We start from the raw sequence: 55,925 nt of genomic DNA, 5'->3' as shown, positions 1-55,925 counted from the left end.
GAGGGTGCGTCCGCGCACCACCTGGTGCGGTTGCGCCACGCCGACGGCGTGCCACTGGCCGTCGAGCGCGGCTGGTACCACGCGGGCCGGGCCCCCGGCCTGCTCGGGCTCGACCTGACCCAGTCCATCTACGCGCAGCTGGCCGAGACGTACGGTGTGCGTCCCGACCAGGCGTGGCAGACGGTCTGGGCCGAAGGCGCGGACCGCGAGACCGCGCGGCTGCTCGGCATGCGTGCCGGCAGCCCGCTGCTCGTGTTCCGGCGGGTCTCCCGCGCAGGCGGCGACCCCATCGAAGACATCACGTCCTGGTACCGGGGAGATCACTACCAGGTGACCATGCAGTTGGACCGGAACACCCCGGAACCCGGTCAACCACCCCACTATGGAGGATCCAGATGAGCTCCACCACCGCGGAGGGGGCGAAGAAGAGCGGCAGCGGTCTCGCCGGTCTTCAGCGCTTCGGCCGTAGCCTCATGCTCCCCATCGCCGTGCTCCCGGCGGCGGGCATCCTGCTCCGGTTCGGGCAGGACGACATGCTCGGCAAGGACGGCCTCGGCTGGAACAAGGTCGCCTCGGTGCTGGGCGCCGCGGGCGGCACACTGTTCAACTGGCTGCCGCTGCTGTTCGCGGTCGGCATCGCCGTCGGCTTCGCCAAGAAGGGCGACGGCTCGACCGCCGTCGCGGCGGTCGTCGGCTTCTTCGTCTTCAGCTCCGTCGTCCAGGTGTTCGCGCCGCTGAGCGACCTGCCCGGCTACAAGGCGGGCGCGACCGAGCTGGCGCCGATCAAGTGGCCGTACTCGGTGCTCGCCGGTGTCGTGGTCGGCGTCGTGGCGGCGTTGCTGTGGCAGAAGTACCACCGCATCAAGCTGCCCGCCTACCTGGCGTTCTTCGGCGGCCGCCGCTTCGTGCCGATCATCACCGCGGGCGTCATGGTGATCCTCGGCGTGCTCTTCGGCCTGGTCTTCCACTGGGTCAACAGCGGCATCGAGGCCGCCGGCGACGCGGTCACCGCCTCCCCGATCGTCGGTGGCGGCATCTACGGCGCGCTGAACCGCCTGCTCATCCCGGTCGGTCTGCACCAGCTGCTGAACGTCCCCGTCTGGTTCATCTTCGACGGCGGCGACATCAACAACTTCGTCGCGGGCAAGATGTCGGCGGGTGCGTTCACCACCGGCTTCTTCCCGATCTTCATGTTCGCGCTGCCCGCCGCCGCCCTCGCCATCTGGCAGACGGCCCGCCCGGCGCAGAAGAAGGTCGTCGGCGGCGTGATGATCGCCGGTGCGCTGACCTCCTTCCTCACCGGTGTCACCGAGCCGATCGAGTTCTCGTTCATGTTCGTCGCGTGGCCGCTGTATCTGTTCCACGCGATCATGACCGGCACCTCGCTGGCGATCTGCAACGCGCTGGACATCCACCAGAGCTTCAACTTCTCGGCGGGCGCGATCGACTACCTGCTCAACTTCGGCGCCCCGGCGGCGCAGAAGCCGTGGCTGCTGATCCCGATCGGGCTCGTCTACGCGGTGATCTACTACGTGGTGTTCCGCTTCGCGATCACCAAGTGGAACCTGCGCACGCCGGGCCGCGAGGACGACTCGATCGAAGCCGACCTCGACCGCACCGCCGCCGCGTAACATCCGACCCGACGAAACCCCGTAGCGAGAGGACGAACATGCCGGAGAAACGCGTCGCCGTGGCCAGCAAGGTGGGGCTGCACGCCCGGCCGGCCGCGCTGGTGGCGAAGGCGGCCGCGGCGCAGCCCGTCCCGGTGCAGATCGCCAAGGCCGGCGGGAACCCGGTGGCCGCCGGCAGCGTGCTCAACCTGATGACACTGGCCGCCGGCTACGGCGACGAGGTCGTCATCAGCGCCGAGGGCGAGGGCGCCGAGGAGGCCGTGGAAGCGGTCGCCCAGCTGGTCGCCACCGACCTCGACGCCTGACGAACACCCCCTTGCGAAGGCCTTCGCACCGGCTCCCCGACAGCCGGTGCGAAGGCCTTCGCGGCGTTTCGTAGGCTGGCCGCATGGAGAGCGTGCGCCTGATCGACGAGTGGCCCGTGGACAACGCCGCGACGGCCGTGGTGACGGCGGACGGGAGCGTCGCCGGCCGCCACGGCGACCCGGCGCGGAAGTTCCGGCTGGCCTCGGTCTCCAAGCCGCTGACCGCCTACGCCGCGCTCATCGCGGTCGAGGAGGGCGTCGTCGAGCTCGACACGCCGGCCGGGCCCGAGGGCTCGACCGTGCGGCACCTGCTGGCCCACATCTCCGGGCTCGCCTTCGACGCGCACAAGGCGATGGCCGCGCCGGGCACGCGGCGCCTGTACTCCAACGCCGGGTTCGAGCAGCTGGCCGACGCGCTGGCCGAGCACTCCGGCATCCCCTTCGCGCAGTACCAGGCGGAGGCGCTGTTCGCGCCGCTCGGCATGACTTCGACGGCGCTGGAGGGCTCGCCCGCGGCCGGCGCGGTGTCCACTGTGGACGATCTGGCCGCCTTCGCCGCCGAGCTGCAGGCCCCCAAGCTGCTGGACCCGGCCACCGTGGCCGAAGCGACGAACGTCGTGTTCCCCGGCCTTTCCGGCGTGCTGCCCGGCTTCGGGCACCAGAAGCCCAACGACTGGGGACTCGGCTTCGAGATCCGCGACCACAAGAGCCCGCACTGGACCGGCGCACGCAGCTCGCCGCGGACGTTCGGCCACTTCGGCCAGTCGGGCACGTTCCTCTGGGTCGACCCCAGCGCAGGCGCGGCCTGCGTCGCCCTCACCGACCGCGCCTTCGGCCCGTGGGCCGCCGAAGCCTGGCCCCGCTACACCGACGCCGTCCTGGCGGAACTCGGCGCGTGACGCGGGTCCTCCCCGGCGAACCGCACCTCCTTCACTCCGTCATGACGCGGATGGGCTCCCCCGCCTGGTAGGCCGCGATGTCCTCAACCGCGTCGCCGTAGAAGATCTCGTAGACCTCCCGGGTGACGAAGCCGATGTGCGGGGTCAGCACCGCGTTGTCGAGTGTCCGCAGTGGATGGTCGGCGGGGAACGGCTCGGTGTCGTAGACGTCCAGCGCGGCGGCGCGAATCTCCTTGCGCCGCAACGCGTCCACCAACGCGGCTTCGTCGACGATCGGGCCGCGCGAGGTGTTCACCAGCAGCGCGGTCGGCTTCATCGCGGCCAGCTCGGCCGCGCCGACCAGGCCGCGGGTGCGCTCGCCGAGCACCAGGTGGATGGACAGCACGTCCGAGCGCGCGAACAGCTCGTCCTTGGTCACCGCGGTGACGCCGTGCGGGTCCGCCTTCTCCTGCGTCAGGTTCTGGCTCCAGGCGATGGTCTCCATGCCGAAGACCTGCCCGATCTTCGCCGCGCCCGCGCCGAGCCTGCCGAGGCCCAGCAGGCCGAGCGTCTTGCCGTGCAGCATGGTGCCGACGCCGGTCTGCCAGCCGCCCTCGCGCATGGACCGGAACTCCTGCGGCAGGTTCCGCGACGCGGCGAGGATCAGCGCCCAGGTGTGCTCGGCGGTCGGCTCCCCGATGTACCCGGTGGCGGACACGACGACCCCGTTGCGCCGCGCGGCGGCGACGTCGACGGCCGCGTTCCGCTTGCCCGTGCTGACCAGCAGCTTCAGGTCGGGGAGGGCGTCGAGCACCTCGGCCGGGAACCGGGTGCGCTCGCGCATCGCGACAACGCATTCGAAGCCCTGCAGCTGCTTGACGACGTCGGTCAGGGGCTCGGTGAAGACCGTGATGTCGGCCTTGAGCGAGTCCCAGTCACCGAAGGTGAGGGCGACGTCCTGGTAGTCGTCGAGAATCGCGATCCGCATGACCTCACCGTAGCCCGGCGCCGAGCCACCCAGCGCCCCCGCGGATTGTGATCTCCCGCGACGCTGTTGGCCGCCGGCCAGCGCCCCAAGGTGGCCTTGGTTGCGTTCAACGCACCCAAGGTGGCCTTCGGTGCGTTCAACGCACCGAAGGCCACCTTGGGGCGCTGGGGCTAGGCGCGGGGGACGGACACGTCCACCCGGACCAGGTGGTGGTCCGAGGCGTCGTTGAGCCGGGACAGCGGGTCGGACGGCACCGGCCAGAACACCTCGGCGTGCCGGGGCCGCAGGCCCTGGGACGGCAGCACGTAGTCCGTCCGCAGGTTGCCCGGCGCGACGTCGTTGAAGTCGCCGGTGTCGAAGAACGGGTTGCTCTGCTGGCCCACGTTCGCGCCGCCCTGGTCCTGTGCGGCCAGCACCGCGCCCAGGCTGCCCGGGTACGTCGGGACGACGCGCCGCGCGTGCAGCAGCTGGTCGATGGCGCCGGGGACGCTGTCGCCGTCGAGCGGGTCGGAGTTGTTGTCGCCCGCCACCACGAACCGCTCCGAGGCACCCAGACCGCCGCGCCGGCCGCGGTCGTCGTAGAGGTAGCCGCCCTTGCCCGGGGTCACGTAGTCGGCCCAGAAGCGGATCTCGTCGTGGTTGCGGGTGCCGTTGCGGTCCTCCGGGCCGTCGAAGCTCGGCGGCGTCGGGTGCGAGACCAGGAAGTGCACGGTCGAGCGGCCGATCTTCAGCGGCAGGTCCCAGTGCGACTTCGACGACAGCCGCAGGATCGCCAGCTCGGCGGGGCCGTACCAGTCGCGCGGCGCCGGCGTGGCCGGGTCGTCCGGCAGCAGCGCACCCGGCATGTCCTTCCACAGGAAGTGCTGGAACGTCCGCACGTGCGCGAGGTCGATCGGGTACTTCGACAGCACGAGCAGCCCGTACTGGCCCTCGAAGGCGCCGAAGCCCTGCGCGTCGTTGCCGCCGCCGACCGTGCCGCTGCGGTCGAGGTCGAAGCCGGTGGGCACGCCCGTGTTGACCGGTGCGGTGTAGGCGTACGGGTAGTCGATGGGCTTCGCGCCGTGCTGCCCGATGGCCAGGTAGTTCTTCCGGAACAGGTCGGCGGCCGCGTTGCCGGGCACGTAGTCGAACTCGTTGATCAGCTGGACGTCGGCGCGGTTGCGCTGGACGACCTCGGCGACCTCCTGGGCCTGGGCGTTGCCCGGCGTGGACAGGTCGGTGACGAGCTGCCCGGCGGCGGCGCGGTTCAGCGAGGCGTTGAAGGTCGCGAAGCGGACATTCTGCCCGAAGCTCGCGGAAGCGGTGGTGGGGACGGACAAAGCGACGAGCGCGGCGATCGACAAGCCGGCGGCGATGCGGTTCACGGCGGTCACCCTATGCCGGAAACCGCCCGTCCGGGTGAGCACCAGGTGAACGGACGACGTGACCCAGCCCTCTTGAACGCGTTCAAAAACACCGCTACCGTCTCTCTTGAACACGTTCAAAACTGGAGGAACCATGGACCGGATCGTCCTCGCCTACGCCCTCTACCTGCTGATCAGCATTCCCCTGACCGTGCTCGTCGCCCGGACGCTGAGCAAGCACGGCCGCACCTTCCTCACCGAGGTCTTCGCGGACAGCCCCGGTCTGGCCAACGCCGTCAACCAGCTGCTGGTCGTCGGCTTCTACCTGGTCAGCCTCGGCTTCGTGACGCTCTTCCTGACCAGCGGCGCCGACATCGCCACTGCCCGCGAAGTCTTCGAGATGCTGTCGGTCAAGATCGGCACGGTGGCGCTCGTCCTGGGCGTCATGCACCTGCTCAACGTCCTGGTCTTCAACGGCATCCGGCGCCGCCACCTGGCCCCGAAGCCCGCGCCGGTGCCGTACCCCTACCCCGGCGTGCCGCAGGCCCCGCCCTTCCCCGCGCCCTGACGGCGGCGGCGCTAACGTGCAGCGCGTGGCCAAGAGCGAGGAAACGCGGTCCCTGATCGTCACCACCGCGATGCGGCTGTTCACCGAGAACGGCTACGACCGCACGACGATGCGCGCGATCGCCGCCGAGGCCGGTGTCTCCGTCGGGAACGCCTACTACTACTTCTCGTCCAAGGAACAGCTGATCCAGGGCTTCTACGACGAGATCGCCCGGCAGCACCTGGCGACGGCCCGGCCGCTGCTGGCCGGAGAGACCGGCTTCGCGGCCCGCCTCAAGGCCGTGCTGCTGTGCTGGCTCGACATCGCCGAGCCCTACCACCGCTTCGGCACGCAGTTCTTCGTCAACGCGGCCGACCCGGAGTCGCCGCTGAGCCCGTTCAGCGACGACTCCTCGGCCGCCCGCGAGGCGTCGATCGGCCTCATGCGCGAGGTCGTCGACGGCTCCGACGTCAAGCTCGACCCCGAGCTGCGCGCCCAGCTGCCGGAGCTGCTCTGGCTCTACCAGATGGGCGTGGTGCTGTTCTGGGTCCACGACCGCTCGGCCGGCACGAAACGCAGCAGGCTGCTGGTCGAGCGCAGCGTCCCGCTGCTGGCCCGGCTGGCCGCGCTCTCCCGGCTGCGGGTGTTCCGCCCGGTCAGCCGGGAGATCGTCGACCTGATCCAGGAGCTGGCCAAGCGGGACTGACCGCCCGGAAGTACAGGAACCGCGGCTTGGCCCGCAGGTTCGCCGTCCACTTCGGATCGGCGGCCTCGGCCTCCGGGACCGGCATCGGCTCCACCAGGCGGTCCACCGCGAAGCCCGCGTCGCGGACCGCCTGGAACGTCCAGCTCAGCGGACGGCGGTGGAAGCGGACCACCTGGCCGGGCGGGAACTCGTCTTCCAGCAGCTCGAGCTCGAAGTAGTTCTCCTTGCCGAACCACCGCCAGTCCTCGCCCGGGTGGTGCACCGAGAACACCAGGACCCCGCCGGGTTTGAGGACCCGGCGGAACTCGGCCAGTGTCGGCCCCCAGTCCGCCAGGTAGTGCAGCACGAGCGACGCCGTGACGACGTCGATCGAGCCGTCCGGCAGCGCGAGCGGGCGGCTGATGTCCGCGACCTCGAAGCGCGCGACGTCGCCGAACTTCCGGCGCGCGACGGCGATCATCCCCGCGCTCGAGTCGACGCCGAGGACGTCGGCGCCCCGCTCGGCCAGGAGCGCGCTCAGGTGCCCGGCCGCGCAGCCGGCGTCGAGCACGCTCAGCCCGTCGACGGGCCCGGCCAGGTCGAGGATCGCCGGCCGGTCGTAGAAGGCGTTGGTGACGGACTTCTCCGCGTGCTCGGCGTAGGCCTCGCTGTGGCCGTCGTACTGCTCCGCCCGCGCGCGGCCGAGGATCTCCTCGACCACCTCGGTCTTGGCGTCGGCGTAGTTCTGGATGTACTTCCAGGTCTTCGCGGCGAGCTCACGCTTCTTCGCCGCGTACAGCTCGAGCTCCTCCGGGTGCGAGCGCAGGCGGTCGCGGAACAGGCGGTACCGCGGTGTCTGGCCGTTGCCCGGCGAGTAGACGTGCAGGTTGACGTTCGTGTCCGGGCCCTTGAAGCAGCGGTGCTCCTCCCAGTCCGGCTCGCGGATGACGAGCCGGTAGCCCGCCGCCTCCAGCGCCGGGACATAAGCGTCCTCGTCGCCGGAATCCGGTACCTCCAGCAGGATGTCGACGATCGGCTTGGCGCACAGCCCCGGCACCGACGTCGAGCCGACGTGCTCGAGCACGAGCACCCGCTCCCCCAGCGCGCCCCGGATCCGCTCGGCTTCGCGTTCGAAGAGCCGCGGCCACTCCGGGTCGTAGTCGGCGAGCGTGACGGTCGAGTTGAGCTTCGGCGCCTCGCCGACCCACGCCCCCTCGACCTGTTCGTCGCTCAACGCTTCTTGGCTGGTCATTCCGGTAGACCCCTTCGGTAAGGCAGTCGGCCAGATTATCAACGCGGGCAAGCGAGTTTCAGCAGCTCGGCACCGTCAGTCGATCGGCAGTGGCAGCAGGTTGCCGGTCGCGGTGCGCAGCGCGTCCCGCATCGCCGCCCGCGGAGCCGGGCGGCCGGTGAAGTGCTCGGCCTGGCCGAACGCCTGGTGCAGCAGCATGTCCAGCCCGGTCGCCAGCCGGCCCCCGCGCGCCGCGACCGCTTCGGCGAGCGGGGTCGGCCACGGGTGGTAGATGACGTCGAGGACGTGTCCGATCGCGGCGAGGCCGTCGACGTGCCCGGCGACCGCGTCCGGCGGGACCGTGTTCACCAGCACCGCCGCGGACCCCAGGGCCGCGAAGTCCGTGTCGGCCCAGCGCAGGACGTCGACGTCGAGTGCGGCCCGCTTCGCCGCGTCGAGGGTTTCGCCGGCGCGCGCGGGTTCGCGCACGACCAGGCGCACCTGCCGGACGCCGAGGGCGGCGAGGCCGACGACCGCCGCCGCCGCGGTCCCGCCCGCGCCGAGCACCACCGCGGTGTCACCGGGGGACGGCCGGTAGCCGCCCGCGGCGCGCAGCGCGCCGGTGACGCCCTCGACGTCGGTGCAGTCCGCGAGCCAGCCCCGCGCGGTGCGGACCAGCGTGTTGGCCGCGCCGACGGCGGCCGCGCGCGGCGTCACCTCGTCCGCGTGGTCCAGTGCCGCGCGCTTGCCCGGCATGGTGACCGAGAACCCGGTCCACTCCGAACCGAGGCCGCCGAGCAGCCCCGGGAGCTCCTCGGCGCTCGTCTCGATCCGCTCGTACGTCCAGCCGGTCAGGCCGAGCGCGGCGAACGCGGCGCCGTGCAGCACCGGGGACAGCGAGTGCGCCACCGGTTTCCCGAGCACGGCGGCCTTGCGGGGCTCAGATGACACCGCGTTCCCTGGCCAGGTCGCGGTTGCGGTTGTGTTCGTCGTTGGTGACCGAGAAGCAGGACAGGCCGTTCTTCTCGCACTTGACGAAGTACACCCAGTCGCCCGCCGGCGGTTTCACCGCGGCCTGGATCGCGTCCGCGCTCGGCACCGAGATCGGCGTCGGTGGCAGCCCGGCGTTCTTGTACGTGTTGTACGCGCCGGACTTCAAGCGGTCGGATTCGTTCGTCAGCAGCGTCGGCCGGTCGAGCACGTAGTTGACCGTGGAGTCCATCTGCAGCCGCATGTTGATGTTCAGCCGGTTGTAGATGACCCGCGAGAGCTTGCCGAAGTCGGCCTTGACCGCCTCGCGTTCGATGATCGAGGCGATGATCAGCGTCTGGTACGGCGTCATGCCCGGGCCGGTCGACTGCGTGCTCAGCCCGGCGTTCTGGATGGCCTCGGTCGAGCTGCGCACCAGTTGCCCGAGGATCTCCGGCGCGGTGGATCCGGGCTTGACGTCGTAGAGCCCCGGCGCGATCAGGCCCTCCAGCCTGCGGTCCTTGCGGTCGGCCTTGTTCGCGGGCTCGATCGCCCAGTCCGGCACGCCGAGCTGCTTCAGGTCCGCCGCGTCGACGGCCTTGCGCAGGTCGTCGGCCGAGACGCAGGTGCTCTTGCCGTTGAGCTGCGCGCACGACGCCTTCGCCATCAGGCTGTACACGCCGGGCGTGACCTTGCCGTCGGGCTGGGTGATGTCGTCGAACTGCGTGTACGGGCGGACTTCCAGCTGCCCGACCCGCGAGGCGGGCGTGGTGATCCGCTCGACCGCGCTGGCCCCGGACATGTGGGACTTCATCACGTAGAAGCCCTGCTGGATCCGGGCGAGCTTCGGGTTGCCTTCACCCGCCTTCACGAACGCCTTGCCGCTGGCGACGACCCCCGCCGAGGTGAGCTTCGCGCCGATGGCCGACGTCGAGTCGCCGTCTTCCACCTGGAACAGCACGTCCTCGGTGCCGGCGCCTTCGAAGTCGTCGTAGCCGAAGAACTTGTTGAAGCCGTACCAGGCACCGCCGGCGAGCAGGGCGATCACCGCGATCGCGGCGACCCAGCCGAGGGCGCGCTTGCCCTTCTTCTTGCGCGGGCGGGCCGGCTCTTCGTCGTAGTCGTCGTACTCCTCGCCGTACTCCGCCTCGTCGTAGTCCTCGTATTCGCCGTACTCGTCGTAGTCCGCGTACTCGTCGTCCACGGGCTCGTCCTGCGGCGCCCGCGGCGGTTCGGCCGGGGGCGGCGGGGCGAGCGCGGGCAGGACGTCGGTCGCCGGCTCCTCGCGCACGGGCGGGGCCGCCGGGCGGCGGCGTGGCTCGGCGCCGGGTTCGGGCACGCCTGCGGAGCGGTCACCCGGCTGGGCGGGCCGCCGGGCGGGCGGTTCGGGGGCCTCGCGACGCGGATCGGCGTCGGGTTCCAGCGCCGCGCGGCGCCGCCGTGAATCGGCGGTCTCGGCCACGTCGGGCGCGACCCGGCGGCGGCCCGGCGGCGGCCCGGCGGCCTCCATCGGCTCGGGGGCCGGGCCACGCCGCCCCTTCGCGGGCTCGGCCACGTCGGGATCGGCCCGGCGCCGCCGCGCGGGCGCCGGCTCGATCCGCTCGGGCGTGGCGCGCCGGGGCAACCTGGCTTCGGCCTCGTCGGGGTCGGGAGCCACGCGACGGCGAGGCGGCCTGACTTCGGCCTCGTCAGGGTCCGGAACCACGCGACGGCGAGGCGGCCTGGCCTCGGCGTCGTCGGAGTCCGGAACCGCGCGGCGGGGCGGCCTGACCTCGGCCTCGTCAGGGTCCGGAACCACGCGCCGCCGGGACGGTCTGGCCTCGGCGTCGTCGGAGTCCGGGGCCACGCGACGGCGAGGCGGCCTGACTTCGGCCTCGTCGGGGTCCGGAGCCGCGCGGCGGCGGCGTCGGGCGGGCTGTTCGAGCTCGGAGCCCTCGTCGAGGCCGTGGCGGGCGTGGGCGGCGCGGGCCGGGGCGCCGCGGCGCTCCTGCGGGTCGAGTTCGGTGTCGGCCGGCGGCAGCGTGCCCGGCGGTTCCAGGCGGCGACGGCCGGGCTGCGGTGCGCCGCGGCGCGGGTCGTAGCCCGGCGGTTCCTCCCGCCGGGCCCGGCGGGAGGGCTGCGGCAGCTCGTACTCGCCGCTGCCCGCCTGCCCGCGGTGCGGCGGCAGCTCGTGCTGCCCGCTCGGGCTGCGGCGCGGTTCCGCGGCCCGCGGGTCGCGCGGGTCGGCTCGGCGCGGGGCGGGCCGGGACGGCGGCGGGGTGGCCGCTTCCGGCTCGCGCAGTCGCCGGCGCCCGCGTGGGGGCTCAGGTGGCTGCTCGTTCATCGGTCTCCCTCCCGGGCGCGGTGCGCAGCGACGGCGTCGATCCAGGCCTGCAGGATTTCGACGGCGGCGGCCTGGTCGACCACCGCACGCTGCTTGCGGCCTTTGACCCCGCGCTGGGAGAGGATGCGGGATGCGGTGACCGTGGTCAGCCGCTCGTCACCCAGCCGGACCGGCACGGGCGCTATCCGCCCGGCCAGGCGTTCAGAATACGCGATCGCCAGCTCGGCCGCCGGACCCTGGCGGTTGGCGAGCGTTCGCGGCAGGCCCACGATCACCTCGACCACCTCGTGCTCGGTGACGAGGGCGGCCAGCTGGTCCAGATCAGTGTCGTCGGTCGCATCGCGGGAGAGGGTAACCAATGGCGAAGCGAGCACGGGGGCCGGATCGCTCAGCGCCACCCCGACCCGCACCGATCCGACATCGACACCGAGCCGACGGCCGCGCCCCGGATCGCCTGCGCCAGGGCGGTCCGGAGCGCGGTTTTCGCGGTTAACCAATGCCGGCGATCGCCGAGCGCAGGGCGGTGACCGCCTCGGCCGCGCCGGCCGGGTTCGTGCCGCCCCCCTGGGCCATGTCGGGCTTGCCGCCGCCGCGTCCGCCGATCTTCCCGGCGAACGACGGGACGAGCTTGCCCGCGGCGATGCCCTTGTCCTGGGCCGCCTTGGTCGTCGCGACGACGAAGCTCAGCTTCTCGCCGGCCGGCGAGAACAGCGCGACGACGCCGGGCCGCGCGCCCAGCCGGCCGCGGATGTCGGAGGCGAGCGCGCGCAGGCCGTTGCCGTCGACGTCCGGGACGACCTCGGCCACCACGGTGACGCCGCCGATCTCCTGCGCCTTGCCGGCCAGTGCGCCCGCCGAGCCCAGCACCTGCTGGGTCTTGAGCTGGGCGATCTCCTTCTCGGCGTTCTTCAGCCGGGTCAGGACGTCCTCGATGCGGCCGGGCAGCTGGTCCGACGGCACCTTGAAGGTGTTCGCCAGCTGCGAGACCAGCAGCTGCTCCTTGCGGACGTACTTCAGCGCGTCGCCGCCGACGAGCGCCTCGACGCGGTGCACGCCCGAGCCGATGGACGCGTCCGAGACCAGCTTGACCAGGCCGAGCTGGCCGATCCGGTCGACGTGCGTGCCGCCGCAGAGCTCGCGGGAGTACTCGCCCATGTCGACCACGCGGACGTCGTTGCCGTACTTCTCGCCGAACAGCGCGACCGCGCCGAGCTCGAGGGCCTTGTCCTTGGTCGTGGTGAAGCTCTGCACCTCGACGTTGGTCTGGAGGTAGTCGTTGACCTCCTCCTCGACCTCGGTCAGCACGTCCGCCGACACCGAGCCGGGCGTGGTGAAGTCGAACCGCATGCGGCCCGGCGAGTTCAGCGAACCCGCCTGCGCCGCGCGCTTGCCGTACGCGCCGCGGACGGCCGCGTGCACCAGGTGCGTCGCGGAGTGCGAACGCTCGATGGAGAGACGGCGGTGGGCGTCGACCGAGCCGGTGACCTTGGAGTCCAGGCCGATCTCGCCGTCGACGACCTCGACGCGGTGCACGAACAGCCCCGGCACGATCTTCTGGACGTCCAGCACCTTCAGCTCGACGCCGTCGCCGAGCAGCACGCCGGTGTCGGCGACCTGGCCACCGCTTTCGGCGTAGAACGGCGTCCGGTCCAGTACCAGCTCGGCCTTCTTGCCCGCGGAGACGCTGCGGACCGGCCGGCCGTCTTCGAGCAGCGCCACGACCTTCGCCTCGGCCTGCAGGTCGGTGTAGCCGAGGAACTCGGTCTCGCCGTGCTGCTCCAGGACCTTCCGGTACTCCGAGAGGTCGCCGTGGCCGGTCTTGCGCGACGCCGCGTCCGCCTTCGCCCGCGTGCGCTGCTCGTTCATCAGCGTGCGGAAGCCGTCCTCGTCGACGGTCAGGCCCTGCTCGGCCGCCATCTCCAGGGTGAGGTCGATCGGGAAGCCGTAGGTGTCGTGCAGCTGGAACGCCTTGTCGCCGGCCAGCACGTCGCCGCCGCCGCGCTTGGTCTCCTCGGCCGCGAGGTCGAAGATGCGCGAGCCGGAGGTCAGCGTCGAGAGGAAGGCCTCCTCCTCGATCCGGACGACCTCGTTGATGCGGTCGAAGCCGGAGACGAGCTCGGGGTAGGTCGGGCCCATGGTGTCGCGGACGACCTTCGCGAACTCCTGCAGCACCGGCTCCTGCACGCCGAGCAGGCGCGTGGAGCGGACGATGCGGCGCAGCAGGCGGCGCAGCACGTAGCCGCGGCCGTCGTTGCCCGGGGTGACACCGTCGCCGATCAGCATGACGCCGGTGCGGGCGTGGTCGGCGATGACGCGGAAGCGGACGTCGTCGGCGTGGTTCGCGCCGTAGCGGCGGCCCGAGAACTCCTCCGCGCGGCCGATGACCGGGCGCACGAGGTCGGTCTCGTAGACGTTCTCGACGCCCTGCAGGAGCGTCGCGACGCGCTCGACGCCCATGCCGGTGTCGATGTTCTTCTTCGGCAGCTCGCCGATCGGCGGGTGCCCGAGCTTGGGGCTCAGGTCGCCGCGGACGTCCTGCATGAAGACGAGGTTCCAGATCTCGATGTAGCGGTCCTCGTCGGCGACCGGGCCGCCCTCGCGGCCGTACGCCGGGCCGCGGTCGTAGTAGATCTCCGAGCACGGGCCGCCGGGACCGGGCACGCCCATGTCCCAGTAGTTGTCCTTGCCGTCGCGGGCCTGGATCCGCTCGCCGGGCAGGCCGGTGAGCTTGCGCCACAGCCCGGCCGCCTCGGCGTCGTCGTTGTAGACGGTCGCCCAGATGCGGTCCGGGTCGAGGCCGAAGCCGCCTTCGGCCTGGGGCTTGGTGATCAGCTCCCAGGCCGCCTCGATGGCGCCTTCCTTGAAGTAGTCGCCGAAGGAGAAGTTGCCAGCCATCTGGAAGAACGTGTTGTGCCGGGTGGTCTTGCCGACCTCGTCGATGTCCGGCGTGCGCACGCACTTCTGCACGGAGGTCGCGCGCGGGTACGGCGGCGGCGCCTCACCGAGGAAGTACGGCTTGAACTGCACCATGCCGGCGTTGACGAACAGCAGGTTCGGGTCGTCGAGGATCAGCGGCGCGCTGGGCACCCGCGTGTGGCCCCGGCCCTCGAAATGGCGCAGGAAGCGGTCGGTGATTTCGTGTGTGTCCACGGGTCAGTCCTTGTAGCTGGTGACGAAGAACAGGATGGCGACGGCGGCGGAAGGGATCCGGGCGCGGCCCGGTCAGCCCTCCGCCCGGCGAGCTCGCCGGACCGGGCGCCGGGCCGCGGCGGCGTGCCGGCCCTCGGCGCGGGGCGCGGTCACGCCCGTCCGCTCCTCGACCATGTCGTGCAGCTCCTGTTCCCGCTCGCTCATGCCCGCGCGCACCTCGGCGCCGAACGAACCCACGGCACCCGCCAGCTCGCGCACGGCGTCCCCCAGGTTCGATGCTAACCCGGCCGGAGTGGCCTGACGAGCCGTTTCGGCGGCCTTGCGGGACAGGGCGACGCCGGCGACGACCCCGACGCCGAGCCAGAACAGCCGCTTCATTTGCCGGCCTTCCTCGCGGCCTTCAAGGCGCTCTTCTTCTTGCGCGCCTTGATCGCCTTGCTGAGCCCGTAGGACAGCGCCGCGGTCTTGACGAGCGGGCCGCCCAGGGTCGCGGTGAACACGGACGTCAGCGCGGAGACGTTGCCGGTGACCGCCTGCGCGTTCGCGGTGATCCCGTCCACCCGCTCGAGCTGGGTGTTGACGTGCGTGATGGTCTCGTTCGCGCCGATCAGCAGTGGATCAGTGTTGCTGTTGGTCCGCTCGATCGCCTCGGTGGCCGCGTCCAGCGTCTTGCCGAGCTTGATCAGCGGGATCGCCAGCAGGACGACCAGCACCACGAATGCTCCTGCGGCGATCAACGCGGCGATCTGCCCTGCCGACACGGGCCCTCCTCGGTTCAGGGGTCGGAATGCCGACTGAGGTTACCGCCTGGGCTGGTTCCCGACCGTGTCACCCCGCCGGGCCGTGTTCCCCTGCCGCTCCCGCACCACCGCGCGGTACAGCGCGGCCATGTCTTCGTCGCCGTGGCCTGCTTCGACGGCCGCCTCGAGGTGGGCGAGGACCGCCTTCGCCCCCGCCACGTCGACGTCGTCGCCCGCGGCCGCCACCACCAGGCGGGCGTCCTTCGCCGCCAGGCCCGCGGGGAACGCCGGCGGGTACTCGCCCGCCAGCATCGCCCCGCCCTTCACGTGCGCGTAGCCGACGTCGAGGCCGCCACCCTTGATCGTCTCGAGGAACAGCTGCGGGTCCAGGCCCAGCGCGCGGGCCAGGCCGAGGCTCTCCGCCGTCGCGTTGGTCAGGGCGAGCACCCACGCGTTCATCACCAGCTTCAGGCGGCTGCCCCGGCCCGCGGGGCCGAGCCACTGGGTCTTCAGGCCGACCGCGTCGAACACCGGCGTCGCCTTGGGCCGCGCCTCCTCCGGCCCGGACGCCAGGACCTGCAGCTGCGCCTGCTCCGCGGGCTGCCGGGTGCCGAGCACCGGCGCGTCGACGAACACCACGCCCGCCTGCTCCGCCATGGCGGCCAGCCGGTCGGTCCAGTCGAGGCCGACCGTGCTCATCTGCAGCCACAACGTCCCCGAAGCAGGCGAAGCGGCCTCGAACGCTTCAGCGACGGCCGGTCCATCCGCGAGCATCGTCACGAGGATGTCCGCACCCTCGGCCGCGGCGGCCGCCGACCCGGCGACCGTGGCGACGTCGGAGAGCGGCTCGGCCTTGGCCCGGGTCCGGTTCCAGACGCGGACTTCGAGGCCGGCCTTGGCGATGTTGGCCGCCATCGGGGCGCCCATGATCCCGGTTCCGAGAAACGCGACAGTCATGCCGCCATCGTGGCCGAGACCGGACGGCCCCGCGCGCTCAGCAGTCGCGGAGCAGTCAGTCGCTCAGTAGTCGCCCAGCAGGCAGAAGGGATGACCCGCCGGATCGGCGTAGACGCGCCAGCCCCGGCCGCCGAGGTCGGGATCGAGCAGCCGGCCGCCGTGCGCCAGGACGACGTGGTGCGACTCCCGGAAGTCGTCGACCTCGAAGTCGAGGTGGAACTGCTGCGGGAAAGCCGGATCGGGCCAGCTCGGCGGCCGGTGGTCCGGTGCCCGCTGGAACCCGAGGACCGTGCCGTCCACGTGCAGGGTCGACCAGTCCTCGTCCACCCGCCACCGCGGATCGGGGCGGTCGACGTCGCCGCCGAGCAGGGCCTGGTAGAAGCGGGCGAGCACGAGTGGTTCCGGACAGTCCAGGACGATGCACTGCAGCGTCGCGGGCACGGGCACGCCTCCTGCCGTCGCGGGGCCCTCGCCGGTCCGGGCCGCCTGGAGGGGCAAAGTTTACGAACCCCGATGATCTTGGCCACCCCGGCCCACGCTCCGGACGAACGACGTTCACCGCGGCGCGCAGTGGCTCCGGCACGCGACGAGAGGCGCCGGGCCGGACCGGGAGCCGCCCGCAGCGGCCCGCAGCGTCACTGACCGCGGATCGTGCGGCGCAGCTTCGGGACCCGCTCGGCCAGTGGCCGCTCGGCGCCGCGCTGGGTGGGCTCGTAGTAGTCGCGGCCGACCAGCTCGTCCGGGGGGTACTGCTGCGCCAGCACGCCCTCCGGGACGTTGTGCGGGTACCGGTAGCCCTGCGCGTTGCCCAGCTTCTTCGCCCCCGCGTAGTGGCCGTCGCGCAGGTGGGGTGGCACCGTTCCGGCCAGGCCCGCGCGGACGTCCGCCAGTGCCGCGTCGATGCCCTTGATCACCGCGTTGGACTTCGGGGCCGTCGCCAGGTGCACCGTGGCCTGCGCGAGGGCCAGCCTGCCCTCCGGCATGCCGATGAACTGGACCGCGTGCGCCGCGGCGATCGCCGACTGCAGTGCCGTCGGGTCGGCCATCCCGATGTCCTCGCTGGCGTGCACGACCAGCCGCCGGGCGAGGAACCTCGGGTCCTCGCCCGCCTCGATCATCCGGGCCAGGTAGTGCAGGGCAGCGTCCACATCGGACCCGCGGATCGACTTGATGAACGCGCTGATCACGTCGTAGTGCTGGTCGCCGTCACGGTCGTAGCGCACCGCCGCCTTGTCCACAGTGGACTCGACGATGGCCAGGTCGATCGTCTTCGCCTCGGTGGCCGACGCCGCGTCCGCCGCCGCCTCGAGCGCGGTGAGCGCGCGGCGCGCGTCCCCGCCCGCGAGCCGGACGAGGTGGGCGCGCGCGTCCTCGGTCAGCGTCAGCTCGCCGCCGAGGCCGCGTTCGTCGGCCAGTGCGCGCTCGATCAGCTCCGTGATGTCGTCGTCGGTCAGCGGGCGCAGCTGCAGCACGAGCGACCGCGACAGCAGCGGGGCCACGATCGAGAACGACGGGTTCTCGGTGGTCGCCGCGACCAGCAGCACCGTGCGGTCCTCGACCGCGCCGAGCAGCGCGTCCTGCTGGGTCTTGGAGAACCGGTGCACCTCGTCGATGAACAGCACGGTGTTCTCGGCGTTGTACTGACGGCGGCGGCGCGCCTCTTCGATGACCCCGCGAACCTCCTTGACGCCCGCGGAGAGCGCCGACATCGCCGCGAACCGGCGGCCGGTCGCGATCGAGACCAGGTTGGCCAGCGTCGTCTTGCCCGTGCCGGGCGGGCCGTAGAGCAGCACCGACGCCGGCGCGGCGCCCTCGACCAGCCGCCGCAGCGGAGCGCCTTCGCGCAGCAGGTGCTGCTGGCCGACCACCTCGCCGAGCGAACGCGGCCGCATCCGCACGGCCAGCGGTGAACTGGCCGGGTCGGCCTGCGGCTCGGCCGCGTTCGACGTCGTGCGCTCCGGCGGAGGCGCGATGTCGGCGTTCACGGTAAACAGCTCGTCCTGTGCCACGGAGATGACGTTAACCGACCCCACCGACAGAACCGCTTGCCCTGGCCCCCCGATCGGCGCTACCGTCCTAATGACTGGTTGACCGAAAGTGCGATTCCAGTCAACCAGTCAAAAGCTCAACGAAATCACAGGTGGAGACGCATGAGCCATCCCAACCGCGAACGCGCCGACCGGATCCTGGACGCGGCGGGCGAGCTGCTGCTGCGCATGGGCTACCGCAAGGTGGCGATCGACGACGTCGCGCGCGCGGTCGGCATCGGCAAGGGCACCGTCTACCTGCACTGGCGTACCAAGGAACTGCTGTTCCAGGCGCTGATGATGCGGGAGTCGGCCGATCTGACCGACGAACTGCTGGCCATGATCAAGGCCGACCCGGCGATGATCCTTCCCCACCGGATGATCCCGGAGTCGTTCCTCATCACCCACCGCCGTCCGCTGGTGATGGCGATGCTGCGGGGCAACGCCGAAATGTTCGGCTCGCTCGGCGACCTCGCCCTGAAGAAGCAGCAGGCCGAGGTCAGCGTGCACTTCGAGGAAGTGATGCTGCGGCGGGGACTCATCCGCACGGACGTCCCGCACGCGAGCTACGCGCTGCAGGCCACGACCCTCGGCTTCTACGTCGGCGACACGGTTTCGCACGAGTTCGAGGGCATCCCCCTGGAAGAACGGGCGGATGTCCTCGCGCACCTGATCCGCACCGCGTTCGAGCCGCCAGGGGAACCCGACCCCGCCGCGGTCGCGGAGGTGGCGGCGGAGCTGAGTTCGACGCTCGAGGAGCTCGTCTCGGGCTTCCGAAACGGGATCTACGCACACGATCCCGCCAAGGCCTCCGGCTGATCCGGGGGCCACACCGGGGAAAGGGGCGGAAATGACCACCACGATGGCCGACACCTGGGGACTCCACGAGGCCCAGTTCTGGCTGCGGGGGAAGCAACCGGAGAAGCAGGTCGAGTTCGCCGCGGAACTGGGGATGTGGAACGTCTACGGGCACCCGGAGATCGAAACGATCCTCCGCGACCCGGCGACGTTCTCGTCCGACACCACGCGGCTGGTGCCGAAGGAGATGATGCCGGATCCCGACTACGACATGTCGGCGGGCAGCATCCTGCAGATCGACCCGCCACTGCACAACAAGATGCGCAAGCTCGTCAGCCGCGCGTTCACGCCCAAGGTGGTGGCGGACCTCGAGCCGAGAATCGCCGCGATCACCCACGAGCTGCTGGACGCGATCCCGGCCGGCGACCGGCTTGAGCTGGTCGAGGACCTGGCCTACCCGCTGCCGGTGATCGTGATCGCCGAGCTGCTGGGCGTCCCGGCGAGCGACCGGAACCTGTTCAAGGGCTGGGTGGACAAGATGTTCGAGTCCGCCAACCAGGTTTCGCTGGTCAAGAAGGACGAGAAGCAGGACGCGGCGATCCTGGCGTCCATGGAAGGCCAGAAAGCGCTCACCGACTACCTCGGCGGGCACGTCGACGAGCGGCGCAAGCAGCCGCGGGAGGACCTGCTGACGAAGCTGGTCGAGGCCGAGCTGGACGGCGAACGGCTGTCCCGCGCCGACGTCGTCAACTTCGCGAACCTCCTGCTGCTGGCCGGCCACATCACCACCACGATGCTGCTCGGCAACGCGGTGCTGTGCCTGGACATGCACCGGGAGTGGGACGAGCGGGTGCGCGCGGACCGCTCGCTCGTGCCACCGGCGATCGAAGAGTCGCTGCGGTACCTGACACCGTTCGCGGCGGTGGCCCGCACGACCATGCGGGAGGCGGAGATCGGTGGCGTCACGGTGCCTGCCGACCAGATGCTGCTCTGCTGGGTGGCGGCGGCCAACCGCGACGAGCGGGTGTTCCGCAACCCGGACACGTTCGACCCGCTGCGCGCGGAGAACCCGCACCTGGCGTTCGGCCGCGGGATCCACTTCTGCATCGGCGCGCCGCTCGCGCGGCTGGAAGGCCGGGTGGCGCTGAACATCCTGTTCGACCGCTACCCGGTGCTGCGCACGATCTCCGGTGAGCCGCCGAAGTTCCAGGTCAACCCGAACATGACCGGGGTGCGGGAACTGCCGCTGACGACGGTCTAGACCGGTTGCGCCCTGGGCGAAATCGCTCGCCCGGGGCGCCCGGTGTGCCCGATGGTGGACCGGTGAACGTGGCGGTACTGGCGGACATCCACGGGGTGCTCCCGGCGCTGGAGGCGGTCCTGGCCGAGCCGGACGTCCAGGCGGCGGAGAAGATCGTGCTGCTCGGCGACCTGCTCGCCGGTCCGATGCCCGTCGAGACCCTGGAGCGGCTCCAGGCGCTCGGCGACCGGGCGGTGTGGGTGCGCGGCAACGCCGACCGCGAGCTGGCCGAATCGGCCCGCACCGGCGGCTCGTTCGTCCCGGACCCCATTTTCCCGTGGGCGGCGAAGCAGCTGCGTCCGGCCGATCTGCCGGTGCTCGACGCGTTGCCGCTGACGGTGACGGTGGACGGCGTGCTGTTCTGCCACGCGACGCCGCGCGACGACACCGAGATCGTGCTGGTGGACTCGGCTCCGGAGCGCTGGGCGGAGGTGCTGGAGGGCGTGTCCGCGTCGACGGTCGTCTGCGGGCACACGCACATGCCGTTCGTCCGGCTCGCGGACCGGCGGCTGGTCGTCAACCCCGGCAGCGTCGGAATGCCGTACGGGGCAAGGGGCGCGCACTGGGCGTTGCTCGGCGACGGCGTCCGGCTGCGGCGCACGGAGTACGACGTCGAGGCGGCGTGCCGGTACCTGGTGGAGCACTGCGCGTACCCGGACATCGAGGAGTGGGCGGACTTCTTCGTCCGCAACCCGGCTTCGGACGTCGAGGCGCTGCGGGTGTTCAGCGGGCGCGGAACGAGTTCCACATGATGGCGGCGGCGTAGGGCAGGAATTCGCGGCCGCGGCGCCAGAGCCACGGGATGCCCTTGAGCATCAGCCATCCCACGTGTCCCGTGGTGCTCGGCTCGACGCCGCCGCTGCAGGTGAGGCTCACCGGTGCCGGCACGGCAAACCCGGCGTCGGCGAGCAGCCCGGTGAAGCCGCTCGCGAGCATGCGGTGGCCCAGTTCGGAGGGGTGCAGCCGGTCGACGCTCCAGGACGCGAGGTCGTAGGCGCCGGACAGCCGCGCGAGATCGAGACAGGGCACGCCTTCGCGCGCGACGACGTCGTCAATGGCGGCGTTGAGTTCGGCGACGCGGGCGCTGAGGGCCCGCTTGAGCGACGACGGGAGGCGGAACACCTTGCTGTGGTCGTGGAAGCGGACGGGCAGCACGGTGGTCCCGGTCTCGCGCAGGCACCGGATCACTTCGGTGAGATCGGCGGCGACGCGGGCGGCGTCGAAGTCGGGACGGAGGGTGTCGTTCATGCCGGCGACGAGCAGGGCGACATCGGGCCGGTGCGCGACGGCGGCGGGAACCTGTTCGGTGAGCACGCAGCGCATCCGGGCCCCGGCAAAGGAGGGATTGAGGTAGCCGTCGGCCTCAACCCCGAGCGCGGCGGCGACCAGCGGGCCCACCCCGCGCCAGCCGCCGCGCCGCGGGAGTGGATCACCGAGCCCGACCGCGGTCGAGTCGCCGAGGACGGCCAGCCGGCGGGCTCTCTTGAGCGGCGTTCCGGGGTGCTCGGGCAGCGGGGTGACATCGACGCTCATCACGGTCACGCCCACGACCATCGGCCACGCAGGCTCACACCCGGTGAGGTCGAGGTAACGCGCCTGCGACACCGGGCCTAATTCTTGACGCCCACCTCACAGCCCCCCCAACTCCTCGGGCCCAATGTGGCCTTGGGTGCGTTCAACGCACCGAAGGCCACCTTGGGTGCGTCCAACGCACCGAAGGCCACCTTGGGTGCGTCCAACGCACCGAAGGCCACCTTGGGTGCGCTCAACGCACCGAAGGCCACCTTGGGTGCGCTCAACGCACCGAAGGCCACCTTGGGTGCGCTCAACGCACCGAAGGCCACATTGGGTGCGCTCAACGCACCGAAGGCCACATTGGGTGCGCTCGGACTCAGCCACCTCCGATACAACCCGGCCCGAACACAACCCGCTCTCGGCCACACCCCCCTGCCGACCCGATACGCAGCCGCCTCAGCGGCCGCCAGGCCGGGTCAAGGCACGCTTTCCCGCCTTGACCCGGCCTGGCGGCCGTTGAACAATCCGGCGTTCGGGCCGGCGGGACCAACCCGGCAGGGCCCACTCCGGCAGAGAAAACCCCGGCAGAACACAGCCCGCCCTCCCTGGGGGCTGCCCCCGCTTCCAGCGTATCGACGCCGGCCGGCAAAAAGCCCGGTTCACCCGGAAACCCGCCCACCCATCAACACCACGGCCCACTTGTGGACAACACCTCCGGCTCAAGCGGAAGGCTCAGCGGAAAGCGGGATAGAACGCCAGGTCCGCGTGCGGCCCCAACCGGGCCGCCAGTGCCGCCGCCACCCTCGCCGCGAACTCCGAAACCGCGGTCATCCGGACATATCCGGCGTGCTTGGCCAGATCCCGCCACCAGGTCACGAACGCCGCCTCCCGGCTCACCGGTGCCGCGTGGCGGGACAGGTTCAACGACCCGAGCTCCTCGCCCGTGATCAGCCAGACCCGCAGCAGCTCGCTCGAGGTCAAGTGCGCCGTGAGGACCTCGTCGTCGGCGAAGGCCGGCCACACGCCGACCACCTCCGCGCGCCAGGCCGCGATCATCGCCTCGCTCATCCCCGCCGGCAGGGCGAGCGCGTCCGGCCAGCTCGCGAACGGCAGCCGCAGGTGGGCCGCGTCGACCAGGGCCGAGCGGACGCAGCCGTTCTCGAAGTCGAGGAACCGGACGCCCTGGCCCGTCACCAGGTTGTTGTCCGGGCTCAGCTCGACCGGGCTGAACGCACGGAAACCCGCCGCGCGCGACTGCTCGAGGGCCGCCGTCACCTGCGCGAGGACTTCGCCGGGGACCGGGATGCCGAGGCGCTTCTGGATCAGCGACGGCACCCGCTGGTACAGCTCGCCGACCTCGCCGTCGGCCTCGCTCTTCGCCGGGCCGCCCAGGCGCCGCAGGAGCGCGTTGAAGTCCGCCTCCCGGTCGGCCGTGCTCGCGTGCAGGCGGCCCAGTGACCGGGCCCAGGACAGCAGCGCCCGCTCGGCCGCGCGGGAGTCACGGGCGTAGAGCTTGTCCTCCAGCGTCGGCGTGCGGCCGAGGTCCTCCAGCACCAGCACGCGGTCGCGGCCGTCGTGGGCCACCAGCTCCGGGCACATCCGCTCGTCCGGGGCCATCGCCGTGAACAGCTGGTAGCTGACCGCCTCCTGGGCGAACGGGTCCGCGCCGGACTCCGGCCGCTCCCGGTAGTGCTTGATGACGAGCGTGCGCGGCAGCGCGAACGACGACACCACCCGCGCGCGGACCACCGTGGCCGGGCCGCTCCCCGCGAGGTCCTCGGGCGCGACCAACGTGATCGCGCTGCCGAACCGGCGTGAGAGAACGGACTCGCCCGCCGCGACGGCCGCGGCGATGGCGAGCTGCTCGGCTCCTGCCCCGACTCCAGCATCGCCGGCGGAGGAGGTGTCGACTGTCATTGTCACCGACCCTACTCGTGACTGAGCAACCATGACTACTGACATCCGGACAAGAAGGGGCAACCCGCCCGGAGGCGGTTCACCCGCGTGAAAGCGGACGCGTTCCTACCGCTGAACGTTGCCCATTCCGGCGCACGATCAACACAATGGCCGCAGCTGCAACGATTCCGAGAAGGTTGACCAGCAGCTGACCGACGGACTGGAAGCACCGGCTCCACTCCCCCGCCACGGCCGCGACGACCGCGTAGCCCGCGGCCGGCACCGTGGTCACGGAGATGAACACGCCGACCAGCGCGGCCGACTTCGCCGACGTCATGGCGAGCATCCCGGCGGCCCCGGCGAGCATCGCGACGACCAGGGACGGCACGCCGACGGAGAAGACGAAGTCGACCTCGTGGTTCTGGTCCAGCCGGAACGCGGTCTCGCCGAAGACGTCGGTCGCGCGCACGAGCAGCGCGCCGCCCAGCGTCACGAGCATCGCCAGCGGGAAGCCGATGGCCAGCGCGGCGGACGCGCGGCGGACGAGGTCCCACCGGCGCAGCACGAGCCCGACCGCGAGCGCGGCCAGGGGCCCGAACTCCGGGCCGACGACCATCGCGCCGACGATCGTCACCGCGGAGTTCGTCAGCACGCCGACCGCGGCGAGCAGGCAGGCGATGGTGAGGAACGCCAGGAACGTCACGTTCGTCCGGGATTCCTCGCCGGTGCGCCCGACCAGCTCCTCCCACACGACGGCGTCCGCGCCCTCGCCCGGCGCGGCCTCTTCCGCCCGGTCGGCGGCGTCGGACAGCGCGGTGTCGAGCGCTTCGAGGGTGATGCCGCCGGTGTGGTCGAGGCCGAGCCCGCAGAGCGCGTCGAGGATCTCGTCCGCCGCCTCGCGGGCGATGTCGGCTTCGACCAGGTCACCCGCGGGCTCCACGGCGGCACCGCGGTGCACGATGAGGTGCGCGGTGCCGGCGTGGGCCCGCAGGATGCCGAGCGCCTCGCCGGTCTTGTCCGGCGGGCACACGGCCCTGAGGTGCAGCACTAGTTCTGCGGCGCGGCGGCCGGCTTCGCGTCGATGCCGGCCTCCTTGCGCTGCTGCGCGGTGATCGGCGCGGGCGCCGCGGTCAGCGGGTCGTACCCGCCGCCGGTCTTCGGGAACGCGATCACGTCACGCAGCGAGTCGGCCTTGGCCAGCAGCATGACGATGCGGTCCCAGCCGAACGCGATGCCGCCGTGCGGCGGGGGACCGAAGGCGAAGGCGTCGAGCAGGAAGCCGAACTTCTCCTGCGCCTCCTCCTCGCCGAGGCCCATCAGGCTGAAGACGCGCTTCTGGACGTCGCCGCGGTGGATACGGATCGAGCCGCCGCCGATTTCGTTGCCGTTGCAGACGATGTCGTAGGCGTACGCGAGCGCGTTGCCCGGGTCCTGCTCGAACTTGTCGATCCACTCCGGGGTGGGCGAGGTGAACGCGTGGTGCACCGCGGTCCACTTGCCCGAGCCGACGGCGACGTCGTCGCCGATGTCTTCGACCGGCGCGAACAGCGGCGCGTCGACGACCCACACGAACGACCAGGCGTTCTCGTCGATCAGGCCGAGGCGCTTGCCGATCTCGTCGCGGGCGGCGCCGAGCAGCGGCTGCGTCGACGCGGCCTTGCCGGCGGAGAAGAAGATGCAGTCGCCGGCCTTGGCGCCCGCCGCGGCGGCGACGTTCTCGCGCTCGGTCTCGGACAGGTTCTTGGCGACCGGGCCGCCGAGCGTGCCGTCCTCGTTGACGAGGATGTACGCGAGGCCGCGCGCGCCGCGCTGCTTCGCCCACTCCTGCCACGCGTCGAGCTGGCGGCGCGGCTGGCTCGCCCCGCCCGCCATGACGACCGCGCCGACGTACGGGGCCTGGAACACGCGGAACGGCGTGTCGGCGAAGAACTCCGTCATGTCGGTGATCTCGAGGTCGAAGCGCAGGTCCGGCTTGTCCGAGCCGTACTTGGCCATCGCCTCGTGGTAGGTGATGCGCGGGATGGGCCGCGGGATCTCGTGCCCGATCAGCTTCCACAGCGCGGAGACGATGTCCTCGCCGAGCTTGATGACGTCGTCCTGCTCGACGAAGCTCATCTCGATGTCGAGCTGGGTGAACTCCGGCTGCCGGTCGGCGCGGAAGTCTTCGTCGCGGTAGCAGCGGGCGATCTGGTAGTAGCGCTCCATGCCGCCGACCATGAGCAGCTGCTTGAACAGCTGCGGCGACTGCGGCAGCGCGTACCAGGAGCCGGGCTTGAGCCGGGCGGGCACCAGGAAGTCGCGGGCGCCTTCGGGCGTCGAGCGGGTCATCGTCGGGGTCTCGATCTCGACGAAGTCCTGGGCGTGCAGCACCTCGCGCGCGGCGCGGCTGACCTCGCTGCGCAGCCGCATGGCCGCGGCCGGGCCGCTGCGGCGCAGGTCGAGGTAGCGGTGCTTGAGGCGGATCTCTTCGCCGACGTCGACGCGGTCGTCGATCGGGAACGGCAGCGGCGCGGACTCGGACAGCACCTCGAGCTCGGTCGCGAGGACCTCGATCTCGCCGGTGGGGATCTCGGCGTTGGCGTTGCCCTCGGGCCGCTTCGCGACCTCGCCGACGATCTTGACGCAGAACTCCGACCGCAGCGCGTGGGCGCGCTCGGCCATCTCGCCCTCGCGGAAGACGACCTGGGCGACGCCGCCGGCGTCACGCAGGTCGATGAAGATGACGCCGCCGTGATCGCGCCGCCGGGCCACCCATCCGGTGAGGGTGACGGTCTGTCCGGCCTGTCCGGCACGCAGGGTGCCGGCTTGATGGGTGCGGAGCACTGCGGCTGCTCTCCTTCGACATGGGGGTTCTCGCTGCCTGGAAGGCTAACGAACCACCCAGCGTACGACATCGGCAGGCTCAGCTCGCGCGGTGACCCCGGTGATCAGAGGACGTGTTTGGGGCGGGTTTCCAGCGCCGCGACCAGGCGGTGGGTCTGGGCCAGGTAGGCCGCCACCTGGTAGATGCGCCCGCCCGGGTGGGCCACCAGCCAGCTCGCCGCCGCGGTGGCGGAGGCGAAGAACGGCTGGCCCGCGCAGGCCACCGCGGCGACCCCGTCGAGCCCGAAGCCGAGATCGACCGCCGCGACCACGGCCGACGGCGGGTCGGCCAGCAGGATCGCGTGGGCCGTCAGCTCGATGCGGATGCGCGTCCCGGTGACCGGGCAGCTCGCCGCCGCGTGGACGCGCTCGCCGGTCGCGAGGGCCAGGAGGAACATGTCGACCGTGCCGTCCGGGCCGGCGCCGAGGGTGCCCTCGGCCGGCTCGAGGCGGTGGTGGGCGCCGCGGGGTGCCGGGCCGGTGGACACGAGGTCGCGGTGCAGGGTGAACCCGATCAGCTCGACCAGCCGCCGGGCCTCGGCCGGGGTGACGCCGACCGTCGCGGCGAGCCGGTCGACACCCACCGGGTGACGGCCGGCCCGGGTCAGCTTCAGCGCGGCCCAGGCGAGCCGGGCGGCCGCGACCCGGTCGGTCTGCGAGGTCGTCAACGTCCGGCTCCTTCCGGGATCGATCCCTTCGACGTTAGGCGCCGGTGACGCGGGACGACAACGACACGATCGGACATTTCGCCGTAAACCGAAGACACCGGACCGCGAACGCCCCCGAACGGCCCAGTGCGTCACCCGGTCAGTCTACAAAGGACCGTCAGAGCAGGCGCAGCTGCTCCGCGGGGGCGGCCTCGGCCGCCGGCAGCTCGGGACCGCGCGCGCCGACGCCGGTGTCGCGGTCCAGGCCGTGCCGCCGCAGCAGCGGCCCGACCCGCTCCGCGAGTCCCTCGCGGTAGGCCTTCCGGACGTAACTGCCCCGCGCGTACAGCTCCCGGTACCGCGGCACGAGCTCCGGGTGCGTGCCGGCCAGCCAGCGGCCGAACCACTCGCGCGCCCCGGGCCGCAGGTGCAGCGCGAACGCCGTGACGCTCGTCGCACCGACGTCGGCGAGCTGGGCGAACAGCGCGTCCAGCGCCTCCTCGGAGTCGGTCAGCCACGGCAGCACCGGCGCCACCAGCACCGAGCACGGCAGCCCGGCCTCGCGTGCCTTGCGGACCAGCTCCAGCCGTGCCCGCGGGCTCGGCGTGCCGGGTTCGAGGCGGTGCTGCAGCTCTTCGTCGAGCAGCGCGATCGACACCGCGAGCCCCACCGGCACGTCCCGGGCGACGTCCCGCAGCAGCGGCAGGTCCCGGGCCAGCACCGTGCCCTTCGTCAGCACCGACAGCGGCGTGCCGGACCGCGCCAGCGCCGTGATGATGCCGGGCATCAGCCGGTAGCGGCCCTCGGCGCGCTGGTAGGGGTCGGTGTTGGTGCCCATGGCGACGTGCTCGCGCCGCCACGACGGCTTCTTCAGCTGCGCGGCGAGCACCTGGGGGGCGTTGATCTTGACGATCACCTGGGTGTCGAAGTCGCGGCCGGCGTCGAAGTCGAGGTAGGTGTGGGTGTTCCGGGCGAAGCAGTTGTGCGACACCATGCCGTCGGCCACGAAGTCGCCGGTGCCGGTGGTGATGTCGAACAGCGGCAGCTGCAGGCCGAGCGGCTCGATCGTCTCCACGCGGCGGCGGCTCGCGCCGATCACCGCGCCTTCGAGCGACCGCTTCCACGTCACGGCCGGGTTGCCGACGTGGAAGAACCGCAGCACCTCGCCGACGCCGCCGAGCACCCGGATCTCCTGGCGCGTCGGGAACTTCGGCACCTCGTCGAGCTGGTGGGCGAAGCCGAAGCGGTCGAGCGCGGCGGTGAAGGCGTCGGCGATTTCGGGCTCGTCGTGCGTCACCGCGAGAACGCCGCGGCCGTAACCGCCGGCGAGGTCGAAGACGCCGGCGAGGAACCCGCGCTGCCAGTGCGCGTCCGGGTCCGGCGGCACCTTGAGGAACCCGACCGACGCCCCGAAGTCCGGCAGGTAGCGCAGGGCACGCGTGGCGGCGTCCGGCTCGGCGGCGAACCCGCCGGAGCGCAGCATCCCGCACAGGTAGCCGGCCCGGTAGCCGAGCGTCTCGTCCGGCGTCGGCTCGAACCGGCCGACGCCGATCAGCTCGGTGCCGGGCTCCAGGTGCGGCCGCTGCGCGGCGCCGAACTTGCTGCCGGTGACGTGCTTCCAGCCCTTGCTGGTGAGGAACCGGTGATCACCGCCGGCGACGAGCCGGGTCCCGTCTTCGAGGGTCACGCGGTAGGCGGCGCGCAGCGTGGTCCAGTGCGCTTCGACCCGGGTCGGCACCAGCCGGCGGGAGGCGCCGTGGCCGCGGGTGCCGTAGATCTCGTCGCCCACCTTCAGGTCCGACAACGCCTTCGTCCGGCCGTCGGCCATCAGGATCCGGGTGCCGCCTTCGAGGCAGTAGGTGCAGGCGTGGGAGCAGCCGCGGTAGGGGTTGACCGTCCAGCCGAAGGGCACGCCGGACCCGGCGGGCACCTTGTTCAGCACCGACCGCGCGTGCACCTCGTGAAAGGTGACGCCGTCGAATTCCGGTGACCGCACCGATCGCACCAGGCCCTCGAGCCCGGGCAGTGCCGGTTCACCCTCCCCTGTCCGCTGCCGATCCCATCGCACGGCGCCAGTCGAACATATGTTCTAGATGGGTGTCAAACCGGTTCGGGACCAGCGGATCACGTGGTGCCCGTGGTGCCCGTGGTGTCCGTGGTGTCCGTGGTGTCCTCGGGGCGGCTGGGACGGCGCTGGGCCGACCGGGTGGCCTTCCGGCCGGCCCCTCAACCGGCCACCACCGGCGGACGTGACCGCCGTGCCCCCATCCGCACCACCGGAAGGCAGGACCGATGCACTCTCGGATCGCGAAGACCGTGCTCGCCGCGACGCTGACCGCCGCCGGGTTGTCCGTTGCCCTGGCCTCGCCCGCGGCCGCGGCTCCCGCTTACTGCTCCGCCTCGCAGTCCGGCAACGGGACGACGGCCTACTGCTACGCGTCCGCGTCCGGCACGCAGTTCCGGGCCGTGGCCTACTGCCGGTACCTGACGCCCAGCGGCAGCTTCGACTACTCCAACTTCTACGGCGTCTGGCGGGTGCAGGGCGATCCCCTCCGCTCCACCGTGGCCTGCGGCGCCGGGTGGAACTTCGTCAGCCCCAACGCCCAGGTGCGGTGACGGGCTACGAGAAGCGTTCCAGCGCCCGGATCTTGTTGGTGGCGTCCAAGGCCGCCACCTTGTACGCCTCCGACAGGGTCGGGTAGTTGAACACCGCGTCGACGAGGTAGTCGACCGTGCCGCCGCAGCCCATCACCGCCTGTCCGATGTGGACCAGGTCGGTCGCGCCCGTGCCGAACACGTGGACGCCGAGGAGTTTCCGGTCCGCCGTGGACACCAGGAGCTTGAGCATGCCGTAGCTGTCGCCGGTGATCTGGCCGCGCGCGAGCTCCCGGTAGCGGGCGATGCCGACCTCGTACGGCACCGACGACGACGTCAGCTGAGCCTCGGTCGCGCCGACGTAGGAGATCTCGGGGATCGTGTAGATGCCGATCGGCTGCAGCGCGCCCAGCTCGTGCGCCGGCTCGTCGAACGCGTGGTAGGCCGCGAGCCTGCCCTGGTCCATCGACGTCGCCGCCAGTGCCGGAAAGCCGATCACGTCGCCGACGGCGTAGATGTGCGGCACCGCGGTGCGGTAGTTCTCGTCGACCACCAGCCGTCCGCGCTCGTCCGCGGTCAGGCCCGCCGCCTCCAGGTTGAGCGCGCCGGTCATGCCCTGGCGGCCGGCGGAGTACATCACGCCGTCGGCCGGGATGCGCTTGCCGCTGACCAGCGTCGTGATGGTCGCGTGGTCGGAGACCGCCACGTCCGCGACCTTCTCGCCGAAGCGGAACGTGACACCGAGGTCGCGCAGCTGGAACTTGAGGGACTCGACGATCTCCGGGTCGCAGAAGTCGAGCATGTGGTCACGCTGCTCGACCACGGTGACCCGCGAGCCGAGCGCGGCGAACATCGACGCGTACTCGATCCCGATCACCCCGGCACCCACCACGACCAGCGACGACGGGATCTGCTCCAGCCGCAGGATCTCGTCGGAGTCGAGCACGCGGGCGGCGTCGAAGTCGACCTGCTTCGGCCGCGCGGGCCGGGTGCCGGTGGCGATCACGACGTGACCGGCCGACAGCGTCCGCCGGTCGCCGCGGTGGCGGCCTTCCACCAGCACGGTGTGCGGGTCGGTGAAGGAGGCGGTGCCGTCGACCAGGTCGATGTGGTTGCGCATCAGCTGCGCGCGCACGACCTGGACCTCGCGCCCGACGACGTGCTGGGTGCGCGCGAGCAGGTCGGCGATGGTGATGTCCTGTTTGACGCGGTAGCTGGCGCCGTAGAGCTCGCGCTGGTTCATGCCGGTCAGGTAGAGCACGGCTTCGCGCAGGGTCTTGGACGGGATCGTGCCGGTGTTGACGCACACCCCGCCGACCATGTCGTGCCGGTCGACGATCGCCACCCGTTTGCCGAGCTTCGCCGCGGCGATCGCGGCCTTCTGCCCGCCGGGGCCCGAACCGATGACGATGAGGTCGTACTCGTGCTCGCTCACGACGTCGAGCCTGCGCACCCGGCGGTCCGGGCGCAACCCCCACCGGCGACCGGTCGTCAGGAACGGAGGGCGCCGCGGCGGCGCTGCCAATCGGTGACCGCCTCCAACCCGGACTCGATCTCCTCGGTGAGCAGCGCCCCCAGCTGCGCGGCGACGTCGGTCCCCAGCAGCTCTCCCACCCGCTCCACCAGCGACAACGCCTCCCACGGCGACCCCGCGAGCGAACCCACCGTGACCCCCGCTTCCGGCGGCCTCAGCCCCTCCTCCAGCCCGAACCGCCCGGCAGCCAGCAACGCCGCAACCACGAGATGCGGCTGCGCGTCAGCACCGGCGAAGCGAAACTCCAGGCGAGGGCTCGACGACGGCCCGGCCACCCGCACCGCAGCCGTCCGGTCATCGTGACCCCACCGCACGTCACGCGGTGAGAACGACGCCGTCCGCAGCCGGACGTAGCTGTTCCACGTCGGCGCCCACACCGCCGTCAGCGCCCGCGCGTCGCGCAGCACGCCCGCCAGGAAGCCGCCCAGCAGGTCCGGCGAAGAGCCGTCCGCGGCGGACAAGGACAGGTGCACGTGCCCCGAGTTGCCCTGTCCCGGCTCGGGGGCCGCCAGGTAGTCGGCGGTGACGCCGTGGCGCGCGGCCGCCCGGCGCACGATCAGCTGCTGCAGCAGGACGTCGTCGCAGGCGGCCAGCGCGTCGCGGTGGCGCAGCACGATCTCGTACTGGCCCGGGTGGCACTCGGCCCGCGCCGACTCGACGCCGAGCCCGGCGTCGGCCAGGTCCGTCCGCAGGTCGCGCAGCAACGGCGTCAGGCGCTCGGTGCCGCCGAGGGCGTAGTCGACGCCGTGCGCCGTGAGCGGCACGCCGAGGGCGTCGCGGAACACGACCTCGTGCTCGATGCCCACCGACGGCACCAGCCCCATCCCTTCCAACGCCGCGAGCTGCCCGCGCAGCACCTCGCGCGGCGCCAGCTCGGCGGCGGCCCCGGACGGCCATTCGGCGTCGGCCACCACCGCCCACGTCCGGTCACCCAGCGGGATCGCCGAAGCCGCGTCCGGCCGCACCCGCAGGTCGCCGAAGCCTTCGAGGTACCCGCCCAGCACGCCGGACGCCGGCAGCGGATCCCGCGACGGCGTCCACGCGAAGACGTAACTACAGACGCCGTAGCCGTCTTCGAGCACCGAAGCCGCGAACGGCTCGGCGAGCTCGACCGCGGCGAACCGCGCGTGCGGGTCGGGGACCAGCAGGAGCAGCCGGGCGCCGTCCTCGGCGAGCACGCCGCGCAGCACCGCCTCCCCCGCCGTGGCCGCCGCGCGCCGGGCGGCCAGTGACCGCGGGCCGGCCGGCCGCGCGAAAGCCGTCACCACGCCCCGCCCGGATCCGGGGCGTGCAGCGGGTTCGGCACCCGGCCCCAGCGGACGTCGAACTCGTCGTCGCGCTCCACCTTGTCGAAGCCCTGCCCGGCGAAGTGCTCCCGGTTGAGCGTCACGCGCTCGACGTCCGGGGCGAACAGGCGGCACGCGTCGAAGCGCGCGGCCACGTCCGGGTTTTCGTCGCGGTAGCGGACGGCGATCTCCCGGACCGGCGCCCAGAACGCCGCCCGCGGCAGGTCCAGCTCGTCGAGCAGGAGCTCGGCCCAGAACCGGAACTGGCCGGAGAACACCGAGCTGAACAACGACTGCGCCAGCAGGTGCGCGGGCCAGCGCAGCATGTCCGCGGCCGCCTCGGGCGGGAGTGATTCGTAGCTCTCCAGCTGCTCGTCGAGCAGGTCGACGCCCTGGGCGAAGTCCTTGATCAGCACCCGCTGCGGGAACCCGGCGGGGTCGACGACCAGGACGAGGTTCTGGCCGTGCGGGCAGAACCCGACGCCGTGGCGCAGCAGCCACTGCAGCAGCGGCGTGAGCGTCAGGTCGAACAGGCGCGTCAGCCACGCGACCGGGTCCCCACCGCCGATCAGGTGCGCGAGCATCGAGACGCCGTCGGGACCTCGGTACGGCAGCGCGGCGAAGGAGATCGCCCGCTCGCCGTCGGCCAGCCGGATCGGCTCGCGCCACAGCGCGCCCAGGGTTTCGTGGAACCGGTACGGCAGTTCCTCGAGGTGCCCGAACAGCGGGTGCCGCACCGACACGCTCGCCACTTCGCCCAGCAGCCCGAACCGGTACTGCTCCGTCAGCAGCGGATCGGCGGCCCCGATCCGGCGCAGCCACGTCGTCACCGACGGCCCGGCGAGCGTGGCCGCGGAGTTCAGCCCGCGGTAGACCAGCGTGTTCCGCACCGACACGGCGGTCTTGACGTCGTGGCGGCCGGGTGTGCTCACGTTCGCCAGTGTCCGGACCGTCTGGTGCGGGCGGTAGGCGTCGGCGCTCTCCCCGAGGTCGATCACGACGCCGGTGGCGAGCTCGGCGGCGTAGAGCGTGCCGAGGATTTCGTCGGCCTGCCACGGGTGCACGGGCACCCAGACGTAGTCCGGCGGCGCTTTCGCGGCGAACTCTTCGCGCAGCTCGCCGAGTTCGGCGGCCAGCAGCGCGTCCCGGCTCAGCTCGCCGACGCAGCGGAACTCGGCGTGGTCCGGGTGGACGGCGAACCAGCGCAGCCGGACGTCCGCGCCCGCCTCGGGCGCGTACCGGGCCCGGTCGCGGGCGGAGAACCCGACGCGGCCCTTGTTGAGCACGAGCCGCGGGTGGCCGGTGAGGTGGCCGTCGGCGACGTCGTAGTCCATCGTGGACAGTGCGGCCGCGGTCGGCGCGCGGCGCAGGCGGGCGGCCTCGTTCGCGACCGTCGAGGTCAGCTCGGCGAGAACATCGGCCAGCCGAAGCCCGGTCAGGCCCAGTACTTCGCGGGCGTCCACGACGAGGGTGCGCGGGTCGGTGACCGGTTCGCCGTTGCGGTGGGCGCTGCCGGGTTCGACCGTCCAGGCGTCGAACGCGCCGCGGCGGGCCCGGAACGCGTAGCCGGCGCCGGGCAGCTCCAGCCGGTACCCGTCGCCGTCGGCGACCGGCTCCAGCATGTGCTCGTAGGACAGTTCGCCGAGCATCTTGTGCGTGATCAGGGCGCCGGCCGCGCGCCAGGCGGCCGCCTCGTCGATGGTCACTTGTCCTCCAGGCCGAACGTGGTGAAGGCGGTGCGGTCGGGCAGCTTGTGCACGGTCTTGCCGCACACGGCGTTGAGGATCACGGCCGCCCGCCACGCGCCGAGGCCGAGGTCGGGGGCTCCGGGGCCGTGGGTGTGCCGTTCGGCGTTCTGCACGAACAGCGACCCCGGCAGGTCGAGTGCGACGCGGTAGTCCGCGCCGGCTTCGAGGCGGCCCCGCCGGTCGCGGCGGACGGCGTCGCCGAGCCCGGCCAGCAGCGGCCCGGTCGGCGCCTCGGCGTACCCGGTCGCCGCGACGACGGCATCGGTGCGCAAGGTGGCGTCGCGGCCTTGTTGCGCGTGCCGCACGCCGAGCTCGATCTCGCCGTCCACTGTGGACGCCGAAAGCACTTCGACGCCGGGGGTCAGCACCGCGCCCGGCGGGCCGGTGATGCTGCGGCGGTAGAGCTCGTCGTGGATGGCGCCGATCGTTTCGGCGTCGATGCCCTTGTAGAGCTGCCACTGCGTGGGCAGCAGCCGGTCGCGGACGTCTTCGGGCAGGCCGCGGAAGTACGCGGTGTAATCCGGGGTGAACTGCTCGAGCCCGAGTTTCGAGTACTCCATCGGCGCGAACGCGGGGGTCCGGGCCAGCCAGCGCAGTCCGTCCACGGTGGAGCGGGAGCGCAGCAGGTCGAGCACCACCTCGGCGCCCGACTGCCCGGACCCGACCACGGTGACGCGACCGGCGGCGAGGAGGTCGTCCCGGTGCGTCAGGTAGCCGGCCGAATGCAGGGCCAGGACTCCGGGATCGTCGACGAGGTCACGCAGGGGCTCCGGCACCGACGGCACCGAGCCGACCCCCAGCACGACGTGGTCGGCGAGCACCGGTTCGGTTCCGGCGATCGTGAGCTCGAAGGCGTCGCCGGCCCAGCGGATGCCCGTCACTTCGCACCCGAAGTGGCACGACGGCAGCCGCGCGGCCGCCCAGCGGCCGTAGTCGTCGTACTCCGCGCGCAGCGGGTGGAACCGCTCGGCGAAGTAGAACGGCAGCAGCCGCCCGCGGTCACGCAGGTAGTTGAGGAAGGAGAACGGGTTCGTCGGGTCCACCAGCGTCACCAGGTCGGCCAGGAACGGCACCTGCAGCGTCGCGCCTTCGACGAGCAGGCCCGGGTGCCAGCGGAACTCCGGGCGGGCGTCGAAGAAGACGGCGTCGAGGCCGTCGACGCCGCTGGCGAGGGCCGCGAGCGAGAGGTTGAACGGGCCGATCCCGACGCCGGCGAGGTGGTGGCGCCTCACGAAGCGACCGGGCTTTCCCGGCCGGCGCCGAGTTCGGCGCCGGCCGTGGCGACGATCCGGTCGAGCAGCGGGACGTAGTCTGCGGCGGTGGTGTGCGGGTGCAGCAGCGTCAGCTTGAGCCAGAGCTGACCGGCGCCACCGGGCCCGGTCGGCAGCGCGGCCCGGCCGATGACGGCGGTGCCCGCTTCGAGCAGGGCCCGGCGGACCCGGGCGACGAGCTCGTCGCCGCCCGTCTCGTCGGCGACGACCGGCCGCAGGACCACTGTGGACAGCTCCGGCGGGCCCCAGAGCCGCAGCCCGGGGTGGGCTTCGACGTGCCGGGCGACCTCGGTGGCGGTGGCGCAGCATTGTTCGACGAGCGCGCCGAGGCCGTCGGTGCCGAGCGCGTGCACGGTGACGGCCATCCGGAAGGCGTCCGGCCGCCGCGACGTCCGGATCGAGCGGCCGAGCAGGTCCGGTAAGCCGGCTTCGGTGTCGTCGTCGGCGTTGAGGTATTCGGCGCGGACGGTGAGCGCGCCGAGATCGGCGGCCTCACGGGCGGCGAAGAGCCCGGCGGCGACCGGCTGCCAGCCGAACTTGTGCAGGTCGAGCGCGATCGAGTCGGCGAGTTCGAGCCCTTCCAGTTTGGTCCTGAGCGGTTCGCTGCACAGGGCCATGCCGCCGTAGGCCGCGTCGACGTGCAGCCGGGCGCCGTGCCGGCGGCAGATTCCGGCGATTTCGGGCAGCGGGTCGAGGGTGCCGGTGTTGGTGGTCCCGGCGGTCGCGACGACGACGCAGCCGGGGCCGGCGACGGCGGCGAGGGCCTCCGGGAGCAGCCGGTCGCCTTCGCAGGGGACGACGATGGGGGCGGGCAGGCCGAGCAGCCAGGCGGCGCGGGCGACGCTGTGGTGGGCGTTGGCCCCGCAGACCGGCTGGACGATCCCGTTCTCGCGGGCGAGGAGGAGGCCGAGCAGGTTGGATTCGGTGCCCCCGGTGGTCACGACGGCGTCGGGCCGGTCGGCTTCGGGGTAGCACAACCGGGCGATCCCGGTGGTGAATTCGCGTTCGAGCTCGCTGGCGACGGGAGCCTGGTCCCAGGAGTCCATGGAGGGGTTGAGCGCACTGGCGACGACATCGGCGGCCACGGAGACGGCCAGGGGCGGGCAGTGCAGGTGGGCGGCACAGGCCGGATCGGCGGGATCGGCGGAACCGGCGGCGAGCAGGCGGCTGAGTTCTTCAAGCGCGGCTTCGGCACCGACACCACGGCGGGGCAGCGCACCGGCTCGCGCGCCACGGTGCGGCCCGGCCGGACCGCCGGCCATCGCGGCAGCGGACTCCCGGCCACCACGCCCATCGACCCGGTGCGGCCTGGCAGGCTCAGCGGCCACGGCAGCAGGCTCCCCGCCACCACGCCCATCGGCCCAGTGCGGCCCGGCCGGATCACTGGCCACGGCAGCAGGCTCCCGGCTACCACGCCCATCGACCCGGTGCGACCCGGCAGGCTCAGCGGCCACGGCAGCGGCGGCGGGCTCCCGGCCACCAGAGGCGGGCGCAGGCGAGTTGCTCCCCACCGCGGCGGCCGGCCCGCCATCGACCGCAGGGCCGGTGGCGGGGGCGGATTCCGGGCTCGGCGCGGCGGCATCGGCCGGGACCGAGCCAGTGCGCCCGGCGGCCGTCGCCGGGTCGTCGCGGTGTTCCGGCTCGCCACGCTCCGCCACCAGGGCCGCCGCCACCGCGGCCGGGCCGCCTGCCGGGACCGGGCCGCCGCGCTCGGCCACCCCTGCCGCCATTCCGCGCAGGGCCAGTGGAATCAGCTCGCCGAGCCGGTCCGCGCCGCCGTCGCCCCCGGCCAGCCCGTCTGCCCGCATGTGCCCGCCTTCCTTAGGGTTGCCTTGCCTACGCTGCGCAACAGTACGGCGACCGACGGCTGCCTGTCATCCGGTCCCGTCCAGCATGCTCGACCGGGTGGCGGCGACGCGTCGGCCATCGGGAGTAGGTTCGCCGCGAGGGAGGTGATCAGCGTGCCCCGATGGGACGTCCTGGCGGCGGTCGGCGCCGGCGGCGCGGTCGGCAGCCTCGCCCGTTACGGCCTGTCGGTGGCGATCCCGCACGCGCGCGGCGAGTTCGCCGTCGCCACGCTGCTCACCAACGTGCTCGGCTGCCTGCTCATCGGCGTCCTGATGGCGGTCCTGACGACCACGGCACATCCGCACCCCCTCCTGCGGCCGTTCCTCGGCGTCGGGATCCTCGGCGGCTTCACGACGTTCTCGACGTTCGTGACCGACACCCTCGACGCGGCGACCACGGGGCAGCTCCTGCAGTCCTTGCTCTACGTGGCCGCGTCGCTCGGGCTGTGCCTGACGGCGGTCGTGGCCGGGCTGACGGCGACCCGAGCCGCGCGAAAGGGACACGCATGACGCTGGTCCTGGTGGCCCTCGGCGGCGCGGCGGGCTCGATCCTGCGCTACCTGACCGACTGGAAGTTCCGGCAGTGGCGGGACTCGCCGTTCCCGTTCGGAACGCTGGCGGTCAACATCGCGGGCTCGTTCATCCTGGGCTTCCTGAGCGGCCGGCTCCTGCACGGCGCGGAGCCGTCGTCGGTGCGCGCGCTGGTCGCGGTGGGCTTCTGCGGCGGCCTGACGACGTTCTCGACGTTCGGCTACGAGACGGTCCGGCTGTTCCAGGCGAAGGCGCAGCGGTACGCGGTGCTGAACGTGGTCGTCACCGTTCTCGCGGGCCTCACCTCGGGCGCCCTCGGCCTCCTCCTCGCCTCGTCGATCTGGTCCTGACCCCAGCGCCCCAAGGTGGCCTTGGTTGCGTTGAACGCACCCAAGGTGGCCTTCGGTGCGTTCAACGCACCGAAGGCCACCTTGGGGCGCTGGGAGGCTGGGTCAGCGCGGGGCCAGGCCGCGCACCTGCTCGAACGGGTCGTCGCCGGTCGGCAGGAGGGCGATGACCGGGGTCGTCAGCCCGTTGTCCACATAGGCCTGCACCTGCTCCCGGCACGAGTCGACGCTGCCGTGGATCACCAGCTCGTCGACGACGGAGTCCGGGATCACCCGGTTCGCCTTCTGCCGGTCCCCGGCCGCCCACGCCTCGTGCATCGGGGCCAGCGCGTCCCCGCGGCCCAGCCACTCGTGGAACGCCGCGTACACCGGGACCGTCAGGTAGCTCGAGATCAGCATCCGGCCCAGGCCACGAGCCGCCTCCGCGTCTTCCGTCGGGCAGACGAAGATGCGGGCCGCCAGCTCGACGTCCGGGCCCACCACCGACCGGACGCGAGGCACGTCCGAAGCCGCCAGCCAGTTCGTGATCGCGCCGTCGGCCTCACGCGCCGCCAAGCGGAGCATGCCCGGGCGAAGCGCCGCCAGCATGATCGACGGCGGCGGGTCGGCCGGGCGCTCCAGGCGGAACTTCGAGACCGCGAACGTGTCGTACTTCTCGCTGACCTTCTCCCCCGCCAGCGCCGTGCGCAGGAAGCGCAGCGTGTCCCGGGAGCGGGCGAACGGCTCCTCGAAAGCCGCCGCGTTCCACTGGGAGACGATCACCGGGGACGACGCGCCGATGCCGAGGACGAACCGGCCGGGGGCCAGCTCCGCGACCGTCGCCGCCTGCATCGCCAGCAGGCCGGGGCCGCGCGTGTACACCGGGACGATCGCCGTGCCCAGCCGCAGCCGGGGCGCCCACTGGGAGGCCAGCACCAGCGGCGTGAACGCGTCCGTGCCCGCCGTCTCCGCCGTCCACGCGTCGGTGTAGCCCAGGTCGGGCAGCTGTTCGACCAGCTCGCGGTGCGCCGTCAGCGGCACCCCGGTCAGCGGGATGGTGAGGCCCCAGCGACTCATGCGTTCTCCTTCTCGACGGCGGACAGTTCACGCAGCAGCCAGTCCACCTGCGTGCGCATCAGGTTCTCCGCGACCTCTTCGGCCTGCGGCGTCATGTGGGTCGCGCCCGCCAGCGGCAGGAAGACGTGCGGCCGCCCCTTGGCCAGCAACGCCGACGACAGCCGCAGCGCGTGGGCGACGAACACGTTGTCGTCGGCCAGCCCGTGCACGATCAGCAGCGCCCGGCTCAGCTCGCCCGCGCTTTCGATCAGCGAGTTGTGCGCGTAGCGGGTGCTGTGCTCTTGTGGCTTCCCGAGGTACCGCTCGGTGTAGTGCGTGTCGTACAGCGACCAGTCGGTCACCGGCGCGCCCGCGACCGCCGCGTGGAAGACGTCCGGACGGCGCAGCACCGCCAGCGCCGACAGGTACCCGCCGTAGGACCAGCCGCGGATCGCGACCCGCTCCGGGTCCAGCTCGGGAAACGCCGCCACCGCCGCCTGCAGGGCGTCGACCTGGTCCTGCAGCGTCACGTCGGCGAGGCGCCCGGCGATCTCGCGCTCCCACACCGCCCCGCGGCCCGGCGTGCCGCGGCCGTCCGCGACGAGCACCGCGAAGCCCTGGTCGGCCAGCCACTGCGAAGTCAGGAAGGCGTTGCGGCTCTGCAGGACGCGCTGGGCGTGCGGCCCGCCGTACGGGTCGAGCAGCACCGGCAGCCTGCCCTCGCCCGGCTCGTACCCGCGGGGCAGCAGCAGCGCCGCGCGCAGGTTCCGCTCCCCCAGCGTCAGCCAGGTCAGGTTCGGCACGACCTCCGGGTCCACAGTGGACGACTCGATCGACGCGACCGGCGCGCCGTCCCGCAGGACCGAGACGCGCGGGCCGCTGTACTCCAGGCTCCACGACGAAAGCACGGTCACCGCGGCGGAGCCGGCACCGACGTGCACGCCGTCCACAGTGGACAAGCGACGCACCGAAGCACCTTCGGTCCGGAAGACGTGGATCTGCGTCGGGTCGTCCTCGGAGGCGCTGAACAGGATCTCGTCGCCGACGTCGAGCACGGCCCGCAGCTGCAGCCCGGCCGGGGTGACGGCCTCGCCGCCGACGAAGAGCCGGTGGTCGCCGTCGACCATGCCCTCGACCACCAGGCGCCCGTCGGGGGTCCACGCCGGGACGCCGCCGACGATGTCGATCCAGTGCAGGTCGGTGGCGGTGTGCACGACCGACGTCGAGCCGTCGGCGACGTCCAGCGCCAGGACGTCCATCCGCTTCTGGTCGCGCGGCTGCACGGCGAGCAGCGGCGCGCCGCCCGCCGACCAGTGCACCGACGCCAGGTACTCCCACTCCCCCGGTGCGACGTCGACGCGGGAGCCGTCCAGGCCGAGCACGGACAGCGACACCAGCGCGTTCGTGGTGCCCGCGGCCGGGTAGGCGACGACGTTCGCCGGCTGCTGGGGGTTGGCGGGGTCGGCGATGGTCCAGCGCGGCACCGGGCCGCGGTCGGAGCGTTCGGCCAGGATGCTGCGGCCGTCGGGAGCCCACCAGTAGCCGCGGGTGCGGTCCATCTCCTCGGCGGCGATGAACTCGGCGAGGCCCCAGGCAATGTCCTCGCCGTCCTCGCCGTCCCCGCCGTCCTCCTCGACGAGCACGCGGTCGTCGCCGGTGGCCAGCTCCAGCACGTGCAGCCGCCGGTTCTGGACGTAGGCGACGTGCGTACCGGCCGGGCTGGGCCGCGGGTCGATGACCGCGCCGTCGACGCGCAGCGTCACCTCGCCGGACGCGAGGTCCAGCGTGTAGAGCTTGCCCGAGAGCGAAAACACCGCGACGGTGAAGGCCGCGTCGACGCCGTAGTGCACGACGCCGCCACCGGTCTCGCGGGCCCGCTCGCGCCGCGCGCGCTCTTCGGCGGGCAGCTCCTCTTCGGCGGGCAGCAGTTCGGCGGCGTCGACGAGCTTGGTCTCGGCGCCGGTCGCCAGGTCGGCCGACCAGAGGCTGTGCCGGGGGTCGGTGCCCGACTCCGCGCGCAGGAACAGCACGCGGGAGCCGTCCGGGGCGACCCGGAACTCCTTCGGCGCGCCGAGGGTGAAGCGCTGGGTCCGGGCCTGTTTGCGGAGGAACGGGAGGTCGTCGACATCGGTCACGCCCGCACTCTTCCAGACGATCACGACGAGACGCCAACACCCTTCAGCTTGGCCAGCTCCGCGTCGACGTCGTAGTCCGGCTCCGGGAACCGCGGCTCCAGGTCGGCCAGGGTTTCGATGAGCAGCTCGGCGACGGCCCAGTTGCGGTACCACTTGTGGTCGGCCGGCACGGCGTACCAGTGCGGGGTCTTCTCGAAGATGTCGGCGTAGGCCTCCTGGTAGGCGGGCCAGTGCGAGCGCGCCTCCAGGTCGCCCGGGTTGTACTTCCAGCGCTTCCCGGGCGTGACGAGCCGGGCCTTGAGCCGCTTGAGCTGCTCTTCCGGCGAGATGTGCAGGAACACCTTGACCACGGTGGTGCCCGCCTCGGCCAGTTCCGCTTCGAACGCGGTGATCTCGGCGTAGCGGCGGCGGCGCTCGGCGGCGGTGAGCAGGCCGGACACGCGCGGGACGAGGATGTCCTCGTAGTGCGAGCGGTCGAAGACGCCGATCTGGCCGGGGGCGGGCAGCTGCTTGCGGATCCGCCACAGGTAGTGGTGCCGCCGTTCGGCCGCGGTCGGCTTCTTGAACGCCGCGTACCGGACACCCATCGGGTTCACCAGGCCGAGCACGTGCGAGACCGTGCCGCCCTTGCCGGAGGTGTCCATGCCCTGCAGCACGAGCAGGACGCTGCGCCGCCCGCCGCCGACGCCCTCGGCGTAGAGCGCCTCCTGCAGCGAGGACAGCCGCTCGCCCGCGCTGCCGAGCCGCTCGAGGGCCTTGGCCTTCTTGCCGGGCCCGACCGGGGCCGAGCCCGGGTCGGGCAGCCGGCCGCCGAAGCGCAGCGCGTCCCGGACCCGGCTTCCTTCGTCTTTCTTGGCCATCCCGGAAAAGTACCCGGTCAGGCGGCGGCTTTCCCGGTGAAGAGCTCCGGCAGGGTGTCGTCCACGGTCACGCAGCGATTCGCGGGTCAAGCCGGGATATTGCACAACGAACACCGGGTCAAAGCAACGATTCCCGGCTGAAGTCTGCGTGTTCTGCCTCTAACCTGAACACATGACGACGTTCGCCGGCCGGGAGACCGCCGCCAGCTTCATCGAGCTCGACGAGCAATGGAGCACGCACAACTACCACCCGCTGCCCGTCGTGATCGCCGAAGCCGAGGGCGCCTCGGTGACCGACGTCGAGGGCAGGTCCTACCTCGACTTCCTGTCCGGCTACTCGGCCCTGAACTTCGGCCACCGCCACCCGGACCTGGTCGCCGCCGCCGTCGAGCAGCTCGGGCGCGTCACGCTGACCTCGCGCGCGTTCCACCACGACCAGCTGGGGCTGTTCTGCCGCGAGCTGGCCGAGCTGACCGGCACCGAGCTCGTGCTGCCGATGAACTCCGGCGCCGAAGCCGTCGAGTCCGCGGTCAAGATCGCCCGCAAGTGGGCGCACCGGGTCAAGGGCGTGCCGGACGGCACCGCCGAGATCATCGTTGGAGCTGAGAATTTTCACGGCCGGACCACCACGATCGTGTCGTTCTCCACCGACGAGACCGCGCGCGCCGACTTCGGCCCGTTCACGCCGGGCTTCGTCACGGTGAAGTACGGCGACGCGGCCGCGCTGCGCGACGCGATCACCCCGCGCACCGCCGCGGTGCTGCTGGAGCCGGTGCAGGGCGAGGCCGGCGTCATCGTGCCGCCGGAGGGCTACTTCGCCGACGTCCGGCAGGCCTGTGACGAACACGGCGTGCTGCTGATCGCCGACGAGATCCAGTCCGGTTTGGCCCGCACCGGCACCGTGCTGGCGCTGGACCACGAGGGCGTCCGCGCGGACCTCTACACCCTCGGCAAGGCCCTCGGCGGCGGCATCCTGCCGGTGTCCGCGGTGGCCGGCCGCCGGGACGTCCTGGGCGTGCTGAAGCCGGGTGAGCACGGCTCGACCTTCGGCGGCAACCCCCTGGCCTGCGCGGTCGGGCGGGCCGTCGTCCGCCTGCTGCGGACCGGCGAGTTCCAGCAGCGGGCCACCGACCTGGGCGCCCACCTGCACGCCCGGCTGAACGCCCTGATCGGGCACGGGCTTTCGGAGGTCCGCGGCCGCGGGCTGTGGGCGGGCATCGACATCGCCCCCGGCGGTCCGTCGGGCCGGGCGGCGTCGGAGGCGCTGATCGCGCGGGGCGTCCTGTGCAAGGAGACGCACGAGCGCACCCTGCGCGTCGCCCCGCCGCTGGTGATCACCCGCGAGGAGCTGGACCGCGGCATCGACGCGATCGCCGAGGTCATCCGCCCCTGAAACCACCCGGACGCCGTCGGCCGAGCCTCCCGCCCCGGCGGCGTCCGGGAGCACAATGTCCCCTTCGGACGTTGTGCCGGTATGGGATCAGGGGAATGGGTGGAACGGCCGCTGGCCGGCTCGGACAGCGTGACGCCGGCCGAGCTGTACGAGCGGGGGAAGCGGCTCCGGGAGAAGACCCCGGCCGGGGTGCACGACCACGCGGCGGCCGCCGCGGACCGGCCGACGCCTCGCGGGTACTTCGAGGCCACCAACGCCGTCCGGCTGCCGGAGCTGGTGGAGCTGCGGCGGGAGCGGATGCTCGCCTCGCCGTTCACGTTCTTCCGCGGCGCGGCCGGGCTGATGGGGGCCGACCTCGCCGGCACGCCGTCGTCCGGCGTCACCGCGCAGCTCTGCGGTGACGCGCACGCCGCGAACTTCGGGCTCTACGGCACGCCCGAGGGCAAGATCGTGATGGACATCAACGACTTCGACGAGACCGTGCCGGGCCCGTGGGAGTGGGACCTCAAGCGGCTCGCGGCCAGTCTCGTGCTCGCCGGCCGCGAAGGCGGCATCCGCGAATCGGGCTGCCGCGAGGCCGCCGAGGACGCCGTGAAGTCCTACCGCCGGACCATCCGCGCGCTGGCCGAGCTGCCGTTCCTGCGGTCGTGGAACGCGCTGCCGGACTCGTCGGTGCTGTCGAAGGCGCGGGCCGACGAGCTGGTCGACGACTTCGCCGACGCGGCCGAGAAGGCCCGCCGGAACGACAGCGCGAAGGTCGCGGCGCGGTGGACCGAGCGCGTCGACGACCACGAGACCGGCCTGGCCCGCCACCGGTTCGTCGCGGACCCGCCGGTGCTGACGCACGTCGACCCGGCCACGGCCGAGGCCGTCGCCGCCGGCCTGCTGTCCTATGTGGACACCCTGCGCGAGTCGCGGCGCACGCTGATCGCGCGCTACCGGCTCGCCGACGTCGCCTTCCGGGTGGTCGGCACGGGCAGCGTCGGCTTGCGCAGCTACGTCGCCCTCCTGCACGGCAACGACGACGAAGACCTGATCCTGCACGTGAAGCAGGCCCAGCGGCCGGCACTGGCGCCGTACCTCGACCTGCCGACGGCGGCGCACGAAGGCCGCCGGATCGTCGACGGCGCCCGGCTGGTGCAGGCCGAGACGGACATCCTCCTCGGCTGGACCACCATCGACGGCGTCCCGTTCATCGTCCGGCAGTTCCGCAACCTCAAGGGCGACATCAATCCGGCGGAACTCGCGAAGGACCACCTCGACGACTACGGCAGGCTCGCCGGGGCCCTGCTCGCCCGCGCCCACACGCGGTCACTGCACCCGAAGCTGCTGTCGGGCTACTTCGCCGACGATTCGGAGCTGGACGAGGTGATGGGTGCGTACGCCGTGCGGTACGCCGACCAGACGGAGGCCGACCACGCCGCCTTCTCCCGTAGCTGACCGGACAGGAACCCGGTCAGCGCTGGAGATCGACTTCCCGCCGTGCTAGATGTGCCCGATCAGGTGACGGCAGCAGGGGACGACGAGGAGGCGGCATGGCGGATCTCAAGCGGCGGTCGGTGCTCACGGGAGTCGCGGGCGCGGCACTGGCGGCGTCGGCGGCGCCCCCGGCGGTGGCCGCGGGGCCGGTGCGCCGGCGGGCGTTCCGGCTGGGCGTCAACTACACGCCGTCGACGCGCTGGTTCCACATGTGGGAGGACTGGCGCGAGGACGACCTGCGCCGCGACCTCGACGACATCGCCGCGCTCGGGCTCGACCACCTCCGGATCATGCTGCTGTGGTCGGCCTTCCAGCCGGAACCGGCGCTGGTGAGCGGCGAAAAGCTCGACCGGCTGCACCGGTTCCTCGACCTCGCGGACGCGGCCGGGCTGGACGTCGAGGTCACCGTGTTCAACGGCCACATCTCGGCGCGCTACTGGACGCCGAACTGGCTGCAGACGAAACCGAAGCCGGTCAACTGGTTCACCGACCCGGCGGCCCTCGACGCGCAGCGGGTGCTGCTGACGGCCCTCGCCGGGCGGATCGGGCGGCACCCGCGCTTCCTCGGGTTCGACCTGTCGAACGAGCCGTACTACTACTGGGACGACTTCGCCGGGCTGTTCGTCACCCAGGCCCAGGCCGACACGTGGGCCCGCACCCTGTGTGCCACCGCCGAGGAGGTGGCCCCCGGCAAGGCGCACACGGTCGGCTGTGACCGGGCGCCGTGGGACAACGGCACCTATTTCACCCGCCCCGGGCTCGCGGACGCGGGCAACGTGGTGGCGATCCACCCGTGGACGGCGTTTTCCGGCACGCTCAAGACGGACCCGCTCGGCCCGGTCGCGACGCACAACGCGGAGCGGCTGATCCAGGTGGCGCAGGCGTACGCGACGGACCCGGCGCGCCGCGTCTGGATCCAGGAGGACGGCGCGGCGCCGTCGATCCACTTCAGCGACGCGACCCGCCCGCAGTACGGCGAGTGGCTGTCCCGGTCGATCCGCAACGCGGCGTCCTGCGCCCACACGCTGGGGTTCACCTGGTGGTGCTCCCACGACGTGAACCCGGCACTGGTCCCGAACCTGAACCCCCTGGAGTACGACCTCGGGCTGTACACGAACGACCGCAAGCTGAAACCCGCAGGTCAGGCCCTGAAGGCACTGGCGGCGGAGTTCGACCGCACCCCACCGCAACCGGAGCCCCGCACGACGGCGATCGTGGTCCCGGACCTCTTCCCGACGTGGGGCAACGACCGCTTCTTCAAGCTGGCGGCCGAGGGGAAGCGGGTGGCGTTCGTGCTGCTGAGCCGAGCTTCCGACGCGAACCACCTGCGCGCCCGCGGCATCACCGACCTCATCCGGCTGTGACACTCAACTGCTGTGACACTCAACTGGCTGTGACGAGCTCGGCGACGTCCGCCGCGCAGCCCCAGGCCAGGGTGATGCCCGCTCCCCCGTGGCCGTAGCAGTGCACGACGTCGCCCACCCGCTCCAGCCGCACCTCCTGCCGGGACGGGCGCAGGCCCACCAGTGAGCGCAGCACCTCCGCGTCCGCCAGGCGCGGTTCCAGCTCGCGGCAGCGGCGCAGGATGTCCGCCGTCACCGCCGGGTTGGGGTCGGTGTCGGCGCGGCCCGGCTCCTCCGTGCCGCCGCACACCACGTGACGGCCGTGCGGGATGACGTACGTGATACCCGGGCCCGTTCCGTCCACCACGAACTCCGGCAGGCCCGGGTCGGTCACGTGCACGACCTGGCCGCCGACCGGCACCATCGTGTGGTCGCCCGCCAGCGCGCCCGCGCCGAGGCCCGCCGCGTTCACCACGACGTCCGCGGCGAGGCCGGACAGCGACCGCAGCGGCCGGTACTCGACCCGCACACCCCGTTCGCCCACCCGGGCGAGCAGCCACTCCAGGTACACCGGCGTGTCGACCACCGCCGTCGTGAACTCCACGCGGTCGCCGTCGCGGACCGCGCCGTCGACCGCCGGGAGCCACTGCGGGTCCGGCTCGCCCGCCGCCAGCAGGACGCGGCCGCGGCGGAACCGCACCCCGGGCGCGTCCTGCCCGCGCAGCACGGCGAGGCTCGCCGCGGTCCACCGCACGATCCGCTCGTCCACGCGGTGGAGAGGCGGGTACAGCACTCCGCCGGCCACCGCCGACGTCGACTCCGACGGCGGGGCCGCCGCCACGACCGTCACGTCGTGTCCCGCTTCCGCCAGCCGGTACGCGCTGCTCAGCCCGGCGATCCCGGCCCCGGCGACTGTGACCCGCATCCGCTCCTCCAAGTCGGCTCCCCCGCATCGTGACGCACCCACGGCCGCCGTCGGGTGCCGGGGCCCGGCTACCCTCGCGCGGTGAGGACGATCCGGGTGCCCGCCGCCGTCTGCGGCCTGCTCGCACTGCTGCTGGGCCTGCCGTTCGCCGGCGGGACGACCCCCGGCGCGGTCGACGCCTGGGTGGCCCGTGCCGTGGCGCACCTGAGCCCCGGCGTGGTGCGGGCGCTGGTGCTGCCGACCGAGCCGGTCGTGGTGCTCGCGCTCGGCCTGCTCGCGGTCTTCCTGTGCCTGCGCGCCGGACGGCGGCTGGAGGCCGGGTTCGCGCTGGCCACGCCGGTGCTGGCGATCCTGCTGACGAGCTGGCTGCTCAAACCGCTGTACGACCGGTGGAAGAACGGCACCCTGGTCTACCCGAGCGGCCACACGGTGAGCCTCGTGGCCGTGCTGACGGTGCTCGTCCTCGTCACGCGCCGGGTCGTCGTGGTCGTGCTGGGCGCGGTGGCGCTGCTCGCCGCGGCGGCCGGGCTGGTCGGGATGGGCTACCACTACCTGACCGACGTCGCCGGCGGGACGCTGTTCGCCGTCGCGGTCGTGCTGTTCAGCTGGCCGGCACGGCGTCACGAGCCAGCGCCGTCAACCGGCTGACCGCACGCAGGTACTTCTTGCGGTAGCCGCCGTTCACCATTTCCTCGGTGAACAGCGACGGCAGCGGCTCGCCCGACACGACCAGCGGGATGGCCCGGTCGTAGAGCCGGTCGGCGAAGGCGACCAGCCGCAGCGCCACGTTCTGGTCCGGCGCCGGGTGGATGCCGCGCAGGTGCACGCGGGTGACGTCGTCCAGCAGCCGCCCGTAGCGCGACGGGTGCAGCTCCGCCAGGTGGGCGCACAGCGCGTCGAAGTCGTCCACTGTGGACCCTTCGTGCGCGGCGGCCGACGACTCCAGCTCCGCCGGCGAGACCGGCGGCGGCGCGTCCGGCAGGCCGCGGTGGCGGTAGTCCGGGCCGTCGACGCGGACCACGCCGAAGCGGGCCGACAGCGTCTGGATCTCGCGTAGGAAGTCCTCGGCGGCGAACCGGCCCTCGCCCAGTTTCTCCGGCAGGGTGTTCGACGTCGCCGCGATGAACACCCCGACGTCCATCAGTTCCTGCAGCAGCCGCGTCACCAGCGTGGTGTCGCCCGGGTCGTCCAGCTCGAACTCGTCGATGGCCAGGATCCGGTGCTCCGACAGCCGCCGCACGGCCTCGGCGAAGCCCAGCGCGCCGACGAGGTGGGTCAGCTCGACGAACGTGCCGTACGCCTTCGGCGAGGGCACGGCGTGCCACGTCGAGGCGAGCAGGTGGGTCTTGCCCACGCCGAACCCGCCGTCGAGGTAGAGCCCCATCGGCCCGGACGGCTCCGAGGACCCGCCGAAGAGCTTGAACCGCTTCTTTTCCCGGCGCGCGCCCACCTTCGCCGCGAACGCCGAGCACGCCTCGACCGCGACGGCCTGGCTGGGCTCGTCCGGGTTCGGGACGTACGTGTCGAACCGGACGGCGCCGAAGCGCGGCGGCGGCACCAGCGCGCCGATCAGCTCGTCGGCGGACAGCTCGGGACGGCGGCCGGTCAGGTGCGCGGGCATGGTCGCAGAGCCTATCCGCGCCCGGTGTACCGATGAATGGGCATATCCCCCGGTAGAGACGTGCTTCACGCCCGTGCTGGGATGATCACGTGCGGAGTGTGTGGCCTGGATCGACGGGCGAGCTGACGGCGGCCGATCTCGAAACGATCTACGCCTACCCGGCCGGCCTGTCGAGACCCTGGGTGCAGGTGAACTTCGTCGCGTCCGCGGACGGGGCCGTCGAGATCGACACCACTTCGGCCGGGCTCTCGCACGCTGCCGACCGCGAGGTCTTCCTCCTCGGCCGCGACCTCGCCGACGTCATCCTGGTCGGCGCCGGGACCGTCCGCGCCGAGAACTACCGCGGGGTCGTCGCGGGCGCGAAACGCCGGGAGCGCCGTCGCCGTCTCGGGTTCGCGGGAGTTCCGCCGATCGCCGTCGTGACGCGCACGGCGAACCTGGACCCCGCTTCCCGGCTGTTCACCGAAACCGCCGTGCCCCCGATCGTGGTCACCACGGACACCGCCGACACGCGCGCCCTCGAAGCCGCGGGTGCCGAGGTCCTGCGCGCGGGCGCCGAAGACGTCGACCTCGCCCGTGCCCTCGACCTGCTGGCCGCCCGCGGCCTGCGCCGGGTCGGCTGCGAAGGCGGCCCCGGGCTGTTCGCCCGGCTCGTCGCCGCCGACCTCGTCGACCAGCTGTGCCTGACCGTCGCGCCGCTGCTGGTGGCCGGCCCGGCGGGCCGGATCGCCGCGGGGGCCGCGCCCGCCGTGCCGCGCCGCCTCGCCTTGGCGTCGATCCTGGTCGAGGACGGCTTCACGTTCCTGCGCTACCGCCGGGACGCCGGGTGAGCGACGACGCCGAACTGCTCACCCGGGCCGCGGGCGGCGACGACACCGCCTTCGGCGCGCTGGTGCGGGAGCACACGCCCCGGATGTACCGGGTCGCGCTGCGGATCACCGGCAGCGCGGCCGAGGCCGAGGACGTCGTGCAGGAGGCGTGGCTCGCCGCGTGGCGGTCGCTGGCCGGGTTCCGGCAGGAGTCGGCGGTGTCGACGTGGCTCTACCGCGTCGTCACCAACAGCGCGCTCGCCGTGCTCCGCCGCCGCCGTCCCACGGTCTCCCTCGACGACCCCGACCCCAAGTCCACTGTGGACAGCGCGTTGCTCGCCGCGGCGGTGCCCGGCCCCGAAGGCCGCGTCGTGCGGGCCGAAGAGGTCGACGCCGTGCTGCGGGCGGTCGGCAGGCTGGAGGTGTCCCAGCGCGTGCCGCTCGTCCTGCGCGAATTGGAGGGGCTGAGCTACGAAGAGGTCGCCGAGGTGCTCGACGTGAACGTCGGTGCCTTGCGCTCCCGGCTGCACCGGGCCAGGGTGGCGCTGCTCGCCGAGCTGAGGGAGCGGTGATGGCCGAGGCCGAGGACCCCGAGTCCGACCCCCGCTGGGACGCCGTGCGCCGGGCGGCCGCACGCCGGGTGCCGACCCCGCCCGGCCTGGTCGAACGCGTGCTGCGGGCCGTCGCGCGCGGCCGCCGGGCGCCGGTGGACGGGCCCGGCGGGACGGGACGGCTGCGCGCCACCGAAGCCGTCGTCGACCGGCTGGCCAGGGCGATCGCCGCCGACCGGGCCCCGGACGGCGTGCTGGTCTCGGCCGTCGCGGTCGAAGACGACGTCGTGCAGGTGCGGGTGTCGGTCCGGGCCGGGGTCGTGGCCGGCGCGGCCGCGGAGTCGCTGCGGCGGGAACTCACCGCCGGGCTGGCCCGGCAGCTCGGGATCCCGCCGGTGGTGAACGTGCACGTCGTGGCCGTCCACCCGGGACCGGATTAACCCGATCGGGCGACCTTGCGTGAGGGTTTCGCGCGTCCGGGCATCGTAAGGGCGAGAACCCGCCGAGAGGAGCCCGTACGCATGCATCCGGAACGGACCGAAAGCCCCGGCACGGTCACGCCGCTCAACGAAGACGGCGCCGCCGGCCGCACCACCATCTCGTCACTGGTCGTCCAGAAGATCGCCGGCCTGGCCGCCCGCGAAGTCGCCGGCGTGCACACCCTCGGCGGCGGTGGGGTGTCGCGCGCGATCGGCGCGCTGCGGGAGCGGATCCCCGGCTCCGGCACGGTCACCACCACCGGCGTGTCGGTGGAGGTCGGCGAGAAGCAGACCGCGATCGACCTCGACGTCGTCGTCGAGTACGGCGCCCGCATCACCGACGTCGCCCGCGCGGTGCGGCGCAACGTGATCACCGCGGTCGAGCAGATCACCGGTCTCGAGGTGATCGAGGTGAACATCGCGGTCAACGACATCTTCCTGCCGGGCGAGGAAGAGCCCGAATCCACCCGCGTGGAATGACCATGCGCCACGGTGACCCGTCCAAGGAGAACATGTGAACGCAACGCAGACCGGGCTGCTGGCCGGGTTGATCCTCGGCCTGGCCGCGACCCAGGGGTTCACCGCGTTCCTGGTGACACTGGCCCTCGGGATCATCGGCCTCGTCGCCGGCCGGGTCCTCGACGGCGAACTCGACCTCGGCGAGCTGTTCGGCAAGGGCCGCGACAAGTGAGCCCCGCGCTGGACGTGCCGCGGGAGCTCGCCGAACCGGCCGAGCGCGGCACCCTCACCATCGGGCACGCGGTGGTCCGCAAGGTGGCCCAGCACGCGGCCGGCCAGGTGCCCGGCACCGCACGGGACGCCAAGAAGGGACCGAAGGCGAAGGTCGGCGGCCAGGACAACGACGTCGACCTCGCGCTCGACCTGGCCCTGCGCTACCCGGCGGCGGTCCGCGCGGTCGTCGGCGACGTGCGGGCGAAGGTCACCGAAGAGGTCGAGCTGATCACCGGCTACCGCGTGCGGACCCTGGCCGTGACGGTGTCCGCGCTGCTGCCGGACGTCCCGCCGAGGGTGCGGTAGCCGTGCGCCCGTTCGTCCGCATCCTCGCCACCCTGCTGGGCCTGGCCTTCGCCGCGGCCGGCGCGCTGCTCGCCCTGGAGGTCGGCTGGCACTGGTGGCGCCCGGGCTCGGCACCGCTGCTGGTGCCGTGGCGGCAGTGGCAGACCGGCCTGGCGGCGCTGGGCTGGGACGCCCACGCGGTGCGCGTCGGCGCCGGCGTGCTGGCCGCCGCGGGCCTGGTCCTGGTGGGGTGCGCGCTGGCCGCCGGCAACCGCGCGGTGCGGCTGACCGACCCGGCCGGCGACGTGAGCGTCTCGACGTCACCGCGCTCGCTGGCCCGGCTGGTCGGGTTGACCGTGCGCGCGCAGGACAACGTCGCGGGCGCGTCGGTCACCGCGAGCGCCCGCCGCGTCCGGGTCCGCGCGAAGAGCACCCTCGAAACCGAGGCCGAGCTGCGCCCGCGCCTGCTCGCCACGGTGTCGGCACTGCTGGACGAGCTCCCCCTGGTGCGGCGGCCGAAGGTGACGGTCGTCGTCGACTCGCCGAAGGACCGCCGATGAGCAAGACGACCGCCGCGAAGGCCCTTTCCCGCTCGTACACCGGCGAACGCACGCTGACGTTCCTGGTCGGGCTGCCGGCGTTCGCGGGCGGGACGCTGGCCCTGGTGGTCGGCCTCGGCGGGTTCGGCGAGTTCCGCGGCCGCCGCCCGCTGCTGGACCCGATCGCCGTGGCGTGGCTCGGCGGCCACGCCACGCCGGCGCGCATCGCCGCGATCGTGCTCGGCGTGCTCCTGTTCGTGCTCGGGCTGCGGTGGGCCCTGCGCTCGCTGCGCCCGGAACCGCGTCCGGACCTGGACCTCGACCGCACGGAAGGCGCGGAACTGGTGGTGACGGCGGCCGCGATCGCCGGCGCGGTCCAGGCCGACGCCGAACAGCTCGACGGCGTCAGCCGGGCCCGCGTCCGCGCGGTCGGCTCGCGCACCGCTCCGGCGTTGCGCCTCACCCTGTGGCTGCGCGAGGGCACCGACCTCAAGCAGGTGTGGGCGGAGCTCGACGACCAGGTGCTGACCAGGGCACGCGCCTCGCTCGGCCTGGACTCGCTGCCCGCCGCGGTCCGCCTGGAACTCGACACGGCCCCGGCGAAACGCGTGCGCTGAGCCCCGCTTCCGGCCGCCGTGTCGACCCCCCAATCACGCGAGCCGACCCTCCAAGCACGCGAGTCGACCCTCCCATCACGCGAGCCCACCCCACTCCGTCCACCTCGTGCGCCGTCAACTCGACACGAGCCGGGCGAAACGCGTGCGCCGAGCCGGGGTTTTCCGCAGAATGCGGGGCATGCCCCTACCGCTGCAGCCGCCGCTGAAGCCGATGCTCGCCAAGCCCGCCAAGGCCATTCCGGACTCCGGGGGCCTGCTGTTCGAGCCGAAGTGGGACGGCTTCCGCTGCATCGTCTTCCGCGACGGCGACGAGCTGTACCTGCAGTCGCGCGCGGAAAAGCCGCTCAACCGGTACTTCCCGGAGGCCGTCGCGCGGCTGCTCGACATCCTCCCGCCGCGGATCGTGCTCGACGGGGAGCTCGTCGTCGCGCGCGGCGGGCGGCTCGACTTCGACGCCCTCACCGAACGCATCCACCCCGCCGAAAGCCGGATCACGCTGCTGGCCGCCGAACAGCCCGCCGAGTTCGTCGCCTTCGACGTCCTGGCACTGGGGGACGACGTCCTGCTCGACGAGCCGACGTCCGTGCGCCGCGAGCGTCTCGTCGAACTGGCCGGCGACCGGTTCCCGCTCACCCCGGCCACCACCGACCCGGACACCGCGCGGCACTGGTTCGAGCTGTTCGAAGGCGCCGGCCTCGACGGCGTCATCGGCAAGCCCCTCGACGAGCCCTACACCCCCGGCAAGCGCGTGATGCTCAAGTACAAGCACCTGCGCACCGCCGACTGCGTGCTCGCCGGGCTGCGCTGGCACGTCGACGGCGGCCCCGGCGACCTGGTCGGGAGTTTCCTGCTGGGCCTGTTCGACGACGCCGGTGTGCTGCACCACGTCGGCACGGTCGGGTCGTTCCCCAAGGACCGTCGCCGCGAGCTGGCCGAAGAGCTGGCGCCGCTGGTCGCCGACGGCGAGGACCACCCCTGGGGCGGCCGGGCCACCGGCGAGGCCCAGCGCATCCCCGGCGGTATCACCCGCTGGCGCGCCACCGAGCACGAATGGGTGCCGCTGCGGCCCGAGCGCGTCGTCGAGGTCGCCTACGAAAACACCGAGGGCGGCATGCCGTCGCGGTTCCGGCACAACGCGCGGTTCGTGCGGTGGCGGCCCGACCGCGAACCCGCCTCGTGCGGCTACGGCCAGCTCGAGGAGCCGGTCCGCTACGACCTCGACGCCGTGTTCCGCGGCCAGGTGGTGCGGACCCGCTAACCCGCGTCCCACACCGGCCGTGCAAAGCTCGGCTCACCCGTGATCGACGTTCGACGTGAGGACCCCGCCCGTGCGCCGCCGCCGTACCCGTCTCCTGGCCGCGCTGCTCGCCGTGACCGCCGCCGCGGGCTGCGCCGCGGGGCCGTCGGTCCGCCCGGCGCTGGTCGAGAACGACGGGAAGACGACCGGCAGCACCCCGGCCAAGCCGCCCGGCGTCCCGCTGCCGCCGCTGGGCCAGCCGCAGTCGCCGACGCTGAAGTGGGCCGACTGCGACGACGACACCCGGCAGCGCATCGGCACCCCCGGCGTCCCGGACGCCCTGCACTTCACCTGCGCCCGCGTCACCGCGCCGCTCGACTCGCCCGGCGAGCCCCGGCGCTCGGTGGTGCGGCTGCTGGCGCTGAAGGTCGGCAGCGGGCCGGTGCCGCTGGTCGTGGTCAACGACATCGACGGCGACCCGGGCACCGTGTACGCCGCGCGGCTGGCCGCGACGCTGCCGCCCGCGTTCCTGGAGAAGTTTTCGCTGATCGGCCTGGACCGGCGCGGCACCGGGCTCTCCGGCGCCACCCAGTGCATCCCCGCCGACATCCGGCCCGAGCTCATCGGCGCCGACCCGGCGCAGGGCGGCATGGGCGACGTGCTGGACGCGGCCCGCAAGGCCGGCCAGCAGTGCGCGATCGAGCTGGACGACTCGCAGACCGCGCTGGACAGCTGGCGCGGCGCGGGCGACCTCGACGAGCTGCGCAAGCAGCTGGGGATGGAGCGGCTCGACGCGCTCGGCCACGGCGACGGCTCGAAGGTGCTGGCCGAGTACGCGGTGCGCTACCCCGGCCAGGTCGGGCGCATGGTCCTCGACGGCGTGCCCGACCCGGGCGCCGACACCGCCGCGGTCCTCGACGCCGTCGCCGCCGGCGCGCAGTCCACATTGGACGCTTTCGCCACGGACTGCGCGACCCGGCACTGCGCGCTGGGCGACCCGAAGGCGGCGCTCTCGGCACTCACCGACCAGCTGCGGCGCACCCCGGTGCCGACGGGCGACGCCGTCACGTTCGGCCCGGGCCTCGCGATGTTCGCCGTCTACACGGGACTCGCGCAGCGCTCGCGGTGGCCGGAGCTGGCCGACGCGATCACCGCGGCGCGCGCCGGGGACGTCGGGCCGCTGTCGGCGTTCGCGGCCCCGGTGCTGCGCGACTCGCGTGCCCAGCCGTCCCGGATCGACGCCACGATCGCGACCCGCTGCAACGACAGCCAGACCCGGCTCTCGGCCGACCAGCTCGACCAGATCGCGGCCGGGATGCGCGGCAAGTACCCGCAGTTCGGCACGGTCGTCGCCCAGCAGCTGGCCTGGTGCGGCCCGTGGCCGGTGCGCACCGAGCCGCTGCCGGCCCCGGGCGCACCGGGCGCCCCGCCGATCCTGGTCGCGGCCACCGCGACGGACCCGGTGACCCCCCAGGTCGGCAGCACCCGGGCGGCCGACCAGATGCCATCGGCGGTGACGATCACCTGGCAGGGCGCAGGCCACGGCGCCCTCGGCAGCTCACCGTGCGTCACGGACGCGGCCCGGGCATTCCTGATCGACGGCAAGATCCCGGCCGACGGCACCCTCTGCCCCGCCTGACCCGCAACTCGCGTGATCAGGCCCGTATCCGGCGTGATTGAAGCCGTAACTCGCGAGATCCGGCTTCAATCACGCGAGTTACGGCCTCGGTCACGCGAGATCCGGGTGCCGGGGCGGGCTCGTCGTGCCACTCGACGATCGGCGCTGTCGCCGGTCATTCCGTGATGGTCGGCGGCGCGGCCAGGAACGGGCGCAGCTCGAGCCACTCCTGGATCGGCTGCCCGCCCGGGCCGGGCGCGGCCGACAGCTCCCCGGCCAGCTCGAGGGCACGCTCGTAGCTGTCGACGTCGATCAC

General features: G+C 72.7%; 55 protein-coding genes (2 of these 55 running past the window's edge). 26 read left to right on the top strand and 29 right to left on the bottom strand.

The genetic code is table 11. The features are described from left to right. From ACLJQE_RS16255 to ACLJQE_RS16240, 4 genes are all read left to right on the top strand, one after another. Positions 1 to 399: the 3' portion of a GntR family transcriptional regulator gene (locus ACLJQE_RS16255; protein WP_410640047.1), read on the top strand. Its footprint begins 390 nt before the window's first position; only the last 399 of its 789 coding nucleotides appear in the window; the start codon falls outside the window, past its left edge; the stop codon is at positions 397 to 399. Further along, entirely contained in the window at positions 396 to 1,631 is a 1,236-nt protein-coding gene (locus ACLJQE_RS16250) for a PTS transporter subunit EIIC (protein ID WP_410640046.1), read from the top strand. The genes ACLJQE_RS16255 and ACLJQE_RS16250 overlap by 4 nt, the downstream gene beginning before the upstream one ends. A 38-nt stretch (positions 1,632 to 1,669) precedes the next feature. Further along, a complete protein-coding gene (locus ACLJQE_RS16245; protein ID WP_410640044.1) occupies positions 1,670 to 1,936 on the top strand; it encodes an HPr family phosphocarrier protein in 267 nt (88 codons plus the stop codon). A gap of 83 nt (positions 1,937 to 2,019) precedes the next feature. Further along, positions 2,020 to 2,835, top strand: a complete 816-nt coding sequence (locus tag ACLJQE_RS16240) for a serine hydrolase domain-containing protein (RefSeq protein ID WP_410640043.1) — start codon at positions 2,020 to 2,022, stop codon at positions 2,833 to 2,835. Between the two features lie 31 nt (positions 2,836 to 2,866). Here the strand turns inward: ACLJQE_RS16240 and ACLJQE_RS16235 are convergent, their stop codons facing one another. Both ACLJQE_RS16235 and ACLJQE_RS16230 read right to left on the bottom strand, forming a co-directional pair. Continuing rightward, the gene (locus ACLJQE_RS16235) at positions 2,867 to 3,802 is read right to left on the bottom strand and encodes a D-2-hydroxyacid dehydrogenase family protein (RefSeq protein ID WP_410640042.1); all 936 of its coding nucleotides are present in this window, start codon (positions 3,800 to 3,802) and stop codon (positions 2,867 to 2,869) included. A 170-nt stretch (positions 3,803 to 3,972) separates the two neighbouring features. Beyond that, entirely contained in the window at positions 3,973 to 5,166 is a 1,194-nt protein-coding gene (locus ACLJQE_RS16230; protein ID WP_410640040.1) for an endonuclease/exonuclease/phosphatase family protein, read from the bottom strand. 133 nt (positions 5,167 to 5,299) lie between these two features. Here ACLJQE_RS16230 and ACLJQE_RS16225 point away from each other — a divergent pair, with 133 nt between their 5' ends. Next, positions 5,300 to 5,713: a hypothetical protein gene (locus ACLJQE_RS16225; protein WP_410640039.1), complete on the top strand. Its 414-nt coding sequence runs from the start codon at positions 5,300 to 5,302 to the stop codon at positions 5,711 to 5,713. A gap of 25 nt (positions 5,714 to 5,738) precedes the next feature. Beyond that, on the top strand, positions 5,739 to 6,398 hold the full coding sequence (locus ACLJQE_RS16220; RefSeq protein WP_410640038.1) for a TetR family transcriptional regulator: 660 nt from the start codon (positions 5,739 to 5,741) through the stop codon (positions 6,396 to 6,398). On the opposite strand, the gene ACLJQE_RS16215 is transcribed toward ACLJQE_RS16220, so the two are convergent. From ACLJQE_RS16215 to ACLJQE_RS16170, 10 genes are all read right to left on the bottom strand, one after another. Beyond that, a complete protein-coding gene (locus tag ACLJQE_RS16215; RefSeq protein WP_410640037.1) occupies positions 6,349 to 7,629 on the bottom strand; it encodes a GrpB family protein in 1,281 nt (426 codons plus the stop codon). The genes ACLJQE_RS16220 and ACLJQE_RS16215 overlap by 50 nt on opposite strands. Positions 7,630 to 7,704: 75 nt before the next feature. Continuing rightward, the gene (locus ACLJQE_RS16210; protein ID WP_410640316.1) at positions 7,705 to 8,532 is read right to left on the bottom strand and encodes a shikimate dehydrogenase; all 828 of its coding nucleotides are present in this window, start codon (positions 8,530 to 8,532) and stop codon (positions 7,705 to 7,707) included. A gap of 16 nt (positions 8,533 to 8,548) precedes the next feature. Next, positions 8,549 to 10,900 (bottom strand): endolytic transglycosylase MltG, encoded by a 2,352-nt coding sequence (gene mltG / locus ACLJQE_RS16205; protein ID WP_410640036.1) that lies wholly within the window; start codon positions 10,898 to 10,900, stop codon positions 8,549 to 8,551. Then, positions 10,897 to 11,397, bottom strand: a complete 501-nt coding sequence (gene ruvX, locus ACLJQE_RS16200; RefSeq protein WP_410640035.1) for a Holliday junction resolvase RuvX — start codon at positions 11,395 to 11,397, stop codon at positions 10,897 to 10,899. Before ruvX ends, mltG begins: the two co-directional genes overlap by 4 nt. After that, positions 11,390 to 14,050 carry an alanine--tRNA ligase gene (gene alaS / locus ACLJQE_RS16195; RefSeq protein ID WP_410640034.1) on the bottom strand — a complete coding sequence of 887 codons (2,661 nt, stop codon included), beginning with the start codon at positions 14,048 to 14,050 and terminating at the stop codon, positions 11,390 to 11,392. The genes ruvX and alaS overlap by 8 nt, the downstream gene beginning before the upstream one ends. A 72-nt stretch (positions 14,051 to 14,122) precedes the next feature. After that, positions 14,123 to 14,428 (bottom strand): hypothetical protein, encoded by a 306-nt coding sequence (locus tag ACLJQE_RS16190; RefSeq protein ID WP_410640033.1) that lies wholly within the window; start codon positions 14,426 to 14,428, stop codon positions 14,123 to 14,125. Further along, on the bottom strand, positions 14,425 to 14,811 hold the full coding sequence (locus ACLJQE_RS16185; RefSeq protein ID WP_086841104.1) for a DUF948 domain-containing protein: 387 nt from the start codon (positions 14,809 to 14,811) through the stop codon (positions 14,425 to 14,427). Before ACLJQE_RS16185 ends, ACLJQE_RS16190 begins: the two co-directional genes overlap by 4 nt. Before the next feature lie 39 nt (positions 14,812 to 14,850). Further along, positions 14,851 to 15,747, bottom strand: coding sequence for an NAD(P)-dependent oxidoreductase (locus tag ACLJQE_RS16180; protein ID WP_410640032.1), 897 nt, complete (start codon positions 15,745 to 15,747; stop codon positions 14,851 to 14,853). A 63-nt stretch (positions 15,748 to 15,810) separates the two neighbouring features. Then, positions 15,811 to 16,188, bottom strand: a complete 378-nt coding sequence (locus ACLJQE_RS16175; RefSeq protein ID WP_410640031.1) for a VOC family protein — start codon at positions 16,186 to 16,188, stop codon at positions 15,811 to 15,813. Between the two features lie 194 nt (positions 16,189 to 16,382). After that, positions 16,383 to 17,756: a replication-associated recombination protein A gene (locus ACLJQE_RS16170; protein ID WP_410640030.1), complete on the bottom strand. Its 1,374-nt coding sequence runs from the start codon at positions 17,754 to 17,756 to the stop codon at positions 16,383 to 16,385. A gap of 141 nt (positions 17,757 to 17,897) precedes the next feature. Here ACLJQE_RS16170 and ACLJQE_RS16165 point away from each other — a divergent pair, with 141 nt between their 5' ends. The 3 genes from ACLJQE_RS16165 (at position 17,898) to ACLJQE_RS16155 (ending at position 20,624) form a co-directional block, all read left to right on the top strand. Next, positions 17,898 to 18,593 (top strand): TetR/AcrR family transcriptional regulator, encoded by a 696-nt coding sequence (locus ACLJQE_RS16165; RefSeq protein WP_410640029.1) that lies wholly within the window; start codon positions 17,898 to 17,900, stop codon positions 18,591 to 18,593. Positions 18,594 to 18,624: 31 nt separating this feature from the next. Further along, the gene (locus ACLJQE_RS16160; RefSeq protein ID WP_410640028.1) at positions 18,625 to 19,833 is read left to right on the top strand and encodes a cytochrome P450; all 1,209 of its coding nucleotides are present in this window, start codon (positions 18,625 to 18,627) and stop codon (positions 19,831 to 19,833) included. Between the two features lie 62 nt (positions 19,834 to 19,895). Beyond that, positions 19,896 to 20,624 carry a metallophosphoesterase family protein gene (locus ACLJQE_RS16155; RefSeq protein WP_410640027.1) on the top strand — a complete coding sequence of 243 codons (729 nt, stop codon included), beginning with the start codon at positions 19,896 to 19,898 and terminating at the stop codon, positions 20,622 to 20,624. Here ACLJQE_RS16155 and ACLJQE_RS16150 read toward each other — a convergent pair. The 6 genes from ACLJQE_RS16150 to ACLJQE_RS16125 all read right to left on the bottom strand — a co-directional run bounded on the left by ACLJQE_RS16150 (position 20,596) and on the right by ACLJQE_RS16125 (position 28,860). Then, positions 20,596 to 21,426, bottom strand: a complete 831-nt coding sequence (locus tag ACLJQE_RS16150; protein WP_410640315.1) for an SGNH/GDSL hydrolase family protein — start codon at positions 21,424 to 21,426, stop codon at positions 20,596 to 20,598. The genes ACLJQE_RS16155 and ACLJQE_RS16150 overlap by 29 nt on opposite strands. Positions 21,427 to 22,119: 693 nt before the next feature. Further along, positions 22,120 to 23,304, bottom strand: coding sequence for a phosphotransferase (locus ACLJQE_RS16145; RefSeq protein ID WP_410640026.1), 1,185 nt, complete (start codon positions 23,302 to 23,304; stop codon positions 22,120 to 22,122). A 79-nt stretch (positions 23,305 to 23,383) separates the two neighbouring features. Beyond that, positions 23,384 to 24,331 carry a DUF389 domain-containing protein gene (locus ACLJQE_RS16140; protein ID WP_410640025.1) on the bottom strand — a complete coding sequence of 316 codons (948 nt, stop codon included), beginning with the start codon at positions 24,329 to 24,331 and terminating at the stop codon, positions 23,384 to 23,386. Continuing rightward, positions 24,331 to 26,106, bottom strand: coding sequence for an aspartate--tRNA ligase (gene aspS, locus ACLJQE_RS16135; RefSeq protein ID WP_410640024.1), 1,776 nt, complete (start codon positions 26,104 to 26,106; stop codon positions 24,331 to 24,333). Before aspS ends, ACLJQE_RS16140 begins: the two co-directional genes overlap by 1 nt. 104 nt (positions 26,107 to 26,210) lie before the next feature. Continuing rightward, positions 26,211 to 26,813, bottom strand: a complete 603-nt coding sequence (gene merB / locus ACLJQE_RS16130) for an organomercurial lyase (RefSeq protein WP_410640023.1) — start codon at positions 26,811 to 26,813, stop codon at positions 26,211 to 26,213. 157 nt (positions 26,814 to 26,970) lie between these two features. Then, positions 26,971 to 28,860, bottom strand: a complete 1,890-nt coding sequence (locus ACLJQE_RS16125; protein ID WP_410640022.1) for an intein-containing Rv2578c family radical SAM protein — start codon at positions 28,858 to 28,860, stop codon at positions 26,971 to 26,973. Positions 28,861 to 29,084: 224 nt separating this feature from the next. Between ACLJQE_RS16125 and ACLJQE_RS16120 the strand changes: the two genes are divergently transcribed. Next, on the top strand, positions 29,085 to 29,408 hold the full coding sequence (locus ACLJQE_RS16120; protein ID WP_410640021.1) for a hypothetical protein: 324 nt from the start codon (positions 29,085 to 29,087) through the stop codon (positions 29,406 to 29,408). A 4-nt stretch (positions 29,409 to 29,412) separates the two neighbouring features. Here the strand turns inward: ACLJQE_RS16120 and sthA are convergent, their stop codons facing one another. From sthA to ACLJQE_RS16095, 5 genes are read right to left on the bottom strand one after another with little or no spacing between them, the layout of a single operon-like run. Then, positions 29,413 to 30,822: a Si-specific NAD(P)(+) transhydrogenase gene (gene sthA, locus ACLJQE_RS16115; RefSeq protein ID WP_410640020.1), complete on the bottom strand. Its 1,410-nt coding sequence runs from the start codon at positions 30,820 to 30,822 to the stop codon at positions 29,413 to 29,415. A 56-nt stretch (positions 30,823 to 30,878) separates the two neighbouring features. Beyond that, complete coding sequence (locus tag ACLJQE_RS16110; protein WP_410640019.1) at positions 30,879 to 32,186, bottom strand: glutamine synthetase; 1,308 nt, start codon at positions 32,184 to 32,186, stop codon at positions 30,879 to 30,881. Then, positions 32,183 to 33,913, bottom strand: a complete 1,731-nt coding sequence (locus ACLJQE_RS16105) for an IucA/IucC family protein (RefSeq protein ID WP_410640018.1) — start codon at positions 33,911 to 33,913, stop codon at positions 32,183 to 32,185. The genes ACLJQE_RS16110 and ACLJQE_RS16105 overlap by 4 nt, the downstream gene beginning before the upstream one ends. Next, on the bottom strand, positions 33,910 to 35,187 hold the full coding sequence (locus tag ACLJQE_RS16100; protein ID WP_410640017.1) for a lysine N(6)-hydroxylase/L-ornithine N(5)-oxygenase family protein: 1,278 nt from the start codon (positions 35,185 to 35,187) through the stop codon (positions 33,910 to 33,912). Before ACLJQE_RS16100 ends, ACLJQE_RS16105 begins: the two co-directional genes overlap by 4 nt. Beyond that, positions 35,184 to 36,956: a pyridoxal phosphate-dependent decarboxylase family protein gene (locus tag ACLJQE_RS16095; RefSeq protein WP_410640314.1), complete on the bottom strand. Its 1,773-nt coding sequence runs from the start codon at positions 36,954 to 36,956 to the stop codon at positions 35,184 to 35,186. The genes ACLJQE_RS16100 and ACLJQE_RS16095 overlap by 4 nt, the downstream gene beginning before the upstream one ends. Positions 36,957 to 37,178: 222 nt before the next feature. On the opposite strand from ACLJQE_RS16095, the gene crcB (ACLJQE_RS16090) reads away from it, so the two are divergent. Both crcB (ACLJQE_RS16090) and crcB (ACLJQE_RS16085) read left to right on the top strand, forming a co-directional pair. Then, positions 37,179 to 37,583, top strand: a complete 405-nt coding sequence (gene crcB / locus ACLJQE_RS16090) for a fluoride efflux transporter CrcB (protein WP_410640016.1) — start codon at positions 37,179 to 37,181, stop codon at positions 37,581 to 37,583. After that, positions 37,580 to 37,954 (top strand): fluoride efflux transporter CrcB, encoded by a 375-nt coding sequence (gene crcB / locus ACLJQE_RS16085; protein ID WP_410640015.1) that lies wholly within the window; start codon positions 37,580 to 37,582, stop codon positions 37,952 to 37,954. Before crcB (ACLJQE_RS16090) ends, crcB (ACLJQE_RS16085) begins: the two co-directional genes overlap by 4 nt. Before the next feature lie 102 nt (positions 37,955 to 38,056). Here crcB (ACLJQE_RS16085) and ACLJQE_RS16080 read toward each other — a convergent pair whose 3' ends face one another. From ACLJQE_RS16080 to ACLJQE_RS16070, 3 genes are read right to left on the bottom strand one after another with little or no spacing between them, the layout of a single operon-like run. After that, entirely contained in the window at positions 38,057 to 39,007 is a 951-nt protein-coding gene (locus ACLJQE_RS16080; protein WP_410640014.1) for an LLM class F420-dependent oxidoreductase, read from the bottom strand. Further along, a complete protein-coding gene (locus tag ACLJQE_RS16075; protein WP_410640013.1) occupies positions 39,004 to 41,121 on the bottom strand; it encodes a prolyl oligopeptidase family serine peptidase in 2,118 nt (705 codons plus the stop codon). Before ACLJQE_RS16075 ends, ACLJQE_RS16080 begins: the two co-directional genes overlap by 4 nt. Positions 41,122 to 41,141: 20 nt before the next feature. After that, the gene (locus ACLJQE_RS16070; protein WP_410640012.1) at positions 41,142 to 41,981 is read right to left on the bottom strand and encodes a PPK2 family polyphosphate kinase; all 840 of its coding nucleotides are present in this window, start codon (positions 41,979 to 41,981) and stop codon (positions 41,142 to 41,144) included. A gap of 172 nt (positions 41,982 to 42,153) precedes the next feature. Here ACLJQE_RS16070 and rocD point away from each other — a divergent pair, with 172 nt between their 5' ends. The 3 genes from rocD to ACLJQE_RS16055 all read left to right on the top strand — a co-directional run bounded on the left by rocD (position 42,154) and on the right by ACLJQE_RS16055 (position 46,217). Beyond that, complete coding sequence (rocD, locus tag ACLJQE_RS16065; protein ID WP_410640011.1) at positions 42,154 to 43,374, top strand: ornithine--oxo-acid transaminase; 1,221 nt, start codon at positions 42,154 to 42,156, stop codon at positions 43,372 to 43,374. 81 nt (positions 43,375 to 43,455) lie between these two features. Beyond that, positions 43,456 to 44,814, top strand: coding sequence for a DUF2252 domain-containing protein (locus tag ACLJQE_RS16060; protein WP_410640010.1), 1,359 nt, complete (start codon positions 43,456 to 43,458; stop codon positions 44,812 to 44,814). Between the two features lie 95 nt (positions 44,815 to 44,909). Then, the gene (locus ACLJQE_RS16055; protein ID WP_410640009.1) at positions 44,910 to 46,217 is read left to right on the top strand and encodes a glycoside hydrolase 5 family protein; all 1,308 of its coding nucleotides are present in this window, start codon (positions 44,910 to 44,912) and stop codon (positions 46,215 to 46,217) included. Positions 46,218 to 46,236: 19 nt separating this feature from the next. On the opposite strand, the gene ACLJQE_RS16050 is transcribed toward ACLJQE_RS16055, so the two are convergent. Continuing rightward, on the bottom strand, positions 46,237 to 47,121 hold the full coding sequence (locus ACLJQE_RS16050) for an FAD-dependent oxidoreductase (protein WP_410640008.1): 885 nt from the start codon (positions 47,119 to 47,121) through the stop codon (positions 46,237 to 46,239). A 96-nt stretch (positions 47,122 to 47,217) separates the two neighbouring features. Between ACLJQE_RS16050 and ACLJQE_RS16045 the strand changes: the two genes are divergently transcribed. Beyond that, the gene (locus ACLJQE_RS16045; RefSeq protein WP_410640313.1) at positions 47,218 to 47,769 is read left to right on the top strand and encodes a phosphatase PAP2 family protein; all 552 of its coding nucleotides are present in this window, start codon (positions 47,218 to 47,220) and stop codon (positions 47,767 to 47,769) included. On the opposite strand, the gene zapE is transcribed toward ACLJQE_RS16045, so the two are convergent. Continuing rightward, positions 47,723 to 48,742 (bottom strand): cell division protein ZapE, encoded by a 1,020-nt coding sequence (zapE, locus tag ACLJQE_RS16040; RefSeq protein ID WP_410640007.1) that lies wholly within the window; start codon positions 48,740 to 48,742, stop codon positions 47,723 to 47,725. The genes ACLJQE_RS16045 and zapE overlap by 47 nt on opposite strands. 89 nt (positions 48,743 to 48,831) lie before the next feature. Between zapE and ACLJQE_RS16035 the strand changes: the two genes are divergently transcribed. The 10 genes from ACLJQE_RS16035 (at position 48,832) to ACLJQE_RS15990 (ending at position 55,630) form a co-directional block, all read left to right on the top strand. Then, positions 48,832 to 49,572, top strand: coding sequence for a pyrimidine reductase family protein (locus ACLJQE_RS16035; protein WP_410640006.1), 741 nt, complete (start codon positions 48,832 to 48,834; stop codon positions 49,570 to 49,572). Then, entirely contained in the window at positions 49,569 to 50,123 is a 555-nt protein-coding gene (locus tag ACLJQE_RS16030; protein WP_410640005.1) for an RNA polymerase sigma factor, read from the top strand. Before ACLJQE_RS16035 ends, ACLJQE_RS16030 begins: the two co-directional genes overlap by 4 nt. Then, on the top strand, positions 50,123 to 50,542 hold the full coding sequence (locus tag ACLJQE_RS16025) for a hypothetical protein (RefSeq protein WP_410640004.1): 420 nt from the start codon (positions 50,123 to 50,125) through the stop codon (positions 50,540 to 50,542). Before ACLJQE_RS16030 ends, ACLJQE_RS16025 begins: the two co-directional genes overlap by 1 nt. An 81-nt stretch (positions 50,543 to 50,623) precedes the next feature. After that, the gene (locus tag ACLJQE_RS16020) at positions 50,624 to 51,061 is read left to right on the top strand and encodes an Asp23/Gls24 family envelope stress response protein (RefSeq protein WP_410640003.1); all 438 of its coding nucleotides are present in this window, start codon (positions 50,624 to 50,626) and stop codon (positions 51,059 to 51,061) included. Positions 51,062 to 51,095: 34 nt separating this feature from the next. Continuing rightward, the gene (locus tag ACLJQE_RS16015; protein ID WP_043781197.1) at positions 51,096 to 51,272 is read left to right on the top strand and encodes a hypothetical protein; all 177 of its coding nucleotides are present in this window, start codon (positions 51,096 to 51,098) and stop codon (positions 51,270 to 51,272) included. Further along, positions 51,269 to 51,619 carry an Asp23/Gls24 family envelope stress response protein gene (locus ACLJQE_RS16010; RefSeq protein WP_410640002.1) on the top strand — a complete coding sequence of 117 codons (351 nt, stop codon included), beginning with the start codon at positions 51,269 to 51,271 and terminating at the stop codon, positions 51,617 to 51,619. Before ACLJQE_RS16015 ends, ACLJQE_RS16010 begins: the two co-directional genes overlap by 4 nt. Positions 51,620 to 51,621: 2 nt before the next feature. Next, positions 51,622 to 52,158: a DUF6286 domain-containing protein gene (locus ACLJQE_RS16005; RefSeq protein ID WP_410640001.1), complete on the top strand. Its 537-nt coding sequence runs from the start codon at positions 51,622 to 51,624 to the stop codon at positions 52,156 to 52,158. Continuing rightward, positions 52,155 to 52,754 (top strand): alkaline shock response membrane anchor protein AmaP, encoded by a 600-nt coding sequence (locus tag ACLJQE_RS16000; RefSeq protein ID WP_410640000.1) that lies wholly within the window; start codon positions 52,155 to 52,157, stop codon positions 52,752 to 52,754. Before ACLJQE_RS16005 ends, ACLJQE_RS16000 begins: the two co-directional genes overlap by 4 nt. Positions 52,755 to 52,932: 178 nt before the next feature. Next, positions 52,933 to 54,012 (top strand): ATP-dependent DNA ligase, encoded by a 1,080-nt coding sequence (locus ACLJQE_RS15995; protein WP_410639999.1) that lies wholly within the window; start codon positions 52,933 to 52,935, stop codon positions 54,010 to 54,012. 70 nt (positions 54,013 to 54,082) lie between these two features. Further along, the gene (locus ACLJQE_RS15990; RefSeq protein ID WP_410639998.1) at positions 54,083 to 55,630 is read left to right on the top strand and encodes an alpha/beta hydrolase; all 1,548 of its coding nucleotides are present in this window, start codon (positions 54,083 to 54,085) and stop codon (positions 55,628 to 55,630) included. A gap of 154 nt (positions 55,631 to 55,784) precedes the next feature. Here ACLJQE_RS15990 and ACLJQE_RS15985 read toward each other — a convergent pair whose 3' ends face one another. Next, positions 55,785 to 55,925: the 3' end of a YciI family protein gene (locus tag ACLJQE_RS15985; protein ID WP_410639997.1), read on the bottom strand. It continues 270 nt past the right edge of the window; only the last 141 of its 411 coding nucleotides appear in the window; its start codon lies beyond the right edge, outside the window — the gene reads right to left on this strand; its stop codon occupies positions 55,785 to 55,787.

Origin of the sequence: Amycolatopsis sp. lyj-346 (assembly GCF_046548975.1) — a bacterium.
Lineage (GTDB): Bacteria > Actinomycetota > Actinomycetes > Mycobacteriales > Pseudonocardiaceae > Amycolatopsis.
This window is presented reverse-complemented; position numbering and strand designations above follow the sequence as displayed.

Excerpts from the sequence above, each read along its gene's own strand:
- zapE (WP_410640007.1), bottom strand. The coding sequence starts at position 48,742 with ATGCCCGCGCACCTGACCGGCCGCCGTCCCGAGCTGTCCGCCGACGAG.
- mltG (WP_410640036.1), bottom strand. The coding sequence starts at position 10,900 with ATGAACGAGCAGCCACCTGAGCCCCCACGCGGGCGCCGGCGACTGCGC.
- ACLJQE_RS16180 (WP_410640032.1), bottom strand. The coding sequence starts at position 15,747 with ATGACTGTCGCGTTTCTCGGAACCGGGATCATGGGCGCCCCGATGGCG.
- ACLJQE_RS16190 (WP_410640033.1), bottom strand. The coding sequence starts at position 14,428 with ATGAAGCGGCTGTTCTGGCTCGGCGTCGGGGTCGTCGCCGGCGTCGCC.
- ACLJQE_RS16245 (WP_410640044.1), top strand. The coding sequence starts at position 1,670 with ATGCCGGAGAAACGCGTCGCCGTGGCCAGCAAGGTGGGGCTGCACGCC.
- ACLJQE_RS16070 (WP_410640012.1), bottom strand. The coding sequence starts at position 41,981 with ATGGCCAAGAAAGACGAAGGAAGCCGGGTCCGGGACGCGCTGCGCTTC.
- ACLJQE_RS16120 (WP_410640021.1), top strand. The coding sequence starts at position 29,085 with ATGCACTCTCGGATCGCGAAGACCGTGCTCGCCGCGACGCTGACCGCC.
- ACLJQE_RS16225 (WP_410640039.1), top strand. The coding sequence starts at position 5,300 with ATGGACCGGATCGTCCTCGCCTACGCCCTCTACCTGCTGATCAGCATT.
- ACLJQE_RS16025 (WP_410640004.1), top strand. The coding sequence starts at position 50,123 with ATGGCCGAGGCCGAGGACCCCGAGTCCGACCCCCGCTGGGACGCCGTG.
- ACLJQE_RS16165 (WP_410640029.1), top strand. The coding sequence starts at position 17,898 with ATGAGCCATCCCAACCGCGAACGCGCCGACCGGATCCTGGACGCGGCG.
- crcB (WP_410640015.1), top strand. The coding sequence starts at position 37,580 with ATGACGCTGGTCCTGGTGGCCCTCGGCGGCGCGGCGGGCTCGATCCTG.
- ACLJQE_RS16150 (WP_410640315.1), bottom strand. The coding sequence starts at position 21,426 with ATGGTCGTGGGCGTGACCGTGATGAGCGTCGATGTCACCCCGCTGCCC.
- ACLJQE_RS16235 (WP_410640042.1), bottom strand. The coding sequence starts at position 3,802 with ATGCGGATCGCGATTCTCGACGACTACCAGGACGTCGCCCTCACCTTC.
- ACLJQE_RS16020 (WP_410640003.1), top strand. The coding sequence starts at position 50,624 with ATGCATCCGGAACGGACCGAAAGCCCCGGCACGGTCACGCCGCTCAAC.
- rocD (WP_410640011.1), top strand. The coding sequence starts at position 42,154 with ATGACGACGTTCGCCGGCCGGGAGACCGCCGCCAGCTTCATCGAGCTC.
- ACLJQE_RS16055 (WP_410640009.1), top strand. The coding sequence starts at position 44,910 with ATGGCGGATCTCAAGCGGCGGTCGGTGCTCACGGGAGTCGCGGGCGCG.
- ACLJQE_RS16060 (WP_410640010.1), top strand. The coding sequence starts at position 43,456 with ATGGGATCAGGGGAATGGGTGGAACGGCCGCTGGCCGGCTCGGACAGC.
- ACLJQE_RS16215 (WP_410640037.1), bottom strand. The coding sequence starts at position 7,629 with ATGACCAGCCAAGAAGCGTTGAGCGACGAACAGGTCGAGGGGGCGTGG.
- ACLJQE_RS16050 (WP_410640008.1), bottom strand. The coding sequence starts at position 47,121 with ATGCGGGTCACAGTCGCCGGGGCCGGGATCGCCGGGCTGAGCAGCGCG.
- ACLJQE_RS16145 (WP_410640026.1), bottom strand. The coding sequence starts at position 23,304 with ATGACAGTCGACACCTCCTCCGCCGGCGATGCTGGAGTCGGGGCAGGA.
- ACLJQE_RS15995 (WP_410639999.1), top strand. The coding sequence starts at position 52,933 with ATGCCCCTACCGCTGCAGCCGCCGCTGAAGCCGATGCTCGCCAAGCCC.
- ACLJQE_RS16250 (WP_410640046.1), top strand. The coding sequence starts at position 396 with ATGAGCTCCACCACCGCGGAGGGGGCGAAGAAGAGCGGCAGCGGTCTC.
- ACLJQE_RS16000 (WP_410640000.1), top strand. The coding sequence starts at position 52,155 with ATGAGCAAGACGACCGCCGCGAAGGCCCTTTCCCGCTCGTACACCGGC.
- ACLJQE_RS16160 (WP_410640028.1), top strand. The coding sequence starts at position 18,625 with ATGACCACCACGATGGCCGACACCTGGGGACTCCACGAGGCCCAGTTC.
- ACLJQE_RS16240 (WP_410640043.1), top strand. The coding sequence starts at position 2,020 with ATGGAGAGCGTGCGCCTGATCGACGAGTGGCCCGTGGACAACGCCGCG.
- ACLJQE_RS16080 (WP_410640014.1), bottom strand. The coding sequence starts at position 39,007 with ATGAGTCGCTGGGGCCTCACCATCCCGCTGACCGGGGTGCCGCTGACG.
- ACLJQE_RS16095 (WP_410640314.1), bottom strand. The coding sequence starts at position 36,956 with ATGGCGGCAGGGGTGGCCGAGCGCGGCGGCCCGGTCCCGGCAGGCGGC.